The sequence below is a fragment of the Kocuria rhizosphaericola genome (assembly GCF_044462205.1).
In the GTDB taxonomy this organism is placed as follows: Bacteria; Actinomycetota; Actinomycetes; order Actinomycetales; family Micrococcaceae; genus Kocuria; species Kocuria rhizosphaericola.
The window spans coordinates 1-53,404 of record NZ_JBISWK010000043.1 but is presented as its reverse complement, the minus strand read 5'-3'; the positions used below and the strand labels follow the sequence as shown (position 1 = coordinate 53,404).

General features: G+C 73.2%; 50 protein-coding genes and 1 pseudogene. 38 read left to right on the top strand and 13 right to left on the bottom strand.

The window, feature by feature from the left end; translation table 11 throughout:
* The 3 genes from ACH9D2_RS05040 to ACH9D2_RS05030 all read right to left on the bottom strand — a co-directional run.
* A partial coding sequence (locus tag ACH9D2_RS05040; RefSeq protein ID WP_396361658.1) for an NAD-dependent succinate-semialdehyde dehydrogenase occupies positions 1-1,229 on the bottom strand: 1,229 nt, incomplete at its 3' end.
* 293 nt (positions 1,230-1,522) lie between these two features.
* The gene (locus ACH9D2_RS05035) at positions 1,523-3,064 is read right to left on the bottom strand and encodes a PucR family transcriptional regulator ligand-binding domain-containing protein (protein WP_396361657.1); all 1,542 of its coding nucleotides are present in this window, start codon (positions 3,062-3,064) and stop codon (positions 1,523-1,525) included.
* A gap of 69 nt (positions 3,065-3,133) precedes the next feature.
* Positions 3,134-4,603, bottom strand: coding sequence for an amino acid permease (locus ACH9D2_RS05030; RefSeq protein WP_396361656.1), 1,470 nt, complete (start codon positions 4,601-4,603; stop codon positions 3,134-3,136).
* A 108-nt stretch (positions 4,604-4,711) separates the two neighbouring features.
* Here ACH9D2_RS05030 and ACH9D2_RS05025 point away from each other — a divergent pair, with 108 nt between their 5' ends.
* The 4 genes from ACH9D2_RS05025 (at position 4,712) to ACH9D2_RS05010 (ending at position 6,707) form a co-directional block, all read left to right on the top strand.
* The gene (locus tag ACH9D2_RS05025) at positions 4,712-4,864 is read left to right on the top strand and encodes a hypothetical protein (protein ID WP_396361655.1); all 153 of its coding nucleotides are present in this window, start codon (positions 4,712-4,714) and stop codon (positions 4,862-4,864) included.
* A gap of 41 nt (positions 4,865-4,905) precedes the next feature.
* Positions 4,906-5,241, top strand: coding sequence for a rhodanese-like domain-containing protein (locus tag ACH9D2_RS05020; RefSeq protein ID WP_396361654.1), 336 nt, complete (start codon positions 4,906-4,908; stop codon positions 5,239-5,241).
* Entirely contained in the window at positions 5,238-6,239 is a 1,002-nt protein-coding gene (gene pheA / locus ACH9D2_RS05015) for a prephenate dehydratase (protein WP_396361653.1), read from the top strand. The genes ACH9D2_RS05020 and pheA overlap by 4 nt, the downstream gene beginning before the upstream one ends.
* A 144-nt stretch (positions 6,240-6,383) precedes the next feature.
* On the top strand, positions 6,384-6,707 hold the full coding sequence (locus tag ACH9D2_RS05010) for a hypothetical protein (RefSeq protein ID WP_396361652.1): 324 nt from the start codon (positions 6,384-6,386) through the stop codon (positions 6,705-6,707).
* A gap of 37 nt (positions 6,708-6,744) precedes the next feature.
* Here the strand turns inward: ACH9D2_RS05010 and ACH9D2_RS05005 are convergent, their stop codons facing one another.
* Positions 6,745-7,686: a diacylglycerol/lipid kinase family protein gene (locus tag ACH9D2_RS05005; RefSeq protein ID WP_396361651.1), complete on the bottom strand. Its 942-nt coding sequence runs from the start codon at positions 7,684-7,686 to the stop codon at positions 6,745-6,747.
* Positions 7,687-7,845: 159 nt separating this feature from the next.
* Here ACH9D2_RS05005 and serS point away from each other — a divergent pair, with 159 nt between their 5' ends.
* The 6 genes from serS (at position 7,846) to ACH9D2_RS04975 (ending at position 14,370) form a co-directional block, all read left to right on the top strand.
* Positions 7,846-9,150 (top strand): serine--tRNA ligase, encoded by a 1,305-nt coding sequence (gene serS, locus ACH9D2_RS05000; protein WP_396361650.1) that lies wholly within the window; start codon positions 7,846-7,848, stop codon positions 9,148-9,150.
* A gap of 74 nt (positions 9,151-9,224) precedes the next feature.
* Complete coding sequence (locus ACH9D2_RS04995) at positions 9,225-10,226, top strand: HAD family hydrolase (RefSeq protein WP_396361649.1); 1,002 nt, start codon at positions 9,225-9,227, stop codon at positions 10,224-10,226.
* A gap of 482 nt (positions 10,227-10,708) precedes the next feature.
* Complete coding sequence (locus ACH9D2_RS04990; RefSeq protein ID WP_396361648.1) at positions 10,709-11,350, top strand: ABC transporter permease; 642 nt, start codon at positions 10,709-10,711, stop codon at positions 11,348-11,350.
* Entirely contained in the window at positions 11,343-12,584 is a 1,242-nt protein-coding gene (locus tag ACH9D2_RS04985) for an ABC transporter ATP-binding protein (RefSeq protein ID WP_396361647.1), read from the top strand. The genes ACH9D2_RS04990 and ACH9D2_RS04985 overlap by 8 nt, the downstream gene beginning before the upstream one ends.
* Positions 12,581-13,393 carry an ABC transporter permease gene (locus ACH9D2_RS04980; RefSeq protein ID WP_396361646.1) on the top strand — a complete coding sequence of 271 codons (813 nt, stop codon included), beginning with the start codon at positions 12,581-12,583 and terminating at the stop codon, positions 13,391-13,393. The genes ACH9D2_RS04985 and ACH9D2_RS04980 overlap by 4 nt, the downstream gene beginning before the upstream one ends.
* Positions 13,390-14,370, top strand: coding sequence for a glycine betaine ABC transporter substrate-binding protein (locus ACH9D2_RS04975; protein WP_396361645.1), 981 nt, complete (start codon positions 13,390-13,392; stop codon positions 14,368-14,370). Before ACH9D2_RS04980 ends, ACH9D2_RS04975 begins: the two co-directional genes overlap by 4 nt.
* On the opposite strand, the gene ACH9D2_RS04970 is transcribed toward ACH9D2_RS04975, so the two are convergent.
* From ACH9D2_RS04970 to ACH9D2_RS04955, 4 genes are all read right to left on the bottom strand, one after another.
* Complete coding sequence (locus ACH9D2_RS04970) at positions 14,328-14,993, bottom strand: hypothetical protein (RefSeq protein ID WP_396361644.1); 666 nt, start codon at positions 14,991-14,993, stop codon at positions 14,328-14,330. The genes ACH9D2_RS04975 and ACH9D2_RS04970 overlap by 43 nt on opposite strands.
* 52 nt (positions 14,994-15,045) lie before the next feature.
* Positions 15,046-15,708 (bottom strand): hypothetical protein, encoded by a 663-nt coding sequence (locus ACH9D2_RS04965; RefSeq protein WP_396361643.1) that lies wholly within the window; start codon positions 15,706-15,708, stop codon positions 15,046-15,048.
* A complete protein-coding gene (locus tag ACH9D2_RS04960) occupies positions 15,705-19,334 on the bottom strand; it encodes a TM0106 family RecB-like putative nuclease (RefSeq protein ID WP_396361642.1) in 3,630 nt (1,209 codons plus the stop codon). The genes ACH9D2_RS04965 and ACH9D2_RS04960 overlap by 4 nt, the downstream gene beginning before the upstream one ends.
* Positions 19,335-19,786: 452 nt before the next feature.
* A complete protein-coding gene (locus ACH9D2_RS04955) occupies positions 19,787-20,314 on the bottom strand; it encodes an inorganic diphosphatase (RefSeq protein WP_396361641.1) in 528 nt (175 codons plus the stop codon).
* 211 nt (positions 20,315-20,525) lie between these two features.
* Between ACH9D2_RS04955 and dacB the strand changes: the two genes are divergently transcribed.
* The 20 genes from dacB to ACH9D2_RS04855 all read left to right on the top strand — a co-directional run bounded on the left by dacB (position 20,526) and on the right by ACH9D2_RS04855 (position 40,933).
* Positions 20,526-21,986, top strand: a complete 1,461-nt coding sequence (dacB, locus tag ACH9D2_RS04950; protein WP_396361640.1) for a D-alanyl-D-alanine carboxypeptidase/D-alanyl-D-alanine endopeptidase — start codon at positions 20,526-20,528, stop codon at positions 21,984-21,986.
* A gap of 45 nt (positions 21,987-22,031) precedes the next feature.
* The gene (locus ACH9D2_RS04945; RefSeq protein WP_396361639.1) at positions 22,032-23,213 is read left to right on the top strand and encodes a zinc-dependent metalloprotease; all 1,182 of its coding nucleotides are present in this window, start codon (positions 22,032-22,034) and stop codon (positions 23,211-23,213) included.
* A gap of 126 nt (positions 23,214-23,339) precedes the next feature.
* Entirely contained in the window at positions 23,340-23,819 is a 480-nt protein-coding gene (locus tag ACH9D2_RS04940) for a DNA-binding protein (RefSeq protein ID WP_396361638.1), read from the top strand.
* Positions 23,816-24,940 (top strand): tRNA lysidine(34) synthetase TilS, encoded by a 1,125-nt coding sequence (tilS, locus tag ACH9D2_RS04935; protein WP_396361637.1) that lies wholly within the window; start codon positions 23,816-23,818, stop codon positions 24,938-24,940. Before ACH9D2_RS04940 ends, tilS begins: the two co-directional genes overlap by 4 nt.
* Positions 24,930-25,481, top strand: coding sequence for a hypoxanthine phosphoribosyltransferase (gene hpt / locus ACH9D2_RS04930; protein ID WP_058875281.1), 552 nt, complete (start codon positions 24,930-24,932; stop codon positions 25,479-25,481). Before tilS ends, hpt begins: the two co-directional genes overlap by 11 nt.
* Positions 25,482-25,671: 190 nt before the next feature.
* A complete protein-coding gene (ftsH, locus tag ACH9D2_RS04925; protein WP_396361636.1) occupies positions 25,672-27,828 on the top strand; it encodes an ATP-dependent zinc metalloprotease FtsH in 2,157 nt (718 codons plus the stop codon).
* Positions 27,829-28,009: 181 nt separating this feature from the next.
* The gene (gene folE, locus ACH9D2_RS04920; RefSeq protein ID WP_396361661.1) at positions 28,010-28,591 is read left to right on the top strand and encodes a GTP cyclohydrolase I FolE; all 582 of its coding nucleotides are present in this window, start codon (positions 28,010-28,012) and stop codon (positions 28,589-28,591) included.
* 4 nt (positions 28,592-28,595) lie between these two features.
* Positions 28,596-29,543, top strand: a complete 948-nt coding sequence (gene folP, locus ACH9D2_RS04915; protein WP_396361635.1) for a dihydropteroate synthase — start codon at positions 28,596-28,598, stop codon at positions 29,541-29,543.
* Positions 29,540-30,001, top strand: a complete 462-nt coding sequence (gene folB / locus ACH9D2_RS04910; RefSeq protein WP_396361634.1) for a dihydroneopterin aldolase — start codon at positions 29,540-29,542, stop codon at positions 29,999-30,001. The genes folP and folB overlap by 4 nt, the downstream gene beginning before the upstream one ends.
* A gap of 1 nt (position 30,002) precedes the next feature.
* Positions 30,003-30,533, top strand: coding sequence for a 2-amino-4-hydroxy-6-hydroxymethyldihydropteridine diphosphokinase (gene folK / locus ACH9D2_RS04905; RefSeq protein ID WP_396361633.1), 531 nt, complete (start codon positions 30,003-30,005; stop codon positions 30,531-30,533).
* Between the two features lie 12 nt (positions 30,534-30,545).
* A complete protein-coding gene (locus tag ACH9D2_RS04900) occupies positions 30,546-31,115 on the top strand; it encodes a DUF3180 domain-containing protein (protein ID WP_396361632.1) in 570 nt (189 codons plus the stop codon).
* A 10-nt stretch (positions 31,116-31,125) separates the two neighbouring features.
* Positions 31,126-31,638, top strand: coding sequence for a PH domain-containing protein (locus ACH9D2_RS04895; RefSeq protein WP_396361660.1), 513 nt, complete (start codon positions 31,126-31,128; stop codon positions 31,636-31,638).
* Positions 31,635-33,149 (top strand): PH domain-containing protein, encoded by a 1,515-nt coding sequence (locus ACH9D2_RS04890; RefSeq protein WP_396361631.1) that lies wholly within the window; start codon positions 31,635-31,637, stop codon positions 33,147-33,149. The genes ACH9D2_RS04895 and ACH9D2_RS04890 overlap by 4 nt, the downstream gene beginning before the upstream one ends.
* Positions 33,146-34,084 (top strand): DUF2520 domain-containing protein, encoded by a 939-nt coding sequence (locus tag ACH9D2_RS04885; RefSeq protein WP_396361630.1) that lies wholly within the window; start codon positions 33,146-33,148, stop codon positions 34,082-34,084. Before ACH9D2_RS04890 ends, ACH9D2_RS04885 begins: the two co-directional genes overlap by 4 nt.
* Positions 34,081-34,938 carry a pantoate--beta-alanine ligase gene (gene panC, locus ACH9D2_RS04880; RefSeq protein ID WP_396361629.1) on the top strand — a complete coding sequence of 286 codons (858 nt, stop codon included), beginning with the start codon at positions 34,081-34,083 and terminating at the stop codon, positions 34,936-34,938. Before ACH9D2_RS04885 ends, panC begins: the two co-directional genes overlap by 4 nt.
* Before the next feature lie 44 nt (positions 34,939-34,982).
* Complete coding sequence (gene lysS, locus ACH9D2_RS04875) at positions 34,983-36,506, top strand: lysine--tRNA ligase (RefSeq protein WP_396361628.1); 1,524 nt, start codon at positions 34,983-34,985, stop codon at positions 36,504-36,506.
* Between the two features lie 76 nt (positions 36,507-36,582).
* A complete protein-coding gene (locus ACH9D2_RS04870) occupies positions 36,583-36,798 on the top strand; it encodes a hypothetical protein (RefSeq protein ID WP_396361627.1) in 216 nt (71 codons plus the stop codon).
* A 262-nt stretch (positions 36,799-37,060) separates the two neighbouring features.
* Positions 37,061-37,390, top strand: a complete 330-nt coding sequence (locus tag ACH9D2_RS04865; RefSeq protein WP_396361626.1) for a histone-like nucleoid-structuring protein Lsr2 — start codon at positions 37,061-37,063, stop codon at positions 37,388-37,390.
* Between the two features lie 322 nt (positions 37,391-37,712).
* Entirely contained in the window at positions 37,713-40,277 is a 2,565-nt protein-coding gene (locus ACH9D2_RS04860) for an AAA family ATPase (RefSeq protein WP_396361625.1), read from the top strand.
* 128 nt (positions 40,278-40,405) lie between these two features.
* Positions 40,406-40,933 (top strand): amino-acid N-acetyltransferase, encoded by a 528-nt coding sequence (locus ACH9D2_RS04855; RefSeq protein ID WP_396361624.1) that lies wholly within the window; start codon positions 40,406-40,408, stop codon positions 40,931-40,933.
* Here the strand turns inward: ACH9D2_RS04855 and ACH9D2_RS04850 are convergent.
* Complete coding sequence (locus ACH9D2_RS04850; protein WP_396361623.1) at positions 40,917-41,894, bottom strand: HhH-GPD family protein; 978 nt, start codon at positions 41,892-41,894, stop codon at positions 40,917-40,919. The genes ACH9D2_RS04855 and ACH9D2_RS04850 overlap by 17 nt on opposite strands.
* Positions 41,895-41,918: 24 nt before the next feature.
* Here ACH9D2_RS04850 and ACH9D2_RS04845 point away from each other — a divergent pair, with 24 nt between their 5' ends.
* Complete coding sequence (locus ACH9D2_RS04845; RefSeq protein ID WP_396361622.1) at positions 41,919-42,650, top strand: hypothetical protein; 732 nt, start codon at positions 41,919-41,921, stop codon at positions 42,648-42,650.
* Positions 42,651-42,666: 16 nt separating this feature from the next.
* Here ACH9D2_RS04845 and disA read toward each other — a convergent pair whose 3' ends face one another.
* The 3 genes from disA to ACH9D2_RS04830 are packed head-to-tail and all read right to left on the bottom strand — an operon-like array spanning position 42,667 to position 45,614.
* The gene (disA, locus tag ACH9D2_RS04840; RefSeq protein ID WP_396361621.1) at positions 42,667-43,743 is read right to left on the bottom strand and encodes a DNA integrity scanning diadenylate cyclase DisA; all 1,077 of its coding nucleotides are present in this window, start codon (positions 43,741-43,743) and stop codon (positions 42,667-42,669) included.
* A gap of 7 nt (positions 43,744-43,750) precedes the next feature.
* Positions 43,751-45,178, bottom strand: coding sequence for a DNA repair protein RadA (gene radA / locus ACH9D2_RS04835; protein ID WP_396361620.1), 1,428 nt, complete (start codon positions 45,176-45,178; stop codon positions 43,751-43,753).
* 49 nt (positions 45,179-45,227) lie between these two features.
* On the bottom strand, positions 45,228-45,614 hold the full coding sequence (locus ACH9D2_RS04830; protein ID WP_396361619.1) for an ArsR/SmtB family transcription factor: 387 nt from the start codon (positions 45,612-45,614) through the stop codon (positions 45,228-45,230).
* An 84-nt stretch (positions 45,615-45,698) separates the two neighbouring features.
* On the opposite strand from ACH9D2_RS04830, the gene arsB reads away from it, so the two are divergent.
* The 3 genes and pseudogenes from arsB (at position 45,699) to ACH9D2_RS04815 (ending at position 47,686) form a co-directional block, all read left to right on the top strand.
* The gene (gene arsB, locus ACH9D2_RS04825) at positions 45,699-46,793 is read left to right on the top strand and encodes an ACR3 family arsenite efflux transporter (RefSeq protein WP_396361618.1); all 1,095 of its coding nucleotides are present in this window, start codon (positions 45,699-45,701) and stop codon (positions 46,791-46,793) included.
* Between the two features lie 56 nt (positions 46,794-46,849).
* Positions 46,850-47,233 (top strand): annotated as a pseudogene (locus ACH9D2_RS04820) (arsenate-mycothiol transferase ArsC); the annotation flags it as partial.
* Positions 47,234-47,248: 15 nt separating this feature from the next.
* Positions 47,249-47,686 carry an arsenate reductase/protein-tyrosine-phosphatase family protein gene (locus tag ACH9D2_RS04815; protein WP_396361659.1) on the top strand — a complete coding sequence of 146 codons (438 nt, stop codon included), beginning with the start codon at positions 47,249-47,251 and terminating at the stop codon, positions 47,684-47,686.
* 31 nt (positions 47,687-47,717) lie between these two features.
* Here the strand turns inward: ACH9D2_RS04815 and ACH9D2_RS04810 are convergent, their stop codons facing one another.
* Positions 47,718-48,866, bottom strand: a complete 1,149-nt coding sequence (locus ACH9D2_RS04810; protein ID WP_396361617.1) for an FUSC family protein — start codon at positions 48,864-48,866, stop codon at positions 47,718-47,720.
* 297 nt (positions 48,867-49,163) lie between these two features.
* On the opposite strand from ACH9D2_RS04810, the gene pstS reads away from it, so the two are divergent.
* From pstS to pstB, 4 genes are all read left to right on the top strand, one after another.
* Positions 49,164-50,276: a phosphate ABC transporter substrate-binding protein PstS gene (gene pstS / locus ACH9D2_RS04805; RefSeq protein WP_396361616.1), complete on the top strand. Its 1,113-nt coding sequence runs from the start codon at positions 49,164-49,166 to the stop codon at positions 50,274-50,276.
* 175 nt (positions 50,277-50,451) lie between these two features.
* Positions 50,452-51,387 (top strand): phosphate ABC transporter permease subunit PstC, encoded by a 936-nt coding sequence (pstC, locus tag ACH9D2_RS04800; RefSeq protein WP_396361615.1) that lies wholly within the window; start codon positions 50,452-50,454, stop codon positions 51,385-51,387.
* Complete coding sequence (gene pstA, locus ACH9D2_RS04795) at positions 51,387-52,520, top strand: phosphate ABC transporter permease PstA (RefSeq protein WP_396361614.1); 1,134 nt, start codon at positions 51,387-51,389, stop codon at positions 52,518-52,520. Before pstC ends, pstA begins: the two co-directional genes overlap by 1 nt.
* Positions 52,521-52,597: 77 nt before the next feature.
* On the top strand, positions 52,598-53,377 hold the full coding sequence (pstB, locus tag ACH9D2_RS04790) for a phosphate ABC transporter ATP-binding protein PstB (protein WP_396361613.1): 780 nt from the start codon (positions 52,598-52,600) through the stop codon (positions 53,375-53,377).
* Positions 53,378-53,404 lie beyond the last annotated feature (27 nt).

Here is a 53,404-nt window from a genome sequence, read left to right as displayed (position 1 = left end):
ACCGGGGCGACGGGGCCGAAGATCTCCTCGGTCACCGCGCGGGCGTCGACGGGGACGTCGCGCAGCAGGGTGGGGGCGAAGAAGTAGCCGGGCCCGTCCACGCGCGCCCCGCCGACGACGACCTTCGCCCCGCGCTCGACGGCGTCGGTGACGAACTCCTCGACCGAGTCCCGGGCCTTGGCCTCGACCATAGGGCCCACGCTCACCCCGTCGTCGACACCGTTGCCCACGGTGAGCGCGGCCATCTTCGCGGCCATCTTCTCGACGAACTCGTCGACGACCGACTCGTGCACCAGCAGCCGGTTGGCGGCCGTGCAGGCCTCGCCCATGTTGCGCATCTTCGCGGCCATGGCCCCGGCCACGGCCTTGTCGATGTCGGCGTCCTCGAAGACGATGAGCGGCCCGTTGCCGCCGAGCTCCATGGAGGTGCGCAGCACGTTGTCCGTGGCCAGCTTCATCAGCTGCTTGCCCACCGGGGTGGAGCCGGTGAAGGAGACCTTGCGCAGCCTGGGGTCGGCCATGATCGGCTCGGAGACCGCGGCGGCGGAGGCGGAGGAGACGACGTTGAGCACCCCGGCCGGCAGACCGGCGTCCAGCATGAGCTGGGCGAAGTACTGGGAGGTGAGCGGGGTCAGCCGCGCGGGCTTGAGCACCATGGTGCAGCCGGCGGCCACGGCCGGGGCGACCTTGCGGGTGGCCATCGCCAGCGGGAAGTTCCACGGGGTGATCAGCAGGCACGGGCCCACGGGCTTGTGGGTGACCAGCATGCGCAGGTTGCCCTCGGGGGTGTCCAGGTAGCGGCCGTAGTCGCGCACGGCCTCCTCGGCGAACCAGCGCAGGAACTCCCCGCCGTACTTGACCTCCCCGGCGGCCTCGGCCAGCGGCTTGCCCATCTCCAGGGTCATCAGCAGGGCGAGGTCCTCGGCGCGCTCCTGCACGAGGTCGAACGCGCGCCGCAGGATCTCCGAGCGCTCCCGGGCGGGGGTGCGGGCCCAGGACTCCTGGGCGTCGGCGGCGGCGTCCATCGCGGCCTGGGAGTCCGCCCGGGTGGCCGAGGCCATGGTCGCGATGACCTCGCCGGTGGCCGGGTTCTCCACCTCGAAGGTGCCCCCGTCGGAGGCGTCGCGCCACTGGCCGTTGATCAGCAGCCCCGTGGGGGTCTTGGCCAGGACCGCCTCGATGCGGTCCTTCATCCCGGTGGCCGCAGGGGCCTTGTCCGTGGTGCTCATGTATCAGCCTCTCTGGTCGACGCGCACCGGCCACCGGGCGCCGGTGGCTCTCGCGCTGCGTCAAGGGGTTCGTCGGACGGCGGGCGACAGCACTGGGCCCGCCCGTCCATCGTAGGACTCCGGACGGGCTCCCCCGCGGGGACATCGTCGCCGTGTGACGTCGAGCCGGGGCGGAGCCGGTGCCGAGAGACCGCCGCGGCCCCTCGACTGCTCCAGGCTAGCGCCCACGAGACTCAGCAAGATGCTGAACTCGATCGAAGTTCTCGAGCACAGTGCACAGGGGGGCCGAGGGTCTACGGCGCCGACCGGTCGAGCCGGTCGGAGAGACGCAGTGCGATCCACAGCTCCGCGCGCAGCTGCGGGTCGTCCACGGACCGCCCGAGGGCCGTCTCGATCTCCTGCAGCCGCTGCTGCAGGGTGTTGCGGTGGATCCCCAGGGCCTCGGCCGTTCCGCTCCGGTTGCCGTTGTGCGCGAGGAACGTGCGCAGCAGGGACAGCCGCTCGCCCTGGTCGACGGGGCCCAGCAGATGCTGCGCCCACGCCCGGGCGGTCTCGGGCGGCAGGAGGCCGGCGACGCCGCCCGCGACGAGGTCGTCCCACGTGCCGACGCGCTGACGGTCCGTGGTGCGTTCCAGCGCCTCGCGGGCCTCGCGGTCGCTCGCGTCCGTCTCGTGGACGGTCGACGGGCCGCCGATGCCCGCCCGCAGCCCCGTGGCCTCGGCGGCGGCACGCACCTCGGCCAGGCGCTCCGGGAGGTCCTCCAGCAGCACCGCGGCGCTCTGCTCGCCGGAGGTCTCGGTGGCCGGTGCCCCGATGAGCACGGGTCTCGTGCCGTGCTCGGAGCGTGCCTCGAGGCGTCGCACGCCGTCCCGGAACTCCTCGGCGCCGCCGCGCAGGCGGGCCACCCGCACCCGGTGCGCCGTCGACCAGGGCGTGTCGTCCGCCACCGCCAGCAACGCGTCCGCCGACCGCACCTCGCCGCTGAGCAGGAGGGCGAGGGCCCCCGCACGCACCCGGCGGCGGAACATCGCCTGCTCCGCGGCGCGCTCCGCGTGCAGCGAGAGCAGGGCCACGGCGGTGGCGATCACGCCCGTCCGGACGGGGTCGACCGGGCCGGGCAGGGCCACCACGAGGTAGCTCTGGGGGACGTTGTCCACCCCGAGGGGATGGACGACCACCGCACCCGCCGGGCCGGACTCGCTCAGCGACCCGCGCAACCCGGCCGGGCGCAGCCGGTCGAGGAGCTCGGGGAGTGTCCGGCCCGAGGGGAGCTGGGGCAGCCCGGGGCCGGAGCGCTCCACGATCCGGGCGTCCGACGCGCAGACGCCCGCCCATCCGCCGCCGAGCACCGACACCAGGGTGCGGACCACCCGGGCCGGGCCGTTCCGCCCCACGGCCGCCCGCGTCAGGCTCCGCTGCTCCGACAGCATCGTCTCGAGGGCCGTGCGCGCCTCCGCCGCCCGCATCTCGGCCACGGCGCGGATGATGCCCAGGAAGGGGGTGCGCTCGGGCACCCGGAACAGGGTCAGCCCGGCGTCCCGGCACGCCGCGGCCAGAGCGTCCGGCACGTGGAGGTAGGACAGCCGTCCGCCCACGCCCAGCCCCAGCGCCACCACGCCCCGGTTCGTGAGCCGGCGGACGTACTCCGTCCAGGAGTGCGTCCGGGCGGAGGTGTGGATGCCGGTCAGCAGGAGGACCTCGCCGCCCTCCAGGTACGGGGTGGGGTCGGCGAGCTCGCTGGTCACCACCCAGGTCACCGGCAGGTCGGTGGCCGCCTCGACGACGGGCTCCAGCCCGAGCCCGGGCAGACCGAGCACCTGGGCGACCGTGACCATGGGCAGTCCTCCTCTTCCTCGCCGCGCCGGGAACAGCCTAGAGCAGCGGTCCCCGGCGCGGCGGCCGCCTCAGCTCCGCTGCCTGCGGCGCTCGACCTCGGCGACGAGTCGGTGCTCCGCGTCGGGGCCCGGCCGGATCCCGGTGGGGATGCGCAGCAGGAACACGAGCCCGAGCAGCCACCACAGCCCGAAGATCGTCCAGGCCGGCGCGCTCAGGAAGGCGGGCATACCGGGCAGGTACAAGCTGATCAGGGCGAGGCACAGCACCACCGAGAGCACGCCGATCGCCGTGCCGCCGTGGCCGTGGCCACCGATCCGGAAGGGGCGTTCCATGCCGGGCTCGCGCCGGCGCAGGATCACGAAGACCACGGAGACCAGGGCGTAGGCGATCACGATGGACGGGGATCCGGAGTCCACCAGCCAGCCCAGCATCTCCGCGCCGAAGAACGGTGCCACGACGGAGAGAGCGCCCACGAAGAGCAGGGCGTTGGACGGCGTCCTGTACTTGGGGTGCAACCGGCCGAACCACCGCGGGACCATCCGCGAGTTCCCGAGCGCCCAGAGCAGGCGGGACGCGCCCATGAGGAGGGAGTTCCAGGAGGTCAGGATGCCGGCGATGCCTCCGGCGATGAGCAGGTTGGCCACGATCGTGCTGCTGAACATGGCCCCCATGGCGTCGGCGACGGCGATGTCCGCGACGGCGATGTCCGGGCCGGACATCGCCGAGGACGTCGTGAGCACCACCATGACGTACCACGCCGCGGCGAGCAGGACGGAGACGATGATGGTCCCGCCCAGCTGCTTGGCGGGCAGGTGCATCTCCTCGGAGACCTGGGGAATGACGTCGAAGCCGACGAACAGGAACGGGACGGTGACGAGCACGAGGAAGAAGCCGGCGGTGCCGCTCGTGAAGAACGGCTCCATGGTGGCGACCGAGCCGCGGGTGAACGCCCCGAAGATCATCATGAGCCCCACGATCAGCAGGAAGAGGATCACGAAGATCTGCACCATCGACGCGTGCTTGACCCCGCGGATGTTGATCGCGGTGATGAGGACGGCGGTCAGCGACCCCACCAGCGCCCAGGTCAGGTTCACCTCGAAGCCGGCGACGGTCCAGAGCGGGATCCGGCTCAGCCCGGGGAAGATGTACTGCAGCGTGCGGGGCACGGCCACGGCCTCGAAGGCCACGATGGTGATGTAGCCACCGGTGATGGCCCAGGAGCCCACGAACGCCCAGCGTGCGCCCATGCCGCGCATGAGGTAGTTGTGCTCCCCGCCGGCGTACGGCATCGCGGCGACGAGCTCGCCGTAGACGAGTCCCACGACGGCCATGATGAGTCCGCCGGTGACGAGGGCCAGCACGGTGCCCATGGTCCCGGCCTCGGCGAGCCAGTCACCGGTGAGGATGACCCAGCCGAAGCCGATCATCGCGCCGAAGCCGAGGGCGATCGCGTCGAGACGGCCGAGGACCTTCTTGAAGCCGTGCTCCTCACGGTCCGGGGCCTCTGTCCCCGCGCTGCGGGGTTCGATGGTGCTCATGGGAGTTCTTCCTTCTGTCGAGGACACCGGACGAGGTGCCTGGTCGGGGCCGCCGCACGGCACTCCCGGCGACGAGGGCACAATTTATACAGGGATTGTTTCGTTCCTGTGAGCTGCCTGGAAGTCCCGGAGCGCCCCGGCGTGCTCGCCGGCGTGCTGGAGCGGGCGCCCCTGGCAGGCGTCCGCCCCTCCGCGGCGGAACGACAGGAGCCCGCCGCCCGGCTCGGGGCGGACGCGCCGGCTCTCGTGCCCGCGCACTAGGCTGTCCCCGAGAACCCGATTCCGACGAGAGGACCCGGACGATGGACAACCTGGACAACCTGCCGAGCGCCTCGGTGGAGGAGATCCCCGAGGGCGCTCGCGTCCTGGACGTGCGCGAGGACGAGGAGTGGGAGGCCGGGCACATCGACGGCGCCCAGCACATCCCGCTCCGGCAACTCCCCGAGCGCTACGGCGAGGTGCCCGTGGACGAGGACGTGTACGTGATCTGCCGCTCCGGCGGACGTTCCCTCAAGGCGACGGCGTACCTCCAGCAGTACGGCTTCGACCCCGTGAACGTCCTGGGCGGCATGGGGGCGTGGATGGACGCCGAGAAGCCCATGGTGTCCGAGACGGGCGAGACCCCGACCGTCCGTTGAGGTACGCCTACCTGGGCCCTGCCGGCACCTTCACCGAGGCCGCGCTGCTGAGCGTGGAGGGCGCCCGGCAGGCCGAGCGCCGCCCCGTGTCCTCCGTGCCGGTGGCACTCGCGGCCGTCCGCGCCGGCGAGGTCGACGCCGCCATGGTGCCCATCGAGAACTCCGTGGAGGGCGGGGTGACCGCGACCCTCGACGCCGTGGCCGCCGGCAGCGAGCTGCGCATCGTGCGCGAGGCGCTGGTGCCCATCAGCTTCGTCCTCGTGGCCCCGCCGGGCACGGCGCTCGCCGACGTCCGCACCGTCTCCACGCACTCCCACGCCTGGGCCCAGGTGCGGGGCTGGATGGACGAGCGGCTGCCGGGCGTCGACTACGTCCCGGCGTCCTCCACGGCGGCGGCGGCGCTCGCGCTGCTCCCCGGCCCGCCGGGGAGCGAGGAGTCGGCGCGGGACGCCGGCTTCGACGCCGCGGTCTGCTCGCCCGTGGTCGTCGAGCAGCACCCCGAGCTCGAGGTGCTGGCGGAGGACATCGGGGACAACAGGGCCGCCGTCACCCGGTTCGTGCTCGTGGCCCGGCCCGAGGCACCCCTGCCGCCGCGCACGGGTGCGGACCGGACCACGCTCGTGATCCCGCTGTGGGAGGACCGGGCGGGAGCCCTGATGGAGATCCTCGAGCAGTTCGCGACCCGGGGGGTCAACCTCTCGCGGATCGAGTCCCGGCCCACGGGCAACTTCCTCGGGGAGTACTTCTTCAGCGTGGACGTTGACGGGCACATCCTCGACGCCCGCGTGGCCGACGCCCTCGAGGGGCTGCGCCGCGTCTGTCCCAGCACGCGCTTCCTCGGCTCCTACCCGCGGGCCGACCACAAGGTGGCGACCGTCGCCCGGCACCACTCCGACGGCGCCTTCCGCGAGGCGGAGGCCTGGGTCGCGGCCCTGCAGGGACGCGACCGCCGGACCCCGGACGCCCCGTCAGCACAGGGCGCTCCGGGACCCGCGTAACGGGAGGACGCGCACCGCACCCCCGCTTGTTAGCAAATGCGAATACATGCACCATGGGGAGTGCGGGCGCGTCCGTGCCCGCGATCTTCAGCCGGTGTCGATCGACCCCCCGGGTCGGGACCGAGCCCGACCGGAGGTGCCACCATGCCTGCTCCCGCCGTCCGCCGACTCGCCACCGTCGCAGCACCCGCCCTCCTGGCCTGTGCGCTCGCCGCGCCGCCCGCCGTGGCCGCGCCGCCCGAGCCCACCCAGGTGGTCCGCGCCGAGGTCGGCCCGGCGCCCGTCGTCGGCGACCCGCGGACCGCCGACGCCCTCGACCTCGTGCCGGCCTCCCGCGTCGTCCCGGAGGGGGGCGCCTCGCTCACGGACCGCGGACAGGGCCCGCTCGTCGCCGTGGGCCTGGCCGTGCTGGCCCTCGTGGGCGCGTTCGGGGTGGGCCTGAGCCGCAGGCCCGATCCCGCCGACTGACCCGTGGCGCCCCGGGGCCGGAGCGCCGGTGCGGGCGTCAGTCGCCCTGGGAGGGCGGCACCCGCACGGAGAGCGCGCCCGGGAGGATCTCGGACTCGAACCCGTTGATCAGCCCGGTGCCGTCCCCGTCCATCTGGGACTCGATGGGCTCGTGGAACTCCACGCGCACCTTCTTCGCGGCGAAGAACTCGATCACGGGCAGGTCGCGCCGCTGCCGGAACACGACCTTGGCGGCCATCATCGCCCACTCCAGCGTGCTGCGCGGGGACATCACCACGACGTCCAGCACGCCGTCGTTGATCTTCGCCTGCGGCACCAGGATCATGCCCGCGGTCAGGATCCCGCAGTTGGCGGCCATCACGGAGCGGACGCGGCGGCTCTGCCACTCGCCGTCGTCGATCCGGAAGCGGGCCCACCGCGGGGGCGCGAACAGGTGCCGGACCCCGGCCTCGCCGTAGGCCGCCCACCCGACCAGCTTCTTCAGCTCGTCCCGGGTGTCCGTCATGATCTGGGCGTCGAAGCCGGCCCCGCCCATCACGGTGAACGCGTGGTCCTGCACGGTGCCGTCCTGGAGCTCCACGCGGAACGTGGCCATGTCGATCGCCCGCTCCGCCCCGAAGAGCGCGATGTCCACGTTGCGGTGCGGATCGCCCAGGTCCGCGCCCAAGTTGCGGGCCAGGATGTTGCCGGTCCCCAGGGGGATGAGGCCCAGCGGGGTGTCGTGGCCGATCAGGGTCTCCGCCACCGCGCGGACGGTGCCGTCGCCACCGGCGGCGACGATCAGGTCGAATCCCTGCTCGAGGGCCTGCCGGGTCATGGCCGTGCCCGGGTCCTCCTCCGCCGTCTCGAGGAACACGGGGTCCGGGAGTCCGCCCTTGCGGCACCCGATGATGATCGCGTCGCGGGCGACGTCCGCGTCGGCCTTGATGGGGTTGATGACGACGGCGACCCGTTTCGGGGCCACGGGAGTGGCGGTCACGGAAGGACTCCTCGGTTCTGCGGCGCCGGGGACCGGTGGCGCCGTGCGGTGGGGGCGGTGGCCCGCGGCACGACGCCGCGGGCCCGGGGCGCCGGGCGGATCGCGGTGGGCCTCCACCCTAACCCGGTCGCGTTCGGTGGACTTGGGTACCCTGTCAGGGTGATCGACATCAACCAGCTCCGTGAGAACCCCGACGTCTTCCGCACCTCGCAGCGTGCCCGCGGGGCCGACGACGCCCTGATCGACCGGATCCTGGAGGCGGACGTCGAGCGCCGCCGCCTGATCACCGAGTACGAGTCCCTGCGGGCCGAGCAGAACGTCTTCGGCAAGCAGGTGGCCCGGGCCCGGGGCGAGGAGAAGCAGGCGCTGCTCGCGGAGGTCAAGGATCTGGCCGCCCGGGTCAAGGAGGCACAGGCGGCGTCGGAGGCCGCCCGGGTCCGGCAGGACGAGCTCGTCGCGGTCGTGGACAACCTCGTCCTCCAGGGCGTCCCCACGGGCGGCGAGGACGACTTCGTCCTGCTCAGGACCGTCGGGGAGCCCCGCGACTTCGCCGCCGAGGGCCTCGACCCGAAGGACCACCTCGAGATCGGCGAGCTCGTGGACGGCATCGACATGGAGCGGGGCTCCAAGGTCTCCGGCGCCCGGTTCTACTTCCTCAAGCGGGACGTCGCCCGGCTCGAGACCGCCCTGCTGCTCATGGGCCAGGACCAGGCCGTGGACAACGGGTTCGTGCCCATGACCACCCCGAACCTCGTGCGCCCGGAGATCATGAGCGGCACGGGCTTCGACGTCGCGCACTCCGACGAGATCTACCACGTGGGCAAGGACGAGCTCTACCTCGTGGGCACCTCGGAGGTGCCCCTCGCCGGGTTCCACGCCGACGAGATCCTCGACCTCTCCGAGGGGCCGCTGCGCTACGCCGGCTGGTCCTCCTGCTACCGCCGCGAGGCCGGCTCCGGGGGCAAGGACACCCGGGGCATCATCCGCGTGCACCAGTTCAACAAGCTCGAGATGTTCGTCTACTGCTCCCCGGAGGACGCGGAGGCGGAGCACGAGCGGCTGCTCGCGTGGGAGGAGGAGATGCTCGCCAAGTGCGAGCTCGCCTACCGGGTGATCGACACCGCCGCCGGGGACCTCGGCACCTCCGCCGCCCGCAAGTTCGACTGCGAGGCGTGGGTGCCCACCCAGGGCAAGTACCGCGAGCTGACCTCGACGTCGAACTGCACCACCTACCAGGCGCGGCGGCTCAACATCCGCGAGCGCCTGCCGGAGACCACGGACGCCTCCGGCAAGGTCCGCAAGGGCGGCACCCGCACGGTGGCCACCCTCAACGGGACGCTTGCCACCACCCGGTGGCTGGCCGCCATCCTCGAGACCCACCAGCAGGCCGACGGCTCGGTGCGCGTCCCCGAGGCCCTGCGGCCCTATCTGCGCGGCCAGGAGGTCATTCCCGTCCGTCGCTGAGCCGCCGGACGGCGTTCGGCTCCCGTTCATCTCACATCGAAATTTCGGCCATCCTGTCGGTGTGATGTGACACCATGTCCCGCATGACAAAAGAAAAGACCGCTGGCACCGAGGACCAGCACGAACTCGTCGGAATCAATTCCACCGTCCCGCTGAAGGTCGATCACTCGGAGGACCTCAGCGACACGGCCGGCGGCACCACCGCGCCCGCGCGCTCCGCCGCCGACGTCCGGATCCCCCTCAAGGTCCAGCCTCCCCGCTCGAACGGGTGGAAGAAGGAGGCGGGCGTCCAGTACCTGGTGGCCCTCGACGTCGACGGGACCCTCGTCGACCACGACGGCCACATGTCCCGGCCGGTGCGCGAGGCCGCCCGGGCCGTGCTCGAGGCCGGCCACCACGTGGTCATCTCCACCGGCCGCTCCAAGGGGGCGACCCTGCCCGTGGTCGAGCTCATCGGCCAGGAGCGCGGCTACGCCGTGTGCTCCAACGGGGGCATGACGCTCGAGCTGGACCCGGGAGTGCCGGAGTACCACCGGGTGCTCGAGTGCGTCTCCTTCGACCCCGGCCAGGCTCTCGACGCGCTCGAGCAGCGCCTGCCCACCGCGAAGTTCGCCCTCGAGACCGAGGACGGGTCCTTCTACTCCACGGAGCGCTTCCAGGACGCGTCCTTCGGCATCGAGGCGCTCGGTGTGGACCTGCACCAGCTGGCGCGGATGAAGGCCGTGCGCATGGTGGTGTACAGCACCGAGCACACCCCGGAGGAGTTCGCCCTGGCGATCGACGAGGCCGGGCTGCACGGCGTCACCTACTCCGTGGGCTGGAGCGCCTGGCTCGACATCGCCGCCAACGGCGTCTCCAAGGCCAGCGCCCTGGAGCAGGTCCGGCGCCGGCTCGGCGTGGACCCGTCCCACACGGTCGCGGTCGGCGACGGCCGCAACGACATCGAGATGCTCGACTGGGCCGCCCGCGGCGTGGCCATGGGCCAGTCCCCGGACGAGGTCGCGGCCGTGTGCCACGAGGTGACGCACACGGTCTACGAGGACGGCGTCGCCCGCATCCTGCGTTCGCTGCTCTGAGCCCGGCGGGTCGCGGCCCGTCCTCCTCGAGCAGCCGCAGCCGGACCCCGCGGATGGTGGGGGAGACGGGCACCGCGTGCCGCAGCCGCTCCGGCGGCACCCCGCCGGCCACGGCGACGTCGTGCTCCACGACGTCCACCTCCGGCCCGTCCTCGCGGGCCCGCTCGGCGGAACGGCCCACGGAGGACACCGCGGGGTCGGCGAACACGACCTGCGGCCACGGCGCACCCGTCGGCCGTGGACGCGAACGGGGACCACGGGGTCGGCCGCGCTCCCGCCGACGGGACCGGCGCCGGTCAGCACGACGTCGTCCGTGTCCCGGGCCTTCCCGGGCCCCGAGTCCGCCGCCGGGAGCGCCGGCGGACCACGGCTCCGGCGACACCCCGACCGTGTGCTCGGCATCACGTCCATGAATCCCGAATGGTAATATTTCGCGGAGAGACCGGGTGACGACGTCATCGACGACAACCGAAAGGTGTGCCGTGATCGAGTACGTGTCCGACCGGTGGGAGCAGATCCTCTTCGCCAGCTGGCAGCACTTCTCCCTGGTGGTCCAGTGCCTGATCCTGGCCACCGTCCTCGCCGTGGCCATCGCGGCGCTCTGCTACCGCTCGCCCCGGCTCACGACCGTGGCCAACAACCTCTCCGCCGTGGGGCTGACCATCCCCTCCTTCGCGCTCATCGGCCTGCTGATCGCCCCGCTGGGCTTCGGGGTGACGCCCGCGGTCGTGGTCGTCACCTTCTTCGCCGTCCTGCCCGTGCTGCGCAACGCGGTGGTCGGGCTGGCCGGGGTCCCGCAGGCCACCGTCGAGGCCGCGCGCGGGCTCGGCATGGGCCGGGCGGCGACCTTCCTGCGCGTGGAGCTGCCGATGGCCTGGCCGGTCATCCAGGCCGGCATGCGGGTCTCGGCGCAGATGGTGATGGGCGTGGCCGCCATCGCCGCCTACGTGCTCGGCCCCGGTCTGGGCGGCTTCATCTTCTCCGGCCTGTCGCGCCTGGGGGGCGCCAACTCCTTCGCGTCCGTCGTCACCGGCGTCGTCGCCGTCATCGTCGTCGCACTCATCCTGGACGGGCTGCTCGTGCTGCTCGGCCGACTCACCACATCGCGAGGTATCCGTGTCTGACTCCGTGACCACCACCAGCACCGACTCCTCCGTCACCGGAGCCCGGATCCTGCTGGAGAACGTCTCCAAGCACTATCCCGGGCAGGCCAGGGCGGCGGTCGACGGCCTGACGCTGGAGATCCCCGCGGGCAGCATCGTCATGCTCGTGGGCCCCTCCGGCTGCGGGAAGACCACCACGCTGAAGATGATCAACCGGCTCATCGAGCCCACCGACGGACGGATCGTCATCGACGACCAGGACGTGACCTCGATGAACGGTGACGAGCTGCGCCGCGGCATCGGCTACGTGATCCAGGCCGGCGGGCTGTTCCCGCACATGAGCGTGGCCACCAACATCGGCATGGTCCCCAAGATGCTCGGCTGGGACCGGAAGCGCATCGCCGCCCGGGTGGACGAGCTCCTCGAGCTCGTCTCGCTCGACCCCGCCGTCTACCGCGACCGGTACCCCCGGGAGCTCTCCGGCGGGCAGCAGCAGCGGGTCGGCGTGGCCCGGGCCCTGGCCGCGGACCCGCCCGTGCTGCTCATGGACGAGCCGTTCGGGGCCGTGGACCCGATCACCCGCCAGCGGCTCCAGGACGAGCTCATCAACATCCAGCACGAGCTGCAGAAGACCATCGTGTGCGTGACCCACGACTTCGACGAGGCGGTCAAGCTCGGCGACTGGATCGCGGTCTTCGACGAGGGAGCCCGGATCGTCCAGTACGACGCCCCCGAACGGATCCTGGCCGAGCCGGCCGACGAGTTCGTGGAGGACTTCATCGGCTCCGGCGCGGGCCTCAAGCAGCTCACCCTCACCCGGGTCCGGGAGGTCGACCTCGTCCCCGCGGTGACCACCCGTCCCGGCGAGGACGTCCGGGCGGTGCTCGGGCGGCTCGACGAGGCCGGCACCCGGGACGTGGTCGTCGTCGACGACCGGGGGAGGCCGCTGTCCTGGCCGTCCCGCCGTCAGCTCGAGCGCTTCGAGACCGTGCCGGGGGAGCACAATAAGCGCCTGCCTCTGGTCGGCACGGGCTCCACGCTCAACGACGCGCTGGACACGATGCTCGTCTCCAGCATGGGGGCCGCCCTCGTGGTGGGGGCGAGGGACCGGCTCGAGGGCGTCATCTACGTCGAGACCGTCATGGCCGCGATCACCGAGGCCCGCCGGTCCGTGGCCGTGGAGGACGCGCCCCTCGGCCACAACACGGGCGAGATGCCCGCGGTGAGCGGGAGCTCGGGAGGCGGGGACCGATGAGCACGCAGACCGAGCGCCCCGCCGCCGAGGAGCAGGACCCCGGGGGCGCCCCGGCGGCCCGCCCGTCCCCGGTCGACCCCGACCAGCGCACCTGGAAGGGCCTGCTCCTGCAGCCCCTCGCGATCCTCGTGGCACTGGGCCTGCTCGTACTGTGGCTGTCCACGGCGGAACTGACGGAGACGGAGGCCGTGACCCTGAGCCCCGCGTCGCTGTGGAGCTACACCGTGGAGCACCTGCAGCTCACGGTCGTGGCCACGGTGGTGGTCCTGCTGATCGCGATCCCGGTGGGCGTCCTCCTGACCCGCAAGCCGCTGCGCTTCCTCACCGGCCCCGTGATCGCGCTGGCGAACATCGGCCAGGCTGCCCCGGCGGTGGGCCTCATCGTCCTGTTCGCCTTCTGGTTCGGCTTCGGCTTCCAGGCGGCCGTGGTCGCGCTGATCGTCTACGCGATCCTGCCCGTCCTGAAGAACACCATGGTCGGACTCGACGGCGTGGACCGCAGCCTCGTCGAGGCCGGTCGCGGCATGGGCATGAGCGCCGCCTCGGTCCTGTTCCGCGTCGAGCTGCCCCTGGCCGTGCCCGTCATGCTGGCCGGCGTGCGCACCGCCCTGATCCTGGTGGTCGGCACCGCGACCCTGGCCACGTTCGTCAACGGCGGCGGGCTCGGTCTGCTGATCACCACCGGAGTCAATCTCAACCTCGTGCGGGTGCTGATCGCCGGCTCGATCCTCGTGGCGCTGCTCGCGCTCGCCATCGACTGGATCGGCCGCGTGGTGGAGCACGTCGCGCGCCCGAAGGGACTGCGATGAGAACCTCCCGTGCCGCCGGCGGCGTCCTGCTGCTCTCCTGCGCCGGTCTGATCCTGACCGGTTGCGGGCTCGAGCCCTCCACCGCCTACGTCCCCGCCGCCGAGCCCGGCTCCATCGAGCCCATCGAGGGCGCCGAGGGCACCGAGGTCAGCGTGACGTCCAAGAACTTCACCGAGCAGCTCATCCTCGGCAAGATCGCGGTGCTGGCCATGGAGGCCGCGGGCTTCGAGACCGAGGACATCACCAACGTGCCCGGATCCCAGCCCGTGCGGGAGCTCATGCTCACCGGGGACGCCGACCTCACCTTCGAGTACACCGGCACGGCGTGGCTGACGTACATGGGCAACGAGACCGGCATCCCGGACCAGCAGGAGCAGTGGCAGGCCGTGCGCGAGGCCGACCTCGACAACGGGCTGACGTGGGGCGAACCGGCCTCGCTGAACAACACCTACGCCATGGCCGTGCGCTCCGAGTATGCGGAGGCCAACGGCCTGGAGACGGTCTCGGACATCGCGACCCTTCCCAGGGAGGAGCGGACCTTCTGCGTCGAGTCCGAGTTCAACTCCCGCAGCGACGGGCTCACGCCCATGCTCGCCCACTACGGCCTGGACCGTGGCAGCGAGGTGCCGGAGGACAACATCGGCATCTACGACACCGGCGCCATCTACTCGGCCACGGACGACGGGGAGTGCAACTTCGGCGAGGTCTTCTCGACGGACGGCCGCATCCCCGCCCTGGACCTGACCGTGCTGGAGGACGACCGGCAGTTCTTCCCCGCCTACAACGCGGCACCGGTGTACAACACCGAGCTGCTGGAGGAGTTCCCCCGGATGGAGGAGGTCATGGAGCCGATCTCCGCGGCGCTCACCGACGACGTCATGCAGGAGCTCAACCGGCAGGTGGACGTCGAGGGACGGGACCCCGCCGACGTCGCCTACGAGTGGATGCTCTCCGAGGGGTTCATCGTCGAGCCGTGAGTCCCTGTGCGAGCCGGCCCGCCCGGGGCCGGCTCGCACAGGCCCAGCAGCCGGGCCGCTGCCGGGCGGGCGTCCCACTCCTCCTGCCACAGGGAGCGCGCCACGGCCTTGGAGACCGCCTGCGGGGAGATGCCGAGCTCGGCGGCCACGACCTTCTGCTGGCCGCGGGCCCCGGGCACGAGCAGATCGACCACGCGCCACTCCGCGTCGCTGCGCTCCGCCACGATCCGGCCCAGCAGCCGCAGCACGGCCTGCGCCTGCGCCGCGGCCGGCTCGTCGTCGGCGGCCACGCACACCGGCACCCGCCCGTCGGCGGCCTCGGCGGCGCTGCGCGCGTGCACCGTCCCGGGGCCGTCGGCGCGCAGGCCCGTCCGGCCCTCCGGGTCGGTCGCGGTCTCGAGCCGGACCGGCCCCACCCCGATTCCCACGCTCCAGGCCCCGCCGCGCAGCGCGGCGAGCGCGGCCGCCACCGCCGCGCCCGGATCGGCGGTGATGCCCTGGGCCGCGTGCGCCCGGGCACGCTGGAACGGCACCACGGTCTCGAGGTCCGCGAGGCGGCGCAGGAGGCCGGGCACGAGGTCGCCCGCCTCGCGGCGGCGCTGCTCCAGGGTCACGACGTACACGGTCCCAGTATCGGGCACGGGGGCCGCCGGGGAGCGGGGGCGCGGCCGGGGCTCACTCCCAGAACCGCGGTTCGATGTCCACGCCCTGCACGAGGAGCTCGTCCTCCAGGGGCTCCCGGCACACCACCGGCAGGCGCAGGCAGCCGATGCGGTCGTCGGGGCCGAAGTAGGCGGTGAGCCGGTCGAAGCCCTGCCGGAACGGTGCCAGTTCCTTGGCCGTGGCGGCGACCTCCGCCAGGTCGGCGTCGGAGCCGAGCACCCAGAAGGAGTCCGGGTCGGTCAGCTGGAGCAGTCCCACGGGTGCCCCGGCGTCGTTGTTCTCGGTGCCCGCCCAGCCGGATACCCGCAGCCAGCCGCCCGGTGCCGCCGCGCCCAGGGCCGGCGCCACGGGGTCGTACTCCCACGCCCGGGCCCGCTGCAGCCACCCGGGGGGCACCGGGAGGTAGAGCGGGCCGTCGAGGTCCACGGGCCACCGGGCGGCGGCGAACGCCCCGGCGTCCACCCGGTCCCAGAACTGCTCCGCGGTGAGGTCGGTGCCCACGCTGTTGAGCGCCGCCCCTGGGTCGTCCTGCCGCATGCCGTGCCAGTAGGTCGGGCGGGTCGGGACGTCGGCGCGCCGCAGCAGGGCGTCCAGCTCCTCGAGGTGGGCCGGCTCGCCGAGCACCACCGTCCTGCTCTCGAAGTGCAGGACGTAGGGCACGCGCTCGGGGCTCACGGCAGCCCCGCGGGCCGTCCGCGGCGGCACAGCCGCGTGAAGCGGCCGAGCACCTGCAGCGCCTCCGGGGTGGCCGGCAGGTAGTCGGTCAGGGCGGGGGATCGCACCAGGACGGCGCACCACTGCCCCCGGGAGACCGCCACGTTGAGCCGGTTGGACGAGAGCAGGAACTCCATCCCGCGCGGGCCGTCGGCGGCGGAGGCGGCCATCGACACGATCACCACGGGGGCCTCCTGGCCCTGGAACCGGTCGACGGTGCCCACGCGGACCCCGCCGCCCTCGTCGTCCCGCAGCCCCGCGGCGGCGAGCTCACGGCCGATCAGCTCGACCTGGGCGTTGTACGCGGCCACCACGAGCACGTCCTCGGGCGTCAGCGCCGCGGGGAGGGCCCCCGGTCCGGAGCGCCACGGCGTCCCGACGAACTCGTGGACCAGCTCCACGACGCGCCCGGCCTCCTCGGGCGAGGCCGTGCGGTTGCCGGTGTGCTCGACGTAGCAGGTGCGCAGGCCCGGGGGCACGCCCGTGAGCTCGCGGCCGCCCGCGGCCGGGGCGGACCCGAGCCGCCCGGCGTAGGAGAGCTCGGAGACCGGCTCGCACAGGGCCGGGTGCATCCGCCAGGTGCGGTCCAGGAAGTAGCCGTGCTCGGCGGGCAGCGTGGGCGCCCCGCGGGAGAGCCAGCCCAGCGCCGACTCGTCCACGGGCAGGGGATGGGTGCCCTGCGAGACCTGCGGCAGCTGCTGCGGGTCGCCCAGCAGCAGCAGGCGCCGCGCGGCGCGGGACACGGCCAGGGTGTTGGCGAGCGAGTACTGCCCGGCCTCGTCGACGACGAGCAGGTCCAGGGCCTCGTCCTCGAGGTTCCTGGCGTTGGAGAAGTCCCACGCGGTGCCGCCCACCACGGCGCCGCCGTCCGCGAGGAACGCGGCGAAGTCCTTCCCCGGGACGTCGCGCCACGGCACCTCCCGGTCCGCGGGCCGGGAGGAGGACGGCTTCTTGCCGACGCGCTCGGGGGCGACCCCGCCCTTCTCGAGCACCCCGGTGAGGAGGTTCTCGACGACGGCGTGGGACTGCGCCACCACGCCGATCCGCCAGCCGGCCTCCACGAGCCGGCCGATCACGTGGGAGCCGAGGAACGTCTTGCCGCTGCCCGGGGGGCCCTGGACGGCGAGGAAGCTGCGGTCGAGGGAGCGCAGGGCCCGCACCACGGCGTCGATCGTGCCGTCGGGGCCGTCGTGCGGGCGCGGCAGGGGACCGCCGTCGGCCGGCCGCGGCGCCCGGCGCCGGAGCAGCTCGAGACCCGGCTGCTCGGGCAGTCCCGGCAGGGCGTCGGCCGTGCGGGCGGCGAGATCCTGGAGCGACTCCTCGAGGGAGCGCGTGGCGATCGGCCGGGCCGGGCCCAGCGCGATCGGCAGCTCCGCCCAGGGCTCGGGGGCCGGGCCGTCCCGCGGCTTCCTCAGCCGTTCGCGCACGGTGAGCACGGCCGTGCCGTCCTCGTGCTCCTCGAGCTCCTCGAGCACGGCGGTCCAGTCCCCGGAGCGGCCGCTGCCGCGCGGCGCGGCGTCCTCGGCCAGGTGCGCGGGGACGGGGGCGCCGTACATCAGGAACAGCCCGGGAGCGCCCGGCTTCGGGGTCGAGCCCTCCCCGAAGCGGCCCGCGAGGCGCAGGAGCCGCGTGGGCGCGGCGCTGCGGCGCTTGGCCGGGTCCCTCGCCCAGTCCTCGAGCACCTCCGCGCGCTGGGCCACGAACACGTCGCGGGTGTCCTCCCAGTCCTCGACGGGGCCCTCGAGGCGGTCGAAGTGGGACCACCAGTACTGCTTGCGCTCGCGCCGGTGGTAGCCGGTGGCCGAGGCGACCATCGCGACGGCCGTGCGCTGCTCGCCCGTCAGGGCGCCCCGGGCCTCCGGGTCCTCCAGGTGCTCGTGCAGGCGCTGCTCGGCACCGGTCATCCGGACGTCCGGCAGCTCCTCGGGCAGCTCGAGCCGGTCCTGGGCGGGGCGCGGCGGATGGTCCGCCGGGTCCGGGGAGATCCCGGCGAGACCCAGCAGCCAGTCCCGCAGCCGCAGGGTCGAGAGGCAGTCGTACTCGTTGTAGTCGGCGATCCCGGCCAGCAGCCGCTGCGCGGCGTCCTCCCGGCCGGCCTCCCGGGCCGTGCACCAGTCGGCGTAGGCGACCACCGACGCACCCGCGTCCACGACGTCCCCGGTGCGCAGGTGCTCGCCCATGTAGAGCGGCTCCAGCTTCTTGATGGAGTACGAGCTCTCCGACAGCCGCAGGCTTCCCCGCACGGTGTCGTAGAGGTCCACCAGGACGTTCTCGCGCAGCAGTTCGTCCACGGCGTCCTCGCCCACCGCGTGCACGAGCGAGAGCCGGCGCAGCGCGGCCTTCTCGTAGTTGGCGTAGTGGTACACGTGCATCCCGGGGAAGCGCGAGCGGCGCTCGGCCACGTAGTCCAGGAACGCCCGCAGCGCGTCCCGCTCCTGGGCCCGCGAGTGCGCCCAGAACGGCCGGAAGAGGGGAGCGGCGCCGGTGCCGGAGGGCTGCTCGACGACGCCGAAGAGGTACTCGAGTCCCCAGGACGCCGGTTCCTCGGGGTCCTGCCACAGCGGATCGCCCTCGAAGTCGAAGAACACGTCCCCCGGGTCGGGCGGGGGCAGCCGCCGCACCGGCTCCGTGGTCGTGACCCGGTAGGCGATCCGGCGGGTCCCCCCGTCCTTCGGGTACTCGACCGCGCCGTCCTCCCGGCCCCGGCCGGTCTGCATGGCCGCCTGGTCCCGCAGCCGCCGCACCGCCGCGGGGAGCCGGCCGTCCGCCAGCTCCGCGAGCTCGTCGACGGTGCGCACGCCGTGCCGGTCGCGCAGCGTGCGCCGCATCCGCACGGACAGCCCCGCCGTCAGCAGCAGGTCCCGGTGCTCGGCGACGGCGCGGGCGCAGTGCTCGCACCGGCCGCAGCGGGCGACGTCGTCGTCCTGCCAGTCCACGGGGCCCGTCCGCGCCCGGTGCGCGGCGGCGGCCGCGACGAACCGCTCCCGGCGCTCGCGGTAGACCGCCAGGTGCTCGGAGACGGGGAAGACCGCCTCCCGCCGGTCGCCGAGGACGAGGGTGACCTCGGGGGCCACGTCCACGCCGGCCCGTTCGAGCTGGTCGGCGTAGGCGGCGAGCTGGAGCAGGGCGGTGACCTTGGCGTGCCGGGCGAGCTTGGTGTCGTGCACCGCGTAGGCGCCGTCCGGCCGGCGGACCAGGAAGTCGGCGCGGCCGTGGAAGCCGCCGTCGAAGAAGGAGGCCTGGAAGACGACGTCCGCACCGGCTCGCAGGGCGTCCAGGGACTCGGCGTGCTTGGCCGTCAGCTCGGCCCGGTCCATGCGCTGGGCCGGCTCGACCTCGTGCACGCCCCGTCCGGTCGCCGCGTCCCAGGAGCCGAACGCCGCCCGGTGGGCGGCCAGGACCCGGAGCTCGTGGGCGTCGCCCAGCTCGGCCGTGCGGGCGAGCATCGCGTCCCGCTCCGGGGTCCGCCGGGGCGCCCGTCCCAGCTTCTCGTCCAGGACGCTCAGGCTCGCGTAGGGGCACTCGGCCGCGCGCACCAGGTCGCTCGCGGAGAAGACGAGATCCGCCTCGGGGCCCAGCAGGAACATGCGCATCCTTCCGACGGCACCGGGTCCGTCCCGGGTCCGGGTCCATCGAACCACAGGGACCGGACGTCACAAGGAGGAGGGACAGGACGTCACCAGGAGGGACGACGGAGATCGGCCGGCAGGTCCGAAGGACCTGCCGGCCGACTCCCGGCGGACCGGCATCCGGCCCGCCGGGACGGACCGGGAGAGATCGATGGGATGCGGCGCGGGTGGGGGGACCCCCGCCGCCACCGGGCCCCTCGCGGGTGCGCTCCGGCGACCTCGATCCCGGTCGGCGGCCCGGATGCCGATGGGGGGACGCATCCTGGGCCGTCGGGCCGGCTGTGCCGGCCGCCCCCAATATAACGAAATTCATGGAATCTCTGTAGGGTGCCCGTCACGTCCCGCGTGCCGGGCACGCGCAGGGGCCGGGGACCACCCGGTCCCCGGCCCCTGCCGGCGCGCCCGTCCGCTCAGTCGGTGGACGGGGCCTTCTCCTCGGCCTCGGCGGCCGAGTCGTAGTGGGACTGCTCGAAGCGCTCACGGGCCTCCTCGACGAGACGCTCCGCGGTCTCCCGGCCCTCCCAGCCCTCACCCTTGACCCACTTGTTGGGCTCGAGGTCCTTGTAGCGCTCGAAGAAGTGCTGGATCTCCTTGAGCTTGTGCTCGTCGATGTCGTCGAGGCCCTGGATGTGGTCGTAGCGCTTGTCCGTGGACACGCACAGGATCTTCGCGTCCCCGCCGGCCTCGTCGTTCATGTTGAACACGGCGATGGGGCGCGACTCCACGAGCACGCCCGGGACGATCTCGAAGTCCAGGAGCACGAGGGCGTCCAGGGGGTCGCCGTCCTCGCCCAGGCTGTCCTCGAAGTAGCCGTAGTGCGCGGGGTACTGCATCGACGTGAACAGGACGCGGTCCAGGCGGAGGCGGCCGGTCTCGTGGTCGATCTCGTACTTGACGCGCGATCCGCGGGGGATCTCGATGGTGACGTCCAACTCCATGGTGTCTCTCCTCGTGCTGGGAAGGCCTGGAAGGGCCGGAAAGGGCTGACAGCGGCCGAGCACGGCCGCACCACCCGGTGGGGTGGGGCAGATCCGACACCCACGATAGCGGCGGCCCCGCGGGCGGCGGTAACCGCCCGGACCGCGACCGCACCGGCCCGGGCCCCGCCGCAGGCCGTCGCAGGGCCGCGGCGGGGCCACAATGGGAGGCATGAGCAGTCCCCGACGCCACGGTCCCCCCGCCGGGCAGCGGCGGCCGCGGGCCCGCACCGGCCGCGGTCACCGTGCCCTGACGGTGCTGCTCGCCACCGGCTGCGTGGGGGTGGCGGGCTGGCTGCACCCCCACTGGACCCCTGCGCTGGGGCTGGGCGGCGACGACCTCCCGGCCGCCCGCGTCCTCCCGGCGGAGGCGCCCGCCCCGGCCGGGGCCGTGCCCCCCGACCCGGCGGCACCCGTGCCCGGGACCGGGGAGGTGGCCGCGGCGGTGGACACCGCGCTCGCCGGGGCTCCCGCCGGACGGCGCTCCGTCCTCGTGGCCGACGCCCTCACCGGGGCGCCGCTGCTCGAGCGGGACCCGGACGTGCCCCTGGTGCCCGCCTCCAACCAGAAGCTCGTCACGGCGCTGTCCCTGCTCACCCACGCCGACCCCGGCCGGCGGCTGCGCACCACGGTGGTCCAGGGGCAGGACCCGGGCACGGTCGTGCTGGTGGCCGGCGGGGACACCCTGCTCGGCCCGGGCGGCTCCGACCCGGACGCCGTGCCGGGCCGGGCCGGCGTCCGGACCCTGGCGGCGGCGACGGCCCGGGCCCTCGCCGAGCGCGGGGCCGCCGGGCCCACCACCGTGCGGTGGGACGCGAGCCTGTTCACCGGACCGGCCGTCAACGAGGCCTGGGCCGCGGGGGACGTCGCGGCGGGGCAGATCGGGCCCGTCGCGCCCATGGCGTTCTGGTCCCACCGCGTGCCCGCGGGGGAGGGGCCCTCGGCCGAGCGGCCCGGGAACGCGGCGCAGGACGTCGCCGAGGTCTTCGCGGCCGAGCTCGCGGCACGGCTCGCCGCGGACGGGGTGCCCGCGCCCGTCCCTGAGGTCCTGCCCGGCCGGGCGCCCGAGGGGGCGACCGAGCTGGCCGCCGTCGAGTCCGCGACCCTCGCCGAGCAGACCGAGCTCATGCTGCAGGACTCCGACAACCACCTGGCCGAGGTCCTCTCACGGCTCGCGGCCCGGGCCGCGGACCGGCCCTCGAGCATCGCCGGCGGCCGCGCCGCCGCGGCGGCGGCGCTCGAGGCGCACGGCATCGCCACGGCCGGCGTCGAGCTCTCCGACGCGTCCGGGATGTCCCTGCGCAACCGGGTCCCCGCCCGCGCGCTCGAGCAGGTCGTGCGGGCCATGGCCACCGACCCCACCGGAGCGCTGACCCCCGGCGCCCGGGCCCTCCCGGTGGCCGGCGGCAGCGGGACCCTCGCCGACCGGTTCGACGACGACGCCGAGCACCCCGGGCGGGGCCTGGCGCGGGCGAAGACGGGCACCCTGAACTCCGTGGTCTCCCTCAGCGGCCACGTCACCACGGACGGGGGACGGCTGCTGACGTTCTCCGTGGTGCTCAACGAGGTCACCCACCCGGCCGCGGCCCGGGACGCCGTGGACCGCGCGGTGGCGGCCCTGGCCCGACTGTGACGGCCCGCGCCGGGCGCTCCCAGGCGCGTGTGGTTGCATGAGGCCATGAGCGCAGCACAACGACCGCCGGAGACGGAGTCGCCCGGGATCGTCCGGTGGGACCTCGCGGCCTCCGCCGCCGCCCGGCTCACCCCGCCCGGGCCCAAGATGTCCGCCCGGGCCATGCAGGCGGCCGTGGCCTCCATGCGCCGCCACGCCGAGGCGTCCGTGGACCACGTCCACCGGATCACCGGCCTGGAGGCCGCGCGGGACCTGCGGGACTCCACCGTGCTGGTCGTGGACCGGGCCGGGTGGTCGAAGGCCAACGCCCAGGCCTTCCAGGTGCTCATGGAACCCGCGGTGGAGGCCCTGCGCCGGCGCCGCCCGGAGCAGTTCGGCGCGGCGGCCACGGCGCTCGGCGGCACGGCCACGGCCATGGAGATGGCCGCGCTGCTCGGCTTCCTCTCGGCGAAGGTCCTCGGCCAGTACGACCCGTACGCCGGGCTGGTCTCCGCCGTGTCCGCGCAGCGGCACCCCGGCGGGCGGCTGATGCTGGTGGCGCCCAACATCCTCACGATCGAGCGGGAGCTCAACGTCGAGCCGGAGGACTTCCGGCTGTGGGTCTGCCTGCACGAGCAGACCCACCGCGTCCAGTTCGCCGCGGCCCCGTGGCTGCGGGAGCACATGATCGAGCAGATCAACGAGCTCGCGGACTCCCTCATGGGCCACGCCGAGACCCTCGGGGCCCGGCTCACGGAGGCGGTGCGGTCCCTGCCCGGGCGCGGTGCGCGGGCGGAGGAGCCCAAGGCCTCCCTCGGGGTGGTGGGCCTGCTGATGGGGAAACGGGAGCGGGAGGTGCTCTCCCACCTCACCGCGGTGATGAGCCTGCTCGAGGGGCACGCGAACTTCGTGATGGACGGGGTGGACGCCTCGGTGGTGCCCTCCGTGAAGACGATCCGGCGGCGCTTCGAGCGGCGCTCCGAGCTGCAGGGCAGCCTCGACCGCTTCGTCCGGCGCCTGCTCGGGATGGACGCGAAGATGCGCCAGTACAGCGACGGCCAGCGGTTCGTCTCGACCGTGGTGGAGACCGTGGGGCTGGAGCGGTTCAACCGGATCTGGGAGGCCCCGGAGCACCTGCCCACGGAGGCCGAGATCCATGCACCCGAGCGCTGGATGGAGCGCGTGCTCGGCCCGGGCGCGCCGTCCCGCACGGCCGCCCGTGCACCGGAGCCGCCGAGAATGTGCTAAAGAACACAAACCCGCGTCTGACATGCAGATTCATGGACATGGGGGCTGAGACGCCCCGCCCGTGAGGTCCCGGTCACAGCGCGACACGCGGTAGGCCGGATCACCATTGTGTGACAAGATTTTTACGTGAGCACAGAGAATATCGAACAGCAGGTCAAGCTGTACGGCCAGCCCCTGTCGGAGCGCTTCGGCACGGTCGTCCAGGCCTACGGCATCACCCAGCGGCGGTTGGCCGAGGTCCTCGGCCTCTCCGCCCCCATGCTGTCGCAGCTCAACAGCGGCCGCCGGATCAAGATCGGCAACCCGGCGGTCTACGAACGCCTGGTCATGCTGGAGCAGCGCATCGGCACCCCGGACATCGAGGAGACCCTCGCCGCGGTCGAGGCGTCGCAGCCCGTGCTGTCCACCACGCAGATCCAGGCGGGCATCCACAGCGAGACCAACGCCGTGGCGGCCCTGGCCCACGTGGTCCCGCGGCACGAGCTCGAGGCCGCCCTGGACCTGCTCGGCGAGACCGCCCCGACCCTCGCCAAGGTCGTGCGCCTGGCCGTGCGGGAGTCGCAGAACCAGCAGGCCGCGAGCGACCGCGAGGACGCCCGCCGGTGACCCAGTTCGCCCGCCGCGGCCGACTGTCCCCGGACGTCGCCGCGGGGCGGCGCCGTGTGCTCGACTCCGTCCGGCAGCACCTCCCCGGGACGCCCGGGGAGCCCCCGCTCGTGCTGGTCGCCTGCAGCGGCGGCCCCGACTCCCTCGCGCTGGCCGCCGTGGCGGCCCACTTCGCCCGGCGCGGCACGCTGCGCGTGGGCGCGGTGGTGGTCGACCACGGCCTGCAGGAGGACTCCGCGGCGGTCGCGGCCCGCACCGCCCGCACGCTCGAGCGGACAGGCCTGACGCCCGTCGTCGTCACCGCCGTGACCGTGCGCCGGGACGCGGGCGGACCCGAGATGGCGGCCCGCACCGCCCGCTACGCGGGCATCGCGGAGGCCGTGGGGCGCACGGGCGCCGACGCCGTGCTGCTCGGCCACACCCTGGACGACCAGGCGGAGTCCGTCCTGCTGGGGCTCGCCCGCGGCTCCGGCACCCGCTCGCTGGCCGGGATGCCGCCCGTGCGCGAGCTCGACGGCGTCACCTACCTCCGCCCGTTCCTCGACCTCTCCCGCGCGCAGACCCTGCAGATCTGCGCCGCCGAGCAGCTCGAGCCCTGGCACGACCCCACGAACCGGGACACCACCCTGATGCGCTCCCGGGTCCGCCACCGCGTGCTCCCGCTGCTGGAGGACGAGCTCGGCCCCGGGCTGGCCCGCGCCCTGGCCCGGTCCGCGGCGATCCTCGGTCCCGACGCGGACTACCTCGAGAGCGCCGCGGCCGAGCTGCTCGAGCGCGCCCGCGCCGCCGCCCCGGAGCTGCCCGGCTCCCTCGTCCTCGACCTCGCCACGGTGCGGGCGGCGCACCCCGCGCTGCGCCGCCGTGCCCTGTCGGCGGCCGTGGTCGCCGCCGGCGGGCAGACCCCGGCGTACGAGCGGCTCGGCGCGCTGGACGAGTTCGCCGCGGGGCACGGCGCCGCGGGGCCCGTGCAGATGGCGGGTAAGGTGTCCGTGTGGCGCCGCCGCCCGACGGCGGGCACCCGTGGCCCGGGGCACCTGGAGCTCGTCCGCCCGAGGCCCGCGGTCCCCGCGAGCGCCACCCGACCCGCATCCGCATCGTACGAGGAGCGCCGTGAAGGCTGAGGACGTCCAGGGGGATCTCACCGAGGTCCTGTACACCAAGGAAGAGATCGACACGAGGATCGCCGAGCTGGCGGCGGCCGTGGACGCGGACTACCGGGGGCGGGACGTCCTGCTCGTGGGCGTGCTCAAGGGCGCGGTGATGGTCATGGCCGACCTGTGCCGGGCGCTCCAGGGCCAGTACCCCATGGACTGGATGGCCGTGTCCTCCTACGGCTCCGGGACCAAGTCCTCGGGCGTGGTCCGCATCCTGAAGGACCTCGACACGGACCTCACGGGGCGGGACGTGCTCATCGTCGAGGACATCATCGACTCGGGGCTGACGCTGTCCTGGCTGCGCGCCAACCTGGAGTCCCGCGGCACCGCCTCGGTGGAGATCTGCGCGCTGCTGCGCAAGCCGGAGGCGGCCAAGACCTCCATCGACGTCAAGTACGTGGGCTGGGACATCCCCAACGAGTTCGTCGTGGGCTACGGGCTCGACTACGCCGAGAAGTACCGCAACCTCGACTGCATCGCGACGCTGGCCCCCCACGTCTACGAGTGAGCCGGGTCCCCGGCGGGCGCGCGCCGGGCAGTGGCCGGGCGGCTGTCCGCTGACAGGGAACTCCCGGCCCGTCCCGGGCGGGACCCGGAGTCCGGGCTGTACATTGTAGGTCTGCGTCCCCTGGACCCCCGGCCCTGGGCGGGCCCCGGCTCGAGGGGGCCGGACAACCATCCACGGGAGGATCAGCGGCTTGGCCACGGCGAAAAAACCCAACAACTTCTTCAGAGGACCCTGGTTCTGGGTCCTGCTGGCCGCTCTGATCCTGTTCCCCCTGGTGGGCACGCTCACCACGGGCTCCTCCGGGCGCGTGGACACCAACGTCGGGCTGCAGCTGCTGCGGGACGGCCAGGTCTCCGAGGCCAAGATCTACGACGGCCAGCAGAAGGTCGAGCTCCAGCTGGAGGAGGACCTCTCCCTCGACGGCCGGGACCTCGGGCGCAGCGTGGAGTTCTACTACGTCACCCCGCGCGGGGAAGAGGTCGTCGACGCGATGAACGCGGCGGACCTCGAGGGGTTCACCGACCAGCCCGTCGAGTCGAACTGGTTCACGAGCCTCCTCGGCTTCATGCTGCCGTTCCTGATCATCCTGGCCATCTTCTGGTTCGTGTTCTCCCGGATGCAGGGCGGAGGGTCCCAGGTCATGCGCTTCGGCCGCTCCCGGGCCAAGATGTTCGACAAGGACAACCCCACGGTGACCTTCGCCGACGTCGCCGGCGCGGACGAGGCGGTGCAGGAGCTCGACGAGATCAAGCAGTTCCTGGTGGAGCGCGAGCGCTTCACCGCCCTCGGCGCGAAGGTGCCCAAGGGCGTGCTGCTCTACGGCCCGCCCGGCACCGGCAAGACCCTGCTCGCGCGGGCGGTGGCCGGTGAGGCCGGCGTGCCCTTCTTCTCGATCTCCGGCTCCGACTTCGTCGAGATGTTCGTGGGCGTGGGCGCCTCCCGGGTGCGCGACCTGTTCCAGCAGGCCAAGGAGAACGCGCCCGCCATCATCTTCGTGGACGAGATCGACGCCGTGGGCCGCCAGCGCGGCGCGGGCATGGGCGGGGGCAACGACGAGCGCGAGCAGACCCTCAACCAGCTGCTCGTCGAGATGGACGGCTTCGACGCCACGACCAACGTCATCCTGATCGCCGCGACCAACCGGCCCGACGTCCTCGACCCGGCGCTGCTGCGCCCCGGCCGCTTCGACCGCCAGATCGGCGTGGAGGCCCCCGACATGAAGGGCCGCCTGCAGATCCTCCGGGTGCACTCCCAGGGCAAGCCGCTCGCGGACAACGTGGACCTCGCCGCCGTGGCCAAGCGCACCCCCGGCTTCACGGGCGCGGAGCTCGCCAACGTGATGAACGAGGCGGCGCTGCTGACCGCCCGCTCCCACGCCCAGCTCATCGACGACCGCGCCGTGGACGAGGCGATCGACCGCGTGATCGCCGGCCCGCAGAAGCGCAGCCGGATCATGAAGGAGCTCGAGCGCAAGGTCACCGCCTACCACGAGGGCGGGCACGCGCTCGTGGCCGCCGCCCTGCGCAACACGGACCCGGTCACGAAGATCACGATCCTGCCCCGCGGCCGGGCCCTGGGCTACACCATGGTCATGCCCATGGACGACAAGTACTCGACCACCCGCAACGAGCTGCTCGACCAGATGGCCTACGCCATGGGCGGGCGCGCGGCGGAGGAGATCGTGTTCCGGGACCCGTCCACCGGCGCCTCCAACGACATCCAGAAGGCCACCGACACGGCCCGCAAGATGGTCACCCAGTACGGGATGAGCGCCCGCGTGGGCTCGATCAAGCTCGGCGGGGACAGCTCCGAGCCGTTCCTCGGCCGGGACGCCGCCGGCTCGGGCCGGGAGTACTCCGAGCGCACCGCCGCGATCGTGGACGAGGAGGTGCGGGCCCTGCTCGAGCAGGCCCACGACGAGGCGCACGCGATCCTGATGGACAACCGTCCGGTCCTCGACCGGCTCGCCCTCGAGCTGCTCGAGAAGGAGACGCTCAACGAGGCGCAGATCGCGGACATCTTCCACGACATCCGCCAGCGGGACCTGCGGCCCGTGTGGCTGTCCAAGGACACCCGGCCGCTCTCGGAGGACCCGCCCGTGGTCACGCAGGCCGAGCGCGAGGAGGCCCGGCGGATCCACGCCCAGGACCCCGCGACCCTGGCCCCGCAGGACCAGGCGGCCGCCGCCGGCCCGGAGCGCCCCGTCGAGGTCCCGGAGCGCGGTCACTCCGTGCCGTCGGGGGAGGGCGCCGGCTCCTCGAGCACCACCGGCACCAGCGCCGGGACCACTGCCGAGACCACCGTGGAGACCACGGCCGAGACCACGCCGGGGACCGGCACGGACTGAGCCGGGCCTAGGATGGAGCGACGACAGCCGGTCGCGTCCGCCGACCCCTGGTTCCGCCCGGCAGACCCGGCCTATCCCGAAGGAGGGCGCGTTGCCCCACGAGGCCCGCACGAAGCAGACGAGCGCGCACGACCCGCGCGCCGAGGCGTTCGACCCGCCGTACCCCGACCCCGCCCCCGCGCTGGAGGCCGGCGCCGGGGCGGTGGACCAGCCGCGGGTCGCGGCGGCCGTGCGGGAGCTGCTGCTGGCCATCGGCGAGGACCCCGACCGGGACGGCCTGCAGGGCACCCCCGGGCGCGTGGCGCGGGCGTACGCGGAGATGTTCGCGGGGCTGCACCAGGACCCCGCCGAGGTGCTCGGGACGACCTTCGACATCGGCCACTCCGAGATGGTCCTCGTGAAGGACATCCCCTTCTACTCGACCTGCGAGCACCACCTCGTCCCCTTCCACGGGCACGCCCACGTGGGCTACATCCCCGGCCACGACGGGATGGTCACCGGACTGAGCAAGCTCGCCCGCCTGGTGGACCTCTACGCGCGCCGGCCCCAGGTCCAGGAGCGGCTGACCACCCAGATCGTGGAGGCGATCGTGGAGCACCTGCAGCCGGCCGGCGTGATCGTGGTGATCGAGTGCGAGCACCTGTGCATGTCCATGCGCGGGGTGCGGAAGCCGGGCGCGAACACCGTCACCTCGGCCGTGCGCGGTCAGCTGCGCGAGCCCGCCACCCGCGCCGAGGCGATGAGCCTCATCCTGGGGCGCTGAGCACGTGACGACCTCCGGCCGCACCGACTCCGCGCACCGGCCCTCCGGCTGGGGCTCCTTCGAGGACCTGCCCACCGGTCGCACGCTGGTCATGGGCATCCTCAACGTCACCCCCGACTCCTTCAGCGACGGCGGGGAGCACGCCGGGCACGAGGCCGCGATCGCGCGCGGGCTGCGCATGATGGCCGAGGGCGCCGACATCGTGGACGTCGGGGGCGAGTCCACCCGGCCCGGCTCCCAGCGGATCGCCCCCGCCGAGGAGCGGCGCCGGATCCTGCCCGTGGTCGAGGCCCTCGCCGCCGCGGGGGCGGTGCTCAGCGTCGACACGCTCCACGCCGGGACCGCCGAGGCCGTCCTGGACGCGGGGGCGCACATCGTCAACGACGTCTCGGGGCTGTCCGTCACCCAGGACATGATCGACCTGGTCGCCGAGCGGCAGGCGCCCTACGTCCTGATGCACGCCCGGGGCCTGCCCGACGTGCAGGACTTCCGGGCCGTCTACGACGACGTCGCCAGGGAGGTGCTCGGGGAGCTCGGGGCGCTGACGGGGCGCTGCCTGGCCGCCGGCGTGGCCCCCGAGAGACTGATCCTGGACCCCGGGCTGGGCTTCGACAAGCGGGGGGCGCAGAACTGGGCGCTGCTCCGGGCGCTGCCGCGCTTCACGGCCACCGGCCACAAGGTGCTCGTGGCCGCCTCCCGCAAGCGCTTCCTCGGCACCCTGCTCGAGCAGGACGGGGCCCCGCGTCCGGCGGCCGGACGGGACGCGGCGACGGCCGCGGTCAGCGCGCTGTCCGCCCACGCGGGCGCGTGGTGCGTGCGCGTCCACGACGTGCGCCCGAGCGTCGACGCCGTGGCCGCCGCGCACGCCTGGCGCGGCGTGGAGCCGGCCCTGCTGCGCCCCGGCGCGGACGCCGGCGCGCTGCCGGCGGGATCCCCCGGAGCGGGCCGGTGAACCGGGTGCCGCACGAGGGCGGGGACGCCGCCGGCATGCGCCCCGGGGACCGGGCGGGCCGCCAGCACGTCCCGGCGTCCTCCACGCGGTCCCCCGACCGCCGGGACCGGATCAACCTCCTGGGCGTCGGCGCGGTGGGCTACCACGGGGTCCTCGACCAGGAGAAGCGCAGCGGGCAGCCCTTCTTCGTGGACCTGGTCATGTACCTGGACCTGGCCGCGGCGGGGGTCTCGGACGACGTCGCCCTGACCGCCCACTACGGCGAGGTCGCCGAGGAGGTGCGGGACATCGTCATCGGTCCCAGCGTGAACCTGCTCGAGACCCTCGCCGACCGCATCGCCCGGCGGCTGCTCCACCGCTTCCCGCTCGACGCGGTGGAGGTCACCGTGCACAAGCCCAAGGCGCCCATCGAGGTGACGTTCTCCGACGTGTCCGTCACGATCTACCGGGAGCGCTGACGTGGGCACCCTGGCCGTCCTCGCCCTCGGCGCCAATCTCGGCGACCGGGAGGCCACGCTGCGCCGGGCCGCCCGCGACCTGGCCGCCCACCCGCGGATCACGCTGACCCGCGCGTCGCCCATCGTGCGCTCCAAGCCGGTCGGCGGACCGGCCGGTCAGGGGGACTACCTCAACGCCGTCGTCGAGGTGGAGACCGACCTGAGCCCCTTCGGGCTGCTCCGGGCCTGCCAGGAGGTGGAGGAGCGCCACCTCCGGACCCGCCTCCAGCGGTGGGGGCCGCGCACCCTCGACGTCGACATCGTCGTCTACGGCGACCTGCACCTCGACGAGCCGGACCTCACCGTGCCCCACCTGCGCGCCGCCACCCGCGCGTTCGTGCTCGTGCCCTGGGCCCTCATGGATCCCGGCGCGACGCTCGAGGGGCGCGGCGTCGCCGAGCTGGCCCGCCGGGCGGCCGACCTCGGCGGCCTGGGGCCCGACACGATCCCCCTGCTGGACGAGCTCCCCGCCCCCGGCGGGGACGGGGACTGAGGAGGAGCCGCCGTGCACGTGCTCACGGTCCCGGCGCTGCTGATGTGCGCCGCCGCCGCCGGCGCCGTCGGCTGGACCGCCAACCGGCTGTCGACGGGGGCGGGCGGGCCGCTGCTGATCCTGCCGTGGGCCTCGCTCGCGGCCCTCGCCGCCGTCGCCGTCGCGCTGCTGGTGCTCGGCGTGCGGGTCAAGCGCCACCAGGAGGGCGAGCACCCCGAGCGCTTCGACCCGCTGGTCGCGGCCCGCACCGCTGCCGGGGCGCAGGCGGTGGCCTGGGCGGGGGCGATGCTGACGGGCTGGCACGCCGCCGTCGCGGTCGAGCAGCTCGCCCTCGTGTCCGTGCGCTCCGACCAGGGACCGCTGTGGGCCAGCCTGGTCCACGCCGGGGCCGGGCTCGTCCTGGTGGTGGTGGGCTGGATCGTGGAGGGCTTCTGCAAACTGCCGCCGGACGATCCCGACGCGGAGGAGGGGGCCGAGTACCGTAGGGGACGGCAGAAGGAGCTCCCCGAGGGAGAAGGTGGTTATGCCCGAGAGATCCGCCCACGGGCCCGTCGGCGGCCCCGTGGCCGGGACGCCCGGTGACCGGGTGCCCCTGAGCAACCCCGCGATCGACCCCGAGGGCCTGGCCTGGACCCGGGTCTCGCCCCGGCACATCACCGTGGTGGTCCTCTCCACCCTCCTCTCCACCCTGTTCTGGCTGGCGGCGCTGGGCTGGCCGGCGGTGCTGGCGGCCACGGGCGTCTGGCCCGGCGCCCCTCTGGGCCTGCTGCTGCTCCTGCCCGCGGCCGTCCTGGCGGCGGGCCTGCTCTCCGTGCTCCTGGCCCCCCGGCGGGTCCGGGCGATCGGCTACGCCGAGCGCGGCGAGGACCTGCTCGTGCGGCGGGGCCTGCTCTACCAGCGGGTCACGGTCATCCCCTACGGGCGGATGCAGTACGTGGACGTGTCGGTCTCCCCGCTGCAGCGCAGCTTCGGCCTGGCCACCGTGAAGCTGCACACCGCGGCCGTGGGCAGCCACGCCGAGATCCCCGGGGTGGAGCACGCCGAGGCGTCCCGGCTGCGCGAGCGGCTCACCGCGCGCGGCGAGGCCCTCCTGGCGGGCCTGTGAGCGCTGCGCCCGCCCCCGCGGCGGCTCCGCAGTGGCACCGTGTCCACCCGCTGACGCCGGTGGTCAAGGGGTGGCTCGCGATGCTCGTGATCGCGGGGGCCGTCGTCAACATCCTCCTCGACGACCTCGTCGACGCCTACCTCGGCCGCGGGGACGCCGTGCCGCCCCAGGACTTCGACCCCGCACGGATGGGCGCCGTCTTCTGGTGGGCGCTGGCCGGGATCGTGGTGGTCGTGCTCCTCGTGTTCGCGGCGGCCGTGCTGGTCTCGTGGTGGTTCACCCGCTACCAGGTGACCCCGGAGCACGTGCGGATCCGCTCCGGGGTGCTCTTCCGGCAGGAGCGCCAGGCCCGGCTGGACCGGGTGCAGGCCATCGACATCCACCGCCCGTTCCTGCCCCGGCTGCTGGGGCTGGCCGAGCTGCAGTTCGAGGTGGCGGACGCCGGGCAGTCGGCGGTGTCCCTGTCCTACCTCACCCACCCCCAGGCCCGCGCGCTGCGCGGCGAGCTGCTGGGCCGGATCGGCCAGGCCGCCCCGGGACAGGGCCCCTCCGTCCCCGCGCCCGGTGCGCCCCTGCGGCGGCCGGCGCCCTGGGCGGTGACCGGCGACCAGGAGCGTCCGGTGCTCGGGGTGCCGGTGCCGCGGCTGATCGGGTCCGTGCTCGCCTCCGGCTCCGCCGTCGCCCTGGCCGTGCTGCTGGCCGCCGCGCCGGTCGCCCTCCTGGTGGACCCACGGACCGGGCCCGCGATGCTGGCGGCCTGGCTGCCCGGTCTGATCAGCTTCGGGGCCATCTCCTACCGCCGGGTCGAGCAGGGCTACCACTTCCGGCTGCTGCGCGTCCCCGAGGGCATGCGCGTGCGCTACGGCCTGTTCGACGTCCGGTCCCAGACCGTCCCCGCGGGGCGGATCCAGGCGCTGGGCGTGGACCAGCCGCTGCTCTGGCGGCCCTTCGGCTGGTACCGGGTGCGGGTCAACGTGGCCGGCTACGGTCCCGCCGCGGGGGAGAGCGACGCCATGCGCTCCACCCTGCTGCCCGTCGGCACCCTGTCCCAGGTGCAGCAGGTCCTGCACCTGGCCCTGCCCGGCGCCCGGGACGGGGACCTCGCGGCGCTGCTGCGGGAGGGCCTGCACGGGCTGGGCGGGCAGGGCCGGTTCACCACCTCCCCGCGCCGGGCCCGGTGGCTCGACCCCCTCGTGCACCGCCGGACCGGCTTCGCCGCGACCGGCGACGTCCTCGCCGTGCGGTCCGGGCGGCTGGGCCGGCGCACCGCCGTGCTGCCGCACGAGAAGACCCAGTCGGTGGCCGTGAGCCAGGGACCGCTCGAGCGGGCCCTGGGCCTCGCCGACGTCCACCTGCACTCCACGCCGGGCCCCGTGACCGTGGCGGTCCCGCACCTCGACGCCGGGGACGCCCGGGCGCTCGCCGCCGCCCAGGCGGTGCACGCGGCCGGTGCCCGTAGACTGGCCGACGGCCCGGACCACCCCCAGACCCCCCGGCAGGAGACAGCATGACCCACCCGTCCGACCGCCCGGGACGCCTCGGGGTCGGGGTCGTCAGCGCCGGGAAGGTGGGCGCCGTCCTGGGCGCCGCGCTGCGCGCCGCCGGCCACGCCGTCGTCGGCGTCAACGCCGTCTCCGAGGCCAGCCGGGACCGGGCCGAGGCCCTCCTGGCCGGGGTCCCCGTCCTCGAGGTCCCGTCCGTGCTCGAGCGCGCCGAGCTCGTGCTGCTCGCCGTGCCCGACGACGAGCTGCCCGGGCTCGTGCAGGGCCTCGCCGACGCCGGGCTGTGGCAGGCCGGCCAGCTCGTGGTGCACACCGCGGGCCGCTGGGGGACCGGGGTCCTGGACCCGGCCCGCCGGCTCGGGGCGATCCCGCTGGCGATCCACCCGGCGATGACCTTCACGGGCATGAGCCTGGACCTGGCCCGCCTGAGCGACTGTTCGTTCGGGATCACGGCCCCGGGCCCGGTGCTGCCCATCGCCCAGGCGCTGGTCGTCGAGATGGGCGCCGAGCCCGTGGTGGTGGCGGAGGCCGACCGCCCGCTCTACCACGCGGCCCTCGCCCACGGCGCCAACCACCTGATGACCGTCGCCGGGCAGTCCATGCAGGTGCTCCGCGACATCGGGGTGGAGCAGCCCGACCGCATGGTCGGGCCGCTGCTGCGGGCCACCCTGGACAACGCCCTGGCCGCGGGGGAGTCGGCGTTGACCGGACCCGTGGCCCGCGGCGACGCGGGGACCGTGGCCGCCCACCGGGACGCCCTGGACGAGTACGCGCACGGCCACGGCGGCGACGACGTCTTGCTGGCCTACCTGGACCTCGCCCGCGTCACCGCCCGCCGCGCCCTGGACCGCGGCCTGCTCGACCGCCCGCGCTACGACGCCGTGCTCGCCGCCCTCGAGCTCACCCACGGAACCGGCGGTGCCGACGGGGAGGACGCCCCGTGAGCACCCCCGCCGCCCCCCGCGTCTGCCGGGGCGTCGGCGAGTTCCGGGCCGCCCTCGCCGGCCGGCTCGGCGCGGTGCAGGAGCCGCCGTCGCTGGGGCTCGTGCCCACCATGGGCGCCCTGCACGAAGGGCACGGCCACCTGGTGCGCCTCGCCCGGGAGGAGAACGCCGTGGTCGCGGTCTCGGTCTTCGTCAACCCGCTGCAGTTCGGCCCGGACGAGGACTTCGAGCGCTATCCGCGCACCCTGGAGGCCGACGTCGAGCTGCTCTCCCGGTTCGGGGCCGACCTCGTGTTCGCCCCGTCCGTGACGCAGATGTACCCGGACGGGGAGCCCCTCGTGCGCGTCACCTCCGGCCGGCTCGGCTCCGTGCTCGACGGCGCGAGCCGCCCCGGCCACTTCGACGGCGCCCTGACCGTGGTCAACAAGCTCCTCAACATCACCGCCCCGCCCGCCCCGGCCGCCTTCCGGGCGTACTTCGGGGAGAAGGACGCCCAGCAGCTGCTCCTCGTGCGCCGGATGGTCGCCGACTTCGACCTGCCCGTCACCGTCCGGGGCGTGCCCATCGTGCGCGACGACGACGGGCTGGCCCTGTCCTCCCGCAACCGCTACCTCGACGCCGCGCAGCGCCGGTCCGCGCTCGTGCTCCCGCGCACCCTCCGCGCGCTCGCCGCCGGGGAGCTCGACCTCGGGGCCGCCCGGCGGCGGATCGACGCCGAGGACCGGGTCCGGCTCGACTACCTCGTCGTCGTCGACCCCCGCACCCTGGCGCCGGTGGAGCCGGCGCCCGGCGCCCTCGCCCTCGTGGCGGCCCACGTGGGCGGCACCCGGCTGATCGACAACCTCGTGCTCTGAGCGCCCCGGTCGGGATTTGACCCCTCCCGTTATCCTGGACAACTGTGACCAACGCGCAGAACACCTCCACGACCGCCCAGGACGAGGCCGAACAGGCCGAGCTCTCGGACCAGATGCAGTTCCGGCTCGCCAAGCGCGCCCGGCTCCTCGACTCGGGCCGGGAGGCCTACCCCGTGGGCGTGGAGCGCACGCACACCCTCGCCGAGGTGCGGGAGGCGCACGGGCACCTCGAGCCCGGCGAGGAGACCGGGCAGTTCATCGGCGTGGCCGGGCGCGTGGTCTTCGTGCGCAACACCGGCAAGCTGTGCTTCGCGACCCTCCAGGAGGGGGACGGCACCCGGCTGCAGGTCATGCTCTCCCTGGCGAAGGTGGGGGAGGAGTCCCTGGGCGAGTGGAAGTCCCTGGTGGACCTCGGCGACTTCGTGGCCGTGCACGGCGAGGTGATCGCCTCCCGCCGCGGCGAGCTCTCCGTGATGGCCGACGCCTGGTCCATGGCGTCGAAGGCGATCCGGCCCCTGCCCACGCTGCACAACGAGCTCAACGAGGAGACCCGTGTGCGCCGGCGCTACCTCGACCTCATCGTCCGGCCCGAGGCCCGCGACGTCGTCGTGAAGCGGGCGCGGATCATCCAGACGGTGCGCAACGTCCTGGTGGAGCGCGGCTACGTGGAGATCGAGACGCCGATCCTGCAGCTTCTGCACGGCGGGGCCACGGCCCGGCCGTTCGAGACCCACCTCAACGCGTTCGACCAGGACATGACCCTGCGCATCGCCACGGAGCTCTACCTCAAGCGCGCCGTGGTCGGCGGGATCGAGCGGGTCTTCGAGATCGGCCGGGTCTTCCGCAACGAGGGCGTCGACTCCTCGCACAGCCCCGAGTTCACCACCCTGGAGGCCTACGAGGCCTACGCCGACCAGTTCACGATGGCCGAGCGGATCAAGGAGATCATCCTCGCTTGCGCCGACGCCCTGGGGGTCGACACCATCGAGACGGAGAAGGGCACGATCGACCTGCGCGGGGAGTGGCGCTGGCTGTCCGTCTATCCCGCCCTGTCCGAGGCCGTGGGGCAGCCGATCACGCCGGGAACGCCCGTGGAGACCCTGCACCGGATCGCCGAGGAGCACGAGGTGCCCGTCGGCCCGATGTGGGACGCGGAGAAGTACGTGCTCGAGCTGTTCGGCGAGATCGTGGAGCCCACCCTGGTCCAGCCGACCTTCGTGTGCGACTACCCGCCCTCGGCGCAGCCCCTCGCCCGTCAGCACCGCTCCGAGCACGGCCTGATCGAGGCCTGGGACCTGATCATCGGGGGGATGGAGCGCGGCACGGCGTTCTCCGAGCTGATCGACCCCGTGGTCCAGCGCGAGCGGCTCACCGAGCAGTCCCACCGGGCCGCGGCCGGCGACGACGAGGCCATGCGGCTCGACGAGGACTTCCTGCGCGCCCTCGAGCACGGTGCCCCGCCCATGGGCGGTCTGGGCCTGGGCCTGGACCGGCTCATCATGCTCTTCACCGACCTGGGGATCCGGGAGACCATCCTGTTCCCCCTCATGAAGCCAGAGCAGGACTGACCCCGGGGGCCGCGGCCACGCCGCGGCCCCCGCCGTCACCAGCCGCCGCCCAGATCTCCCCGGGAGAATCGCACCCATGGAATACATCGCTGTCCTGCTGCCCTCGATCAGCATCGGCATCATCTTCTGGTTCGTCCTGCGCTGGATCTTCCGCGGCGACCGCACGGAGCGCGCCGTCGAGTCCCGCTCGCAGGAGGACGCCGAGCGCTGGTACGAGGAGCTCAAGCGGCGCGACGGCGACGACCTGCCGTTCGGCCGTCCCCCGCGCCGTGGCCGCCGGACGGAACGCTGAGGCCCCGCTCTCCGTCCTCCGGGCCTTTCCGATGAATTCGAATTGGTGCCGGTTTTGTCCGCATTTCCGTGCTGTTGAATTCCGTTCCGGAATTGTAGGATAAACTCGACGACGCCGGGAGTTCGTTCTCCCGGGGGTCGCCGGAATTCACGATCCGGATCAACCGGTCCGACACGGGGGAATCAGCACCGCCTCAGGACACGCCGTCTCCCGGCGTGTCCGGGGAAAGACGATCGCCGAGAGGCGGAGGAGAGTTCCAGTTATGGCACAGACCGTGAAGATCATTCTCGAGGACGACCTCGACGGCGGGCCCGCCGAGGAGACCGTGCGCTTCGGTCTCGACGGCGCGCAGTACGAGATCGATCTCTCCGAGGAGAACGCGGCCAAGCTGCGCGACGCCGTGCGGCCGTTCATCGCCAAGGCGCGGCGCGCCCAGAGCAAGCAGACGCCGAAGCAGGCGCGCCCGACCGGGAAGTCCAACCCGGACACCGCGGCCATCCGGCAGTGGGCCCGGGAGAACGGTCACCCGGTCTCCGACCGCGGCCGCATTCACCAGGACGTGCAGAAGGCGTACTACGACGCGCACAAATAGGAGCGCGCGCTCACCGCTCCGCACAATAGGAGGAGGGACCGGTTCACCGGTCCCTCCTTTCCCCTTTCCGGGTCCGGAGGGACTACTTTCGGCGGTGGACGGGTCCGGTTTTGACGGTGGACGGGTCCGGGCGCGAATTCTCTCCCCATTCTTTTGATGACCTGCGCTCTTGTCGGGGCGGACGCAGGCGGCGGAAATTGCCGCACGCTGTTGCGGGGTCGTCCGCGCCCCCGGCGCCGGTCTTCTCGCCGGTGGCGAACAGCCCCCCGTTCGTCCGCACGGGTGCGTAGCATCGGGTGCAGACATCGACTGAGGAGTATCCATGTTCGAACGCTTCACCGACCGCGCCCGCCGGGTCGTGGTGCTGGCCCAGGAAGAGGCCAGGATGCTCAACCACAACTACATCGGCACCGAGCACCTGTTGCTCGGGCTGATCCACGAGGGCGAGGGAGTGGCCGCGAAGGCGCTCGACTCGATGGGCATCACCCTCACCGGCGCCCGCGAACAGGTCCAGGACATCATCGGGCCGGGCCAGCAGGCCCCGTCCGGGCACATCCCCTTTACCCCGCGGGCGAAGAAGGTCCTCGAGCTCTCGCTGCGCGAGGCCCTGCAGCTCGGCCACAACTACATCGGCACCGAGCACATCCTGCTGGGCATCATCCGCGCGGGCGAGGGCGTGGCCGCGCAGGTGCTGACCAAGCTCGGCGCGGAGCCCCAGAAGGTGCGCTCCACCGTGCTGGAGCTGATCTCCGGCTACCAGGGCGGGGGCACCCCCGAGAAGGAGGGCGCCGGCGTGCGCTCGGCCGGTCAGTCCGAGGGCACGCCCGCGGGCTCGGCCGTGCTGGACCAGTTCGGCCGCAACCTCACCGCGGCCGCCCGCGAGGGCAAGCTGGACCCGGTCATCGGGCGGTTCCGCGAGATGGAGCGGGTCATGCAGATCCTCTCCCGGCGCACCAAGAACAACCCGGTGCTGATCGGCGAGCCCGGCGTGGGCAAGACCGCGGTGGTCGAGGGCCTCGCCCAGGCCATCGTCCGCGGCGACGTCCCGGAGACGCTCAAGGACAAGCACCTCTACACCCTGGACCTCGGTTCCCTCGTGGCGGGCTCCCGCTACCGCGGCGACTTCGAGGAGCGGCTCAAGAAGGTGCTCAAGGAGATCCGCACCCGCGGCGACATCATCCTGTTCATCGACGAGATCCACACCCTCGTGGGCGCCGGTGCGGCCGAGGGCGCGATCGACGCGGCCTCCATCCTCAAGCCCATGCTGGCCCGGGGCGAGCTGCAGACCATCGGCGCCACGACCCTCGACGAGTACCGCAAGCACATCGAGAAGGACGCGGCCCTCGAGCGCCGCTTCCAGCCGATCCAGGTGGACGAGCCCTCCGAGGCCCACGCCGTGGAGATCCTCAAGGGCCTGCGCGACAAGTACGAGGCACACCACCGCGTGTCCATCTCGGACGACGCCCTCGAGGCGGCGGTGCACCTCGCCGCGCGGTACGTCTCCGACCGCTTCCTGCCGGACAAGGCGATCGACCTGATAGACGAGGCGGGCGCGCGCCTGCGGATCAAGCGGATGACCGCACCGCCGGAGATCAAGGAGCTCGACGACCGCATCGTCGAGGTGAAGCGGCTCAAGGAGGCCGCGATCGACGGCCAGGACTACGAGAAGGCCGCCTCGCTGCGCGACACGGAGCAGAAGCTCATCGCGGAGCGGGACGAGAAGGACCGTGCCTGGCGCGACGGCGGCGACGAGCTCGCCGAGGTGACTCCCGAGGTCATCTCCGACGTGCTCTCCGCCTCCACGGGAGTGCCCGTCTACAAGCTCACCGAGGAGGAGACGGGCCGTCTCCTGCACATGGAGGACGAGCTGCACAAGCGCATCATCGGCCAGGACGACGCCATCAGGGCGCTCTCCCGGTCGATGCGGCGCACCCGGGCGGGCCTGAAGGACCCGAAGCGCCCCGGCGGGTCGTTCATCTTCGCCGGGCCCACGGGCGTGGGCAAGACCGAGCTCGCGAAGGCGCTGGCGGAGTTCCTCTTCGGGGACGAGGACGCCCTCATCACCCTCGACATGTCCGAGTACCAGGAGAAGCACACCGTGTCCCGGCTCTTCGGCGCCCCTCCGGGCTACGTGGGCTACGAGGAGGGCGGCCAGCTCACCGAGAAGGTGCGCCGCAAGCCGTTCTCGGTGGTGCTCTTCGACGAGGTCGAGAAGGCGCACCAGGACCTGTTCAACTCGCTGCTGCAGATCCTCGAGGACGGTCGCCTGACCGACTCGCAGGGCCGCGTGGTGGACTTCAAGAACACCGTGATCATCATGACCACGAACCTGGGCACCAAGGACATCTCCCGGGCCGTCCCGGTCGGTTTCCAGACCGGTGTGGACCCCGCGTCCAACTACGAGCGCATGCAGGCGAAGGTCCAGGACGAGCTCAAGGAGCACTTCCGGCCCGAGTTCCTCAACCGCGTGGACGAGATCATCGTCTTCCCGCAGCTCACCGAGAACGAGATCGTGCAGATCGTGGACCTGTTCGTGGCCCGGCTGCAGGAGCGGCTGCGCGACCAGGGGATGTCGATCGAGCTCTCCGACTCCGCGAAGCGCTGGGTCAGCCGCAAGGGCTACGACCCGTCCATGGGCGCCCGTCCGCTGCGCCGCACCATGCAGCGGGAGATCGAGGACCAGCTGTCCGAGAAGATCCTCTTCGGGGAGATCAGCACCGGCGAGAAGATCTTCGTCAACACCGACGGCGAGGGGGACGCGGAGAAGCTGACCTTCTCCTCCACCCCGATGTCCGACCTCACGGGCGACGGCATAGTCGACCCGATGGGCGGCCTGGAGGACGTCGACGTCTCCCGCGGTGACGGCGAGAACCGCTCCGAGGGCTGAGTCCGTCCCACCTCCGCCGAGGGCCCGCCGCGCACCCGGCGGCGGGCCCTCGGCGTCCACCCAAGTGGGGACGGCCTCGGGGGGTAACCCCCGAGGGGCGTGCGTGTTCGCAAGCGTACACTTGCCGCGTGACCGACCTGCGCCTGCGACCAGCCCGTACCTCCGACGTTCCCGCCATCAAGGACCTCGTGGCCCCGCTGGCGCGCGCCGGGGTGCTGATCAACAAGGACACGGTCGCCTACTACGAGGGCATCCAGGAGTTCCTGGTGATGGAGGCGGTCGGCGACGAGCAGGCCGGTCTCGTCGGCTGCGGCGCGCTGCACGTGATGTGGGAGGACCTGGGCGAGGTCCGGACCCTGGCCACCTCCGACGCGTGGCGGGGCCGCGGGGTGGGGCGCACGCTGCTGGGCGGGCTGATCGAACGGGCCCGCGCCGTGGGAGTCTCCCGCGTGTTCTGCCTGACCTTCGAGGTCGACTTCTTCAGCCGCTACGGCTTCGAGGTCATGCCCAACCAGAACCAGGTCGACCCCGACGTGTTCGCCGAGCTGCTGCGCTCCCACGACGAGGGCGTGGCCGAGTACCTCGACCTGGCCCGCGTGAAGCCCAACACCCTCGGCAACACCCGGATGCTGCTCGAGCTCAGCCCGGAAGCCTGACCCCGCCGGGCCCGGCGACGGCCAGCCCGTCCCGCACCAGCCCCTCCAGGGCGCGCAGTCGCTGCTCCTCCGGGGCCTCCAGTCCGTGCAGCGCGTCCAGGGCCCGCAGGGCCTCCGGCGGCAGGCCCGCGCCCGTCGCGACGTCCACGGGGCCCGTGAGGTGGAGCGCCGGGACCGGCGCCGACCCGGCCCTCAGCACCGCCATGATCGCCCCGCGGACCTGGCGGTCCGTGCCGTGCCAGCGCTGGCCCCGGGGGGTCTCGACGGGCTCGGGCCGGCCCGCGGCGACCCACGCGCACGCGTCCCGCACCGGGCACTGCTCGCACCGGGGCGAGCGGGCCGTGCAGACGAGGGCGCCGAGCTCCATGACCGCCTGGTTCCAGCGCACCGCCAGGGCGTCGTCCTCCGGCATCAGCTCCTCTGCGAGCCGGAGCTCCGCGGCCGTCAGCGACCGAGACGGCAGGGCCCGGCCAGTGACCACCCGGGCGTGCACGCGGCGGATGTTCGTGTCCACCACGGTCTGCCGGTCACCGAACGCGAAGACCGCGACGGCGGCGGCCGTGTAGGCGCCCACGCCGGGCAGGGCCAGCAGCGCGTCGTGCGAGGCCGGGACCCGGCCCCCGTGCTGCTCGGTGATCTCGACGGCGGCCGCGTGCAGGCGCAGGGCCCGCCGCGGATAGCCGAGCCGGCCCCACGCGCGCACGGCCTCCCCGGTGCTCTCGGCGGCGAGGTCGGCCGGCCGTGGCCAGCGCTGCATCCACGCCCTCCACACGGGCAGCACGCGCACCACGGGCGTCTGCTGGAGCATGAACTCGCTGACCACGACCCCCCACGGGGAGCAGGACGGGTCCCGCCACGGGAGGTCCCGGGCGGCGTCGTCGAACCAGTCGGTCACGGCCTGGTGCAGGCCCGGCAGTCCGGGTCCCGCGGCCGGAGTCGGGGCTGTGTGCGGGGAGCTCATCGGAGTCCACTGTAGCCTGGGGGCATGGCACAGAAGGGTTCCGGGAGCACCCCCCACGGACGGTCGGGGAACGGTCACGACGACGACGGAGGAGCTCCCCGCCACCCCGGATCCCGGCGCGAGAGCCCCGAGGTGTACCGGCGCCGCCGGCTCGTGGCGGCCCTCGCGGCGGGCGTGCTGCTCGTGCTCGTGGCCGTGGGACTGGTCTCGGCCGTCGCTGGCATGCTGGGCCCCGAGGAGACGGGGGACGCCCCGGCCCCGGACGAGGCCACGGCGTCCGCCGCCGCGGCCTCGCAGGAGCCCTTCGCGGACTTCACGCCGAGGCCGGACGAGAGCGCGCCGGCGTCGGAGTCCGCGACGGAGGGGCCGGTCGAGGAGTGCGGCGCCGAGCTCGCCGTGCGGGCGTCCACGGACCGGGAGAGCTACGCCGAGGACGTGCAGCCGGTCCTCGTGCTGACCCTGGAGAACACGGGGGAGGACCCCTGCCGCGTCAACGCGGGCACCTCCCGGATGGTCTACGAGGTGACCTCGGGGTCGGACACCGTCTTCGACAGCAGGCACTGCCAGGCCGGTTCCGAGGACGCGGAAGTGACGCTCGAGCCCGGGCAGGAGGAGAGCGCCCGGCTGACGTGGAACCGAGCGCGCACCGCCGAGGGCTGCACGGAGGCGGGGGGCGAGGCCCAGCCCGGCTACTACCGCCTCGTGACCTCCCTCGGGGAGCGCACCGCCGACCCCGCGCCGTTCGTCCTGGAGTGAGCGCGCCGCGCGCGGCTCACATGAAGCGTTCGAGCAGGCTGGTCTCGGCCATCCGGGAGAGGGACTCGCGCACCGTGCGGGCCCGCTGCTCGCCGATGCCCTCGACCGCCTTGAGGTCCTCGAGGTTGGCGGCCATCAGGGACTGCAGGCCGTCGAACCGGCGCACGAGCCGGTTGGCCACCGCCCGCGGCATCGACTTGATGCCCTCCAGCAGCCGGTAGCCGTGCGGGTGCAGCTCCGTCTCGAGGCTGCCCTGCGGCTCGACGAGGCCCACCGACACCGCGATCCGCTGCAGGTCGATGAGCTCCGTGGGGGTGAGCTCCGCGAGGCGCCCCAGTCCCTCCTCGATGCCCTCCGCGGGGGTGCCGTCGGGCAGGTAGTCGCGCAGCACCACGTCCGGCCCCGGGCCGGTGCCCGCGGTGAGCTCCTCGAGCTGCAGGGCGATGAGCCGCCCGTCCACGCCGAGCTCGAGGACGTACCAGCCGATCTCGGAGGAGATCCGCCGGACCATCTCCATGCGCTGCAGGGTCAGCGCGACGTCCCGCACCGTCACGGACGCCTCGATCTCGAGCGAGGAGAGGTTGCCGAGCACCTGCTCCATCCGGTGGCTGTAGTGCTCGAGGGTCTGCAGGGCCTGGTTGGCGCGGGCCATGATCGACTGGGAGCCCTCGATGGCGTAGCGGGTCTCGCCCACGTAGATCGTGATGACGCTCATGGACTGGCTCACCGAGATCACCGGCACCCCGGTCTCCTTGGCCGTGCGCTCCGCGGACCGGTGCCGGGTGCCGGACTCCGTGGTGTCGATCGAGGCGTCGGGGACGAGCTGGACCCCGGCCTTGAGGATGCGGGTGGCGTCCCGGTCGCAGATGATGGCCCCGTCCATCTTGGCCAGTTCCCGCAGCTTGGGCGCGGAGCAGTCGGTGTCGATGTCGAAGCCGCCGGAGCAGATGGCCTCGACGGAGCGGTCGAAGCCGAGGACGATCAGCCCGCCCGTGCGCCCGCGCAGGATCCGCTCGAGACCGGTGCGCAGCTCGGTGCCGGGCGCGATGCGGGCCAGCGTCTTGCGCAGTGCGTTCTCAGGGGTCTTCGCCACGGTCACATCATACGGCCGCGGCGGTCTGCCGCTTCCGGGCGGGCGCGGCGGCGGAGGCCGGGAAGAGCAGCTCCATCGCGTCGCTGATGGTGGTCACCTCCCGGACGGTGAAGCCCGCCGGGATCGGGCCCGGCCCGGTGGGGCTCGCGGGCACGACCGCGTGGGTGAAGCCCAGCCGGGCGACCTCCTGGATGCGGCGCCCGATGCCCGGGACGGGCCGCACCTCCCCGGCCAGGCCCACCTCCCCGAAGCACACGAGGCGCTGCGGCAGGGGCCGGTCCTGCGCGGCCGAGGCCAGTGCCATGGCCACGGCGAGGTCGGTGGACGGCTCGGTGAGCTTCACGCCGCCGACCGTGGAGACATAGCAGTCCAGTCCGGCCAGGTTCACGCCGGCCCGCCGCTGCAGGACGGCGAGCAGCATGGCCACCCTCGAGGAGTCGAGACCGGCGGTGGCCCGCCGGGGCTGGGCGGTGGAGGATCGGTCCAGCAGGGCCTGCACCTCGGCGAGCAGGGGGCGGCGGCCCTCGAGGGTCACCGTGAGGCACGTGCCGGAGACCGGCATCGCCGTGCGGGAGACGAACAGGCCCGAGGGGTCCTCCACACTCGTGATCCCGGTCTCGGTGAGGTCGAAGCAGCCGACCTCGTCCGTGGGGCCGTAGCGGTTCTTGACCGCCCGCAGCAGCCGGATCCGGGAGTGCTTCTCGCCCTCGAACTGGCACACGACGTCGACCAGGTGCTCGAGCAGCCGAGGTCCGGCGATGGAGCCGTCCTTGGTCACGTGGCCCACGAGCAGCGTGGTCATGTTCCGCTTCTTGGCCGCGGCGATCAGGGAGGCCGCGACCTCGCGGACCTGCGTCACCCCGCCCGCGGAGCCCTCGACCTCGGCGCTGGCCAGGGTCTGCACGGAGTCGACCACGAGCAGGCGGGGGGAGATCGTCTCGATGTGGCCCAGCGCCGTGGCCAGGTCCGTCTCGGCGGTGAGGTACAGGGTGGGCGCCACGGCGTCGATCCGGTCCGCGCGCAGCTTCACCTGCGCCGCGGACTCCTCGCCCGTGACGTAGAGGACGTCGCGGGTGCCCTCGCCCGTGCCCTCCGCGAAGCGCGCGGCGACGTCGAGCAGCAGCGTCGACTTCCCGACCCCGGGCTCGCCCGCCATCAGCACCACCGCTCCGGGGACGAGCCCGCCGCCGAGGACGCGGTCCAGCTCCGGCACCCCGGTGGGCGCCGAGGCCGCCACAGTGGCGTCCACCTGGGCGATGGGGCGGGCCGGGTCGGCGATGGACCGGGCGGCCGTGGTGCGGGCCTTGTGCTCGCCGATCTCCTCGACCGTGCCCCACGCCTGGCACTCCCCGCACCGGCCCACCCACTTGGCCGTGGTCCAGCCGCACTCGGTGCAGCGGTAGGCGGGGGAGTTGCGGCGGGTGCGGGTGCTCATGGCCTCCAGGCTAGCCGCCGCGTCGGACGGCCCAAGCGCCGCGGCCGGCTCAGTGCAGGTCGAGGAAGGTGCGCAGCTCCGCGAACGCCTCGGGCACCACGGAGTAGTGCGCCCACTTGCCCCGCTGCTCGCGGGTGAGCAGGCCGGCGTCGACGAGCTTCTTCATGTGGTGGCTGACCGTCGGCTGGCTGATGCCGAGGTCGTCGGTGAGGCTGCACACGCACACGGTGTCGCAGCCCTGGGCGGCCACGTGGGAGAGCAGGCGCAGCCGGGTGGGGTCGGCCAGGGCCTTGAGCAGGCCCGCCACGCGCTGGGCGTCGTCGGGACCCATGGGTCCGCCGGAGAGCGAGCAGCACTCCGTGGCCGGTGCGCCGGGGGCGCACCGGGTGGCGGCCCCGGCGGCGACCTGGGGGTCGAGGTCCGGTGCAAGAGTCATCACCCCATCCTACATTGACGACTGTCGATGCAACACGTACTGTGCGGAATAGATGCCCGTCGATACGAAGAGGTCTCCGCGCCCATGAGCAGCACCACCACCGCCCCCGCCGTCCATCAGGGGGTGATGAAGGACCTGTCCTTCCTCGACCGCTGGCTGCCCGTCTGGATCATCGCGGCCATGCTCGCCGGTCTCCTGCTGGGGCGTTTCGTCCCGGGGCTGGACACCGCCCTGGAGGCCGTGCGGATCGGGGAGGTGTCCGTGCCGATCGCGATCGGGCTGCTGGTGATGATGTACCCGGTGCTGGCCAAGGTCCGCTACGACGAGACCCGCCGCGTGGCCGGTGACCGGCGTCTGCTGGGCGCCTCCCTGGTGCTGAACTGGATCGTGGGCCCGGCCCTGATGTTCGCCCTGGCCTGGATCTTCCTCCCCGATCTGCCGGAGTACCGGACCGGGCTGATCATCGTGGGGCTGGCCCGGTGCATCGCGATGGTGCTGATCTGGAACGACCTCGCCTGCGGGGACCGGGAGGCGGCCGCGGTGCTGGTGGCGATCAACTCGGTCTTCCAGGTCGTCGCCTTCGGCGCCCTGGGCTGGTTCTACCTCCAGGTCCTGCCCGCCTGGCTGGGGCTGCCGACCACCTCGGCGGAGTTCTCCGTGTGGTCCATCGTGATCTCGGTGCTGGTGTTCCTGGGGATCCCGCTGGTCGCCGGGTTCCTCACCCGCACCCTGGGCGAGAAGGCCAAGGGCCGGGAGTGGTACGAGGGCACGTTCCTGCCCAAGCTGGGGCCCTGGGCGCTGTACGGGCTGCTGTTCACCATCGTGCTGCTCTTCGCCCTGCAGGGGGACGCGATCACCTCCAACCCGTGGGACGTGGTGCGGATCGCGTGGCCGCTGCTGGTGTACTTCTTCCTCATGTTCGGCATCGGGCTGCTGGCCTCCCGCGCCCTGGGGCTGAACTACGCGAAGTCCACCACCGTGGCCTTCACCGCCGCGGGCAACAACTTCGAACTCGCCATCGCCGTGGCCATCGGCACCTTCGGGGTCACCTCCGGGCAGGCCCTGGCCGGGGTGGTCGGCCCGCTCATCGAGGTCCCGGTGCTGGTCGGCCTGGTCTACGTGTCCCTGTGGGCCGGGCGCGCCCTCTTCCCCGGTGACCGCACCGTCCCCACCCGCTGAGCCGGTCTCCTCAGCCGGCCGCGTCCCTGCCCGTCCTCCTCGTCCCAGGAGCACCGATGACCAGCACCCAGCCCTCCGTCCTGTTCGTGTGCGCCAGGAACGGCGGCAAGTCCCAGATGGCCGCCGCCCTCATGGACCACCACGCCCGCGGTGCGGTGGCGGTCCACTCCGCCGGCACCACACCCGGCAGCAAGATCAACGCCCTGTCCGCCGAGGTCGTCGCCGAGCTCGGCGCGGACATGTCCTCCGGAACGCCGAAGCCCATCGACCCCGTCCTGCTGCGCACCGTGGACCGGGTCGTGGTCCTGGGCGGCGAGGCGGAGGTCGAACCGGTCGAGGGCATGACCGGGAGCATCGAGACCTGGCACACCGACGAGCCCCCCGCACGCGGGATCGAGGGCGCCGAACGGATGCGCCTGGTCCGCGACGACATCGACGTCCGGGTCCGGGGGCTGCTGGACGAGCTCACCGCGGGGCACGCGCCCCGGCCCAGCGTCCTGTTCGTGTGCGTGCACAACGCCGGGCGTTCGCAGATGGCCGCCGCCTACCTCACCCACCTCTCCGGCGGGCGCATCGAGGTGCGCTCGGCCGGCTCCGCCCCGGCCGACTCGGTGAACCCGGCCGCCGTGGAGGCGATGGCCGAGGAGGGCATCGACATGAGCGCCGAGACCCCCAAGTTCCTCACCGACGAGGCGGTGCAGGACTCCGACGTGGTGATCACCATGGGCTGCGGGGACGCCTGCCCGTTCTACCCGGGCAAGCGGTACGAGGACTGGAAGCTGGAGGACCCGGCCGGGAAGGGTGTGGAGTCCGTGCGCCCGATCCGCGACGACATCAAGGCCCGGGTCCAGCGGCTCGTCGCGGAGCTGCTCCCCGCCGACACCACGGGGTGAGGGCCCGGGGGACGGCGGCGCACCACCGTGCTCAGGCGCGGTCCCAGCCCTCGAGCCGGGGGAGCTGGGCGCGCGCCTCCTCGTGCGTCATCCCGGCCGCCTCCAGGAGGTCCACGACCATCGGGCGCATGTCCAGCACCAGGGTCTCGCCCTCCATGGTGCGCACCCCCATCTGCCCGGGGTGCAGGCGCCCGGCCACGTTCGCCAGCTCGTTGCGGGCCTGACGCAGGTAGCTCTCCCGGGACCCGGGCGAGGCCACCGCGAGCGCGTTGCCCAGGGTGGTGACGGCGTCCGCGAGGTCCTCGAGGGCGTCTGTCATGGTGGCCACGGCCTCGTCCGAGAGCGTCACGTGATCGAGCACGGAGGCGAGGCGGCGGGTGAGGACCCGGGCGTTGCGCACGGCGAGGTCCAGGTAGCGGATGGAGTGCGCGATCCCCTCGATCTCCACGCGGCGGCCGCGGTACAGGGGCGAGGCCGTGACGATCTCGAGGGAGGACTTCAGCCCGGACGTCACCGAGTCCACCAGCGGCTGGGTCTGACGGGCCCGCACGAGCGCGTGCCAGGCGGCCGTGGCGTCGTAGGCCTCCATGGCCCGGCTCGCCTCCCGGAGCACCCCGGAGAACTCGTCGACGAGCGCCCGCAGGCCCTGGCGCGGCTGGCTCCGCGGGTCCGTGGGCACGAAGTAGGCCATGGCCAGGGCGCACAGCCCGCCCACGACCGCGTCGGTGGAGCGGGCGAAGACCCCGTCCTGGGACGGCGGCAGCAGGACCACGAGCACGGACTGCAGCCCCATCTGGGTGGTGAACAGCGTGCCGTTGTCCAGGAAGCGGGCGAGCAGGATCGAGGTCATGAGGACCACGCCGGCCTGCCATACGCCCGTGCCCAGGACGTGGATCAGCGTGTCCCCCACGGCGATGCCGAGGGTGCAGCCGATCGACACCTCGAGGACCCGCCGGTAGCGCAGCCCGCCCGTCGCGAAGCCCAGCGACACCAGGGCCGCCGTGGCCGCGAAGATGGGCCCGGAGTGACCCAGCAGCTGCTCGGCGATCAGGTAGGCCCCGACGCTGGCGACCGTGATCTGGAAGCTCTGCAGCACGCCCGTCCGGACCCGCGTGAGGCCGACCCGGGTGCGGCTGCGCACCGCGCGGGCCGCGGCTCGCGCACGGTCGCCTGGCTGCATGGGGCCATCCTAGGCGAGCGCCAAGGGGCCGTCGGCGGGCGCGCCCGACCCGCCGCGCCCGCCCGGAGACGGGGGACGCGTGTGAGATCCGCAACTCCGGCACGGCTCCGGAGGCCGGTGTTCACCCTCCGTTCACCTTCCCGGGCCAATCTGGCCACCTGCGTTCCCTAGCGTCTCTCGGTGAGAGGTCCGCGGGTCGACCGCAGATCCACCTCTTGCACCGGCCCGGAAGTCCTCCGGCGCCACGTTGGACCACGGCCCCGTGACGGGCCACGACTGTGATTTGAGGGGCAACTAGTGAAGGCATCCCACCTCGGCCGTTCCGCGGCCGTCCTGGCCATCGGCACGCTCGCGCTCACCGCGTGCGGTTCGGACAACGCCACGGGCCAGGCCTCGGACTCCGCGGAGACCGCCGCGGGCTCCGGCGTCTCCGGCACGCTGACCGGCATCGGGTCGTCGGCGCAGAACGCCGCGATGACCGCGTGGCAGAACGGTTTCCAGGAGGCGAACCCCGAGGCCACCGTGCAGTACTCCCCGGACGGCTCCGGCGCGGGCCGCGAGGCCTTCACCGCCGGCGGCGCGGACTTCGCGGGCTCCGACGCCTACCTCGACGAGGAGGAGTACGAGGCGTCCAAGGAGGTCTGCGGCCCCGAGGGCGCGTTCCACGTCCCCGCCTACATCTCCCCGATCGCGGTGGCCTTCAACCTGCCGGGCGTCGAGACGGTGAACATGGACGGTGAGACCATCGCCCAGGTCTTCACCGGTGAGATCAAGACCTGGAACGATCCGGCCATCGCCGAGCTGAACCCCGACGCGGAGCTGCCGGACACCCCGATCACCGTGGTGCACCGCAACGACGAGTCCGGCACCACCGAGAACTTCCAGGAGTACCTGGCCGCGGCCGCCCCCGAGGTGTGGACCGAGGAGGTCTCCGGCAACTGGCCGTCCCAGTGGGCCGCGGAGAACAACAAGGGCACCGCCGGCGTGGTCCAGTCCACCAACGCGACCGAGGGCGCCATCACCTACGCGGACGCCTCTGCCGTGGGCGACCTCGGCACCGTGGCCGTGGGCGTCGGCGAGGAGTACGTGGCGTACTCCCCGGAGGCCGCCTCCGCCGCCGTCGAGAACTCCACCCCGGTCGAGGGGCGCGCCGAGTACGACATGGCGATGGACCTCGAGCGCGACACCACCGAGTCCGGGACCTACCCGATCGTGCTCGTGTCCTACGAGATCTTCTGCCCGCAGTACGATGCCCAGGAGACCGCTGACCTCGCGAAGGCGTTCGGCGAGTACGTCATCAGCGAGGAGGGGCAGCAGGCGGCGGCCGAGGCCGCGGGCTCCGCTCCCATGTCCGAGAACCTGCGCACCGCCGCGCAGGAGGCGATCGACCAGATCACGGTCGCCGGCTGATCCAGTTCTGCTGGTCCCGTTCGGTGCGGGCCCGGGCTCTCCCGCCCGCGCCCGCGCCGAACGGGACATTCGTGTGTGAGGCGACTTCCCCGTGAGGCGCGTCACCGGACCCACGCGCCGGGACACCACCCCGTCCCCGCGCCATCCGTGTCAGGCAATCGAAGGGGCACCCGACATGTCCACCACCGTCACCACCAGGAAGACCGCCGCCGGCGGCAAGGCGGGCGACTCGATCTTCTCCGGGCTCAGCCTCGGGGCCGGCGTGCTGATCCTCGCCGTCCTGGCGGCCGTGGCGCTGTTCCTGTTCCTGCAGGCGCTGCCCACCTTCCAGGCCCCCGCCGAGGAGATCTCCGGGGGCGCCGGCTTCTGGTCCTACATCTGGCCGATGGTCATCGGCACGGTGATCGCGGCCGTGATCGCCCTGGTGATCGCCACCCCGATCGGCGTGCTGGTGGCCCTGTACATCTCCCACTACGCGCCGGCGAGGATCGCCAAGCCCGTGGGCTACGTCATCGACCTGCTGGCGGCGATCCCGTCGGTGATCTACGGAGCCTGGGGCACCACCGTCCTGGCCTCCTCGGTGGTGCCCTTCTACGACTGGCTGTCGACCAACCTCGGGTTCATCCCGATCTTCAGCGGCCCTGCCTCCCAGACCGGCAAGACCATGCTCACGGCCGGGGTCGTGCTGGCCATCATGATCCTGCCGATCATCACGGCGATGTCCCGGGAGCTGTTCGTCCAGACCCCGAAGCTCCACGAGGAGGCCGCGCTGGCCCTCGGCGCCACCCGGTGGGAGATGATCCGGATGACGGTGCTGCCCTTCGCCCGCCCCGGCATCATCTCCGCGGTGATGCTCGCCCTGGGCCGCGCGCTGGGCGAGACCATGGCGGTGGCCCTCGTGCTCTCGAGCGGCCCGCTCACCTCCTCGCTCGTGCAGTCCGGGAACCAGACCATCGCGGCGGAGATCGCCCTCAACTTCCCGGAGGCCTACGGACTGCGGCTGTCCGAACTCATCGCCGCGGGCCTGATCCTCTTCGTGATCACCCTCGTCGTGAACATGATCGCCCGCGCCATCGTCGCCCGCTACAAGGAATTCTCGGGAGCCAACTGATGTCCTCCACCGCCTTCCGCAACCCCACGCCGGTGCGCCCCTCCTCGCCCCGCCGGCCGATGCTCACCCGCAACCAGAGGCCGAAGTGGCTGGTCCCCGTGATCGGAGCCGGCGCCGTGGTGGTGGGGGCGGCCCTCGCGGCCCTCCTGGGCTTCTCCACGGCCCTCTGGGCCGTCCTCGCCGCCGCGGTCTTCCTGGTCGCCGCGCCGGTCGTCGTCTCGGTGATCGAGGGCAGGCGCAAGGGAGCCGACTCCCTGATGACCTACCTCGTCTACACGGCGTTCGTCCTGGCGGTGGTCCCGCTGATCTCCGTGATCTGGACCGTGCTCGCCAACGGGCTCCCCGGCCTGACCTCCAACCTGCTGCTGACCTCCATGAACGGTGTCACCGGCGCCACGGACAACGCCGCGGCCGCGGGGGACGGGCCCGTGCTGGGCGGCGCGTACCACGCGATCGTGGGCACCGTGTCCATCACCTTCTGGGCCACCCTGCTGTCGGTCCCCATCGGCCTGCTGACGGCCATCTACCTCGTGGAGTACTCGAAGGGGGGCTGGCTGGGACGCGGCATCACGTTCTTCGTGGACGTCATGACGGGCATCCCCTCCATCGTGGCGGGCCTGTTCGCCGCGGCCCTCTTCGGGCTCCTGCTCGGTCCGTCCACCCGCTTCGGCTTCGTGGCGGCGGTCGCGCTGACCGTGCTGATGATCCCGACGGTCGTGAAGAACACCGAGGAGATGCTGAAGATCGTCCCCAACGAGCTGCGCGAGGCGGCCTACGCGCTGGGCGTGCGCAAGTGGCGGACGATCCTCAAGGTGGTGATCCCCACCGCGATCTCCGGCATCGCCTCCGGTGTCACCCTGGCGATCGCCCGGGTGATCGGGGAGACCGCCCCGCTGCTCGTCACCGCCGGCTTCGCGACGGCGATCAACTGGAACGCGTTCTCCGGGTGGATGACCACGCTGCCCACGTTCATCTACTACCAGATCATGACGCCCACGTCCCCGACCAGCCCCGACCCCTCGCAGCAGCGCGCGTGGGCCGCGGCGCTGCTGCTGATCCTGATCGTGATGCTGCTCAACCTCGTCGCCCGGCTGGTCGCCAGGGCCTTCGCCCCCAAGGCCGCCGGCCGCTGACGCGGGCGGCACTCCCACCGGACCTCCCGCACGCACCTCCCGCACGCACCACTGCGAGAAAGAAGCAAGGAACACACATGTCCAAGCGAATCGACGTCGACCACCTCAATGTCTACTACGGCGACTTCCTGGCCGTCGAGGACGTCAGCATGGGGATCGACGCCCGGTCGGTGACCGCGTTCATCGGCCCGTCCGGCTGCGGCAAGTCGACCTTCCTGCGCACCCTCAACCGCATGCACGAGGTCATTCCCGGCGCCCGCGCCGAGGGCCAGGTGCTCCTCGACGGGGAGGACCTCTACGGCCCCGGCGTGGACCCCGTGGTGGTGCGCTCCATGATCGGGATGGTCTTCCAGCGCCCCAACCCGTTCCCCACCATGTCCATCCGCGACAACGTGCTCGCGGGGGTGAAGCTCAACAGCAAGCGGATCTCGCGCGGCGACGCCGACGCCCTCGTGGAGAGCTCCCTCCAGGGCGCCAACCTGTGGAACGAGGTCAAGGACCGCCTCGACAAGCCGGGCTCGAGCCTCTCCGGCGGCCAGCAGCAGCGCCTGTGCATCGCCCGGGCAATCGCGGTGAAGCCCGACGTGATCCTGATGGACGAGCCGGCCTCCGCCCTGGACCCGATCTCCACCCTGGCGATCGAGGACCTGATCAACGAACTCAAGCAGGACTACACCGTGGTCATCGTGACCCACAACATGCAGCAGGCCGCGCGCATCTCGGACCGGACCGCGTTCTTCAACATCCAGGGCACCGGCAAGCCGGGCAAGCTCATCGAGTACGGCCACACCTCCGAGATCTTCAGCAACCCCCGGGAGAAGCAGACGGAGGACTACGTGTCCGGCCGCTTCGGCTGAGTTCCCACGGCGACGACGACGGGCGCC

Coding starts and splice junctions, on each gene's coding strand:
- ACH9D2_RS04830 (WP_396361619.1), bottom strand. CDS start 45,614: ATGACTCTTGCACCGGACCTCGACCCCCAGGTCGCCGCCGGGGCCGCC.
- ACH9D2_RS04955 (WP_396361641.1), bottom strand. CDS start 20,314: ATGGAGTTGGACGTCACCATCGAGATCCCCCGCGGATCGCGCGTCAAG.
- ACH9D2_RS04850 (WP_396361623.1), bottom strand. CDS start 41,894: ATGAGCTCCCCGCACACAGCCCCGACTCCGGCCGCGGGACCCGGACTG.
- pstB (WP_396361613.1), top strand. CDS start 52,598: ATGTCCAAGCGAATCGACGTCGACCACCTCAATGTCTACTACGGCGAC.
- ACH9D2_RS04865 (WP_396361626.1), top strand. CDS start 37,061: ATGGCACAGACCGTGAAGATCATTCTCGAGGACGACCTCGACGGCGGG.
- pstC (WP_396361615.1), top strand. CDS start 50,452: ATGTCCACCACCGTCACCACCAGGAAGACCGCCGCCGGCGGCAAGGCG.
- ACH9D2_RS04810 (WP_396361617.1), bottom strand. CDS start 48,866: ATGCAGCCAGGCGACCGTGCGCGAGCCGCGGCCCGCGCGGTGCGCAGC.
- ACH9D2_RS05030 (WP_396361656.1), bottom strand. CDS start 4,603: ATGAGCACCATCGAACCCCGCAGCGCGGGGACAGAGGCCCCGGACCGT.
- ACH9D2_RS04860 (WP_396361625.1), top strand. CDS start 37,713: ATGTTCGAACGCTTCACCGACCGCGCCCGCCGGGTCGTGGTGCTGGCC.
- ACH9D2_RS04995 (WP_396361649.1), top strand. CDS start 9,225: ATGTCCCGCATGACAAAAGAAAAGACCGCTGGCACCGAGGACCAGCAC.
- ACH9D2_RS05020 (WP_396361654.1), top strand. CDS start 4,906: ATGGACAACCTGGACAACCTGCCGAGCGCCTCGGTGGAGGAGATCCCC.
- pstA (WP_396361614.1), top strand. CDS start 51,387: ATGTCCTCCACCGCCTTCCGCAACCCCACGCCGGTGCGCCCCTCCTCG.
- ACH9D2_RS05010 (WP_396361652.1), top strand. CDS start 6,384: ATGCCTGCTCCCGCCGTCCGCCGACTCGCCACCGTCGCAGCACCCGCC.
- radA (WP_396361620.1), bottom strand. CDS start 45,178: ATGAGCACCCGCACCCGCCGCAACTCCCCCGCCTACCGCTGCACCGAG.
- ACH9D2_RS05035 (WP_396361657.1), bottom strand. CDS start 3,064: ATGGTCACGGTCGCCCAGGTGCTCGGTCTGCCCGGGCTCGGGCTGGAG.
- ACH9D2_RS04960 (WP_396361642.1), bottom strand. CDS start 19,334: ATGTTCCTGCTGGGCCCCGAGGCGGATCTCGTCTTCTCCGCGAGCGAC.
- dacB (WP_396361640.1), top strand. CDS start 20,526: ATGAGCAGTCCCCGACGCCACGGTCCCCCCGCCGGGCAGCGGCGGCCG.
- ACH9D2_RS04885 (WP_396361630.1), top strand. CDS start 33,146: ATGACCCACCCGTCCGACCGCCCGGGACGCCTCGGGGTCGGGGTCGTC.
- ACH9D2_RS04980 (WP_396361646.1), top strand. CDS start 12,581: ATGAGCACGCAGACCGAGCGCCCCGCCGCCGAGGAGCAGGACCCCGGG.
- ACH9D2_RS04975 (WP_396361645.1), top strand. CDS start 13,390: ATGAGAACCTCCCGTGCCGCCGGCGGCGTCCTGCTGCTCTCCTGCGCC.
- ACH9D2_RS04870 (WP_396361627.1), top strand. CDS start 36,583: ATGGAATACATCGCTGTCCTGCTGCCCTCGATCAGCATCGGCATCATC.
- arsB (WP_396361618.1), top strand. CDS start 45,699: ATGAGCAGCACCACCACCGCCCCCGCCGTCCATCAGGGGGTGATGAAG.
- ACH9D2_RS04845 (WP_396361622.1), top strand. CDS start 41,919: ATGGCACAGAAGGGTTCCGGGAGCACCCCCCACGGACGGTCGGGGAAC.
- ACH9D2_RS04945 (WP_396361639.1), top strand. CDS start 22,032: ATGAGCGCAGCACAACGACCGCCGGAGACGGAGTCGCCCGGGATCGTC.